This is a genomic window from Variovorax sp. Root434 (genome assembly GCF_001426595.1).
In the GTDB taxonomy this organism is placed as follows: domain Bacteria; phylum Pseudomonadota; class Gammaproteobacteria; order Burkholderiales; family Burkholderiaceae_C; genus Variovorax.
The window spans coordinates 65,592-122,129 of sequence record NZ_LMEK01000003.1; the positions used below are offsets into that span (position 1 = coordinate 65,592).

49 protein-coding genes (1 of these 49 cut by a window edge) are annotated in these 56,538 nt (G+C 67.8%); 28 read left to right on the forward strand and 21 right to left on the reverse strand.

The annotated features are described in order from the left end of the window. The 8 genes from ASD05_RS30590 to ASD05_RS05040 all read left to right on the forward strand — a co-directional run. Window positions 1-151: NAD(P)(+) transhydrogenase (Re/Si-specific) subunit beta (locus ASD05_RS30590; RefSeq protein WP_235507861.1), on the forward strand; the 151-nt coding region annotated here is incomplete at its 5' end. Window positions 152-251: 100 nt separating this feature from the next. Next, complete coding sequence (locus tag ASD05_RS05010) at window positions 252-1,931, forward strand: long-chain-fatty-acid--CoA ligase (RefSeq protein WP_056588580.1); 1,680 nt, start codon at window positions 252-254, stop codon at window positions 1,929-1,931. Between the two features lie 50 nt (window positions 1,932-1,981). Continuing rightward, complete coding sequence (locus ASD05_RS05015) at window positions 1,982-2,986, forward strand: ABC transporter permease subunit (protein ID WP_056588582.1); 1,005 nt, start codon at window positions 1,982-1,984, stop codon at window positions 2,984-2,986. Window positions 2,987-2,990: 4 nt separating this feature from the next. Further along, window positions 2,991-3,899: an ABC transporter permease subunit gene (locus tag ASD05_RS05020; RefSeq protein WP_056588584.1), complete on the forward strand. Its 909-nt coding sequence runs from the start codon at window positions 2,991-2,993 to the stop codon at window positions 3,897-3,899. Further along, window positions 3,896-4,924: an ABC transporter ATP-binding protein gene (locus ASD05_RS05025; RefSeq protein ID WP_056588586.1), complete on the forward strand. Its 1,029-nt coding sequence runs from the start codon at window positions 3,896-3,898 to the stop codon at window positions 4,922-4,924. The genes ASD05_RS05020 and ASD05_RS05025 overlap by 4 nt, the downstream gene beginning before the upstream one ends. Next, window positions 4,921-5,952, forward strand: a complete 1,032-nt coding sequence (locus ASD05_RS05030) for a dipeptide ABC transporter ATP-binding protein (RefSeq protein WP_056588588.1) — start codon at window positions 4,921-4,923, stop codon at window positions 5,950-5,952. The genes ASD05_RS05025 and ASD05_RS05030 overlap by 4 nt, the downstream gene beginning before the upstream one ends. A 37-nt stretch (window positions 5,953-5,989) precedes the next feature. After that, complete coding sequence (locus ASD05_RS05035; protein WP_056588590.1) at window positions 5,990-7,621, forward strand: ABC transporter substrate-binding protein; 1,632 nt, start codon at window positions 5,990-5,992, stop codon at window positions 7,619-7,621. 36 nt (window positions 7,622-7,657) lie between these two features. Next, window positions 7,658-8,395, forward strand: coding sequence for a 5'-methylthioadenosine/adenosylhomocysteine nucleosidase (locus ASD05_RS05040; RefSeq protein ID WP_056588804.1), 738 nt, complete (start codon window positions 7,658-7,660; stop codon window positions 8,393-8,395). On the opposite strand, the gene ASD05_RS05045 is transcribed toward ASD05_RS05040, so the two are convergent. Then, on the reverse strand, window positions 8,388-9,140 hold the full coding sequence (locus ASD05_RS05045; protein WP_056588592.1) for a YoaK family protein: 753 nt from the start codon (window positions 9,138-9,140) through the stop codon (window positions 8,388-8,390). The genes ASD05_RS05040 and ASD05_RS05045 overlap by 8 nt on opposite strands. Before the next feature lie 57 nt (window positions 9,141-9,197). Further along, complete coding sequence (gene corA, locus ASD05_RS05050; protein WP_056515127.1) at window positions 9,198-10,184, reverse strand: magnesium/cobalt transporter CorA; 987 nt, start codon at window positions 10,182-10,184, stop codon at window positions 9,198-9,200. Between the two features lie 225 nt (window positions 10,185-10,409). Between corA and ASD05_RS05055 the strand changes: the two genes are divergently transcribed. The 4 genes from ASD05_RS05055 to hprK all read left to right on the forward strand — a co-directional run bounded on the left by ASD05_RS05055 (window position 10,410) and on the right by hprK (window position 14,904). Then, a complete protein-coding gene (locus tag ASD05_RS05055) occupies window positions 10,410-12,530 on the forward strand; it encodes an ATP-dependent helicase (protein WP_056588594.1) in 2,121 nt (706 codons plus the stop codon). A gap of 329 nt (window positions 12,531-12,859) precedes the next feature. Continuing rightward, window positions 12,860-13,189, forward strand: a complete 330-nt coding sequence (hpf, locus tag ASD05_RS05060; protein ID WP_007832687.1) for a ribosome hibernation-promoting factor, HPF/YfiA family — start codon at window positions 12,860-12,862, stop codon at window positions 13,187-13,189. A 189-nt stretch (window positions 13,190-13,378) separates the two neighbouring features. Then, window positions 13,379-13,846 carry a PTS sugar transporter subunit IIA gene (locus tag ASD05_RS05065; protein WP_056588596.1) on the forward strand — a complete coding sequence of 156 codons (468 nt, stop codon included), beginning with the start codon at window positions 13,379-13,381 and terminating at the stop codon, window positions 13,844-13,846. 98 nt (window positions 13,847-13,944) lie between these two features. Then, window positions 13,945-14,904: an HPr(Ser) kinase/phosphatase gene (hprK, locus tag ASD05_RS05070; protein WP_056588598.1), complete on the forward strand. Its 960-nt coding sequence runs from the start codon at window positions 13,945-13,947 to the stop codon at window positions 14,902-14,904. A 64-nt stretch (window positions 14,905-14,968) separates the two neighbouring features. On the opposite strand, the gene fur is transcribed toward hprK, so the two are convergent. Next, a complete protein-coding gene (fur, locus tag ASD05_RS05075) occupies window positions 14,969-15,388 on the reverse strand; it encodes a ferric iron uptake transcriptional regulator (RefSeq protein WP_007832691.1) in 420 nt (139 codons plus the stop codon). Window positions 15,389-15,480: 92 nt separating this feature from the next. Here fur and ASD05_RS05080 point away from each other — a divergent pair, with 92 nt between their 5' ends. The 4 genes from ASD05_RS05080 to ASD05_RS05095 all read left to right on the forward strand — a co-directional run bounded on the left by ASD05_RS05080 (window position 15,481) and on the right by ASD05_RS05095 (window position 18,197). Next, a complete protein-coding gene (locus ASD05_RS05080; RefSeq protein WP_007832693.1) occupies window positions 15,481-16,044 on the forward strand; it encodes an outer membrane protein assembly factor BamE in 564 nt (187 codons plus the stop codon). Window positions 16,045-16,155: 111 nt separating this feature from the next. After that, complete coding sequence (gene dapB, locus ASD05_RS05085) at window positions 16,156-16,998, forward strand: 4-hydroxy-tetrahydrodipicolinate reductase (RefSeq protein WP_082571961.1); 843 nt, start codon at window positions 16,156-16,158, stop codon at window positions 16,996-16,998. A 15-nt stretch (window positions 16,999-17,013) separates the two neighbouring features. Continuing rightward, window positions 17,014-17,709 carry a MotA/TolQ/ExbB proton channel family protein gene (locus tag ASD05_RS05090; protein WP_056588602.1) on the forward strand — a complete coding sequence of 232 codons (696 nt, stop codon included), beginning with the start codon at window positions 17,014-17,016 and terminating at the stop codon, window positions 17,707-17,709. Between the two features lie 14 nt (window positions 17,710-17,723). Further along, window positions 17,724-18,197, forward strand: a complete 474-nt coding sequence (locus ASD05_RS05095; protein ID WP_007832699.1) for an ExbD/TolR family protein — start codon at window positions 17,724-17,726, stop codon at window positions 18,195-18,197. Between the two features lie 140 nt (window positions 18,198-18,337). Here the strand turns inward: ASD05_RS05095 and ASD05_RS05100 are convergent, their stop codons facing one another. The 6 genes from ASD05_RS05100 to ASD05_RS05125 all read right to left on the reverse strand — a co-directional run bounded on the left by ASD05_RS05100 (window position 18,338) and on the right by ASD05_RS05125 (window position 30,698). After that, a complete protein-coding gene (locus tag ASD05_RS05100) occupies window positions 18,338-20,821 on the reverse strand; it encodes a glycogen/starch/alpha-glucan phosphorylase (RefSeq protein ID WP_056588605.1) in 2,484 nt (827 codons plus the stop codon). Window positions 20,822-21,124: 303 nt separating this feature from the next. After that, a complete protein-coding gene (gene glgA / locus ASD05_RS05105) occupies window positions 21,125-22,597 on the reverse strand; it encodes a glycogen synthase GlgA (RefSeq protein WP_056588807.1) in 1,473 nt (490 codons plus the stop codon). Between the two features lie 151 nt (window positions 22,598-22,748). Beyond that, entirely contained in the window at window positions 22,749-24,056 is a 1,308-nt protein-coding gene (glgC, locus tag ASD05_RS05110) for a glucose-1-phosphate adenylyltransferase (RefSeq protein ID WP_056588607.1), read from the reverse strand. Between the two features lie 87 nt (window positions 24,057-24,143). Continuing rightward, window positions 24,144-26,231, reverse strand: coding sequence for a glycogen debranching protein GlgX (gene glgX / locus ASD05_RS05115; protein ID WP_056588609.1), 2,088 nt, complete (start codon window positions 26,229-26,231; stop codon window positions 24,144-24,146). A 619-nt stretch (window positions 26,232-26,850) separates the two neighbouring features. Further along, window positions 26,851-29,028, reverse strand: coding sequence for a 1,4-alpha-glucan branching protein GlgB (glgB, locus tag ASD05_RS05120; RefSeq protein WP_056588611.1), 2,178 nt, complete (start codon window positions 29,026-29,028; stop codon window positions 26,851-26,853). 5 nt (window positions 29,029-29,033) lie between these two features. Beyond that, entirely contained in the window at window positions 29,034-30,698 is a 1,665-nt protein-coding gene (locus ASD05_RS05125) for an alpha-amylase family glycosyl hydrolase (protein ID WP_056588613.1), read from the reverse strand. A gap of 94 nt (window positions 30,699-30,792) precedes the next feature. On the opposite strand from ASD05_RS05125, the gene ASD05_RS05130 reads away from it, so the two are divergent. The 3 genes from ASD05_RS05130 to ASD05_RS29920 are packed head-to-tail and all read left to right on the forward strand — an operon-like array spanning window position 30,793 to window position 33,346. Then, window positions 30,793-32,250: an NAD(P)-binding domain-containing protein gene (locus ASD05_RS05130; RefSeq protein WP_056588615.1), complete on the forward strand. Its 1,458-nt coding sequence runs from the start codon at window positions 30,793-30,795 to the stop codon at window positions 32,248-32,250. Then, window positions 32,247-32,753 (forward strand): CMD domain protein, encoded by a 507-nt coding sequence (locus ASD05_RS29915; RefSeq protein ID WP_056588618.1) that lies wholly within the window; start codon window positions 32,247-32,249, stop codon window positions 32,751-32,753. The genes ASD05_RS05130 and ASD05_RS29915 overlap by 4 nt, the downstream gene beginning before the upstream one ends. After that, window positions 32,750-33,346: a peroxidase-related enzyme gene (locus tag ASD05_RS29920; protein WP_056588619.1), complete on the forward strand. Its 597-nt coding sequence runs from the start codon at window positions 32,750-32,752 to the stop codon at window positions 33,344-33,346. The genes ASD05_RS29915 and ASD05_RS29920 overlap by 4 nt, the downstream gene beginning before the upstream one ends. Here the strand turns inward: ASD05_RS29920 and ASD05_RS05145 are convergent. Both ASD05_RS05145 and ASD05_RS05150 read right to left on the reverse strand, forming a co-directional pair. Then, window positions 33,341-34,441, reverse strand: coding sequence for an NAD/NADP octopine/nopaline dehydrogenase family protein (locus ASD05_RS05145; RefSeq protein ID WP_235507852.1), 1,101 nt, complete (start codon window positions 34,439-34,441; stop codon window positions 33,341-33,343). The two genes, ASD05_RS29920 and ASD05_RS05145, sit on opposite strands and share 6 nt — an antisense overlap. Before the next feature lie 93 nt (window positions 34,442-34,534). Next, the gene (locus tag ASD05_RS05150; RefSeq protein ID WP_056588622.1) at window positions 34,535-35,509 is read right to left on the reverse strand and encodes a Bug family tripartite tricarboxylate transporter substrate binding protein; all 975 of its coding nucleotides are present in this window, start codon (window positions 35,507-35,509) and stop codon (window positions 34,535-34,537) included. A gap of 105 nt (window positions 35,510-35,614) precedes the next feature. Here ASD05_RS05150 and leuS point away from each other — a divergent pair, with 105 nt between their 5' ends. The 6 genes from leuS to ASD05_RS05180 all read left to right on the forward strand — a co-directional run bounded on the left by leuS (window position 35,615) and on the right by ASD05_RS05180 (window position 44,704). Beyond that, window positions 35,615-38,245 carry a leucine--tRNA ligase gene (leuS, locus tag ASD05_RS05155; RefSeq protein WP_056588623.1) on the forward strand — a complete coding sequence of 877 codons (2,631 nt, stop codon included), beginning with the start codon at window positions 35,615-35,617 and terminating at the stop codon, window positions 38,243-38,245. Between the two features lie 15 nt (window positions 38,246-38,260). Beyond that, window positions 38,261-38,782, forward strand: coding sequence for an LPS assembly lipoprotein LptE (gene lptE / locus ASD05_RS05160; RefSeq protein ID WP_056588625.1), 522 nt, complete (start codon window positions 38,261-38,263; stop codon window positions 38,780-38,782). Between the two features lie 31 nt (window positions 38,783-38,813). Further along, window positions 38,814-39,923 carry a DNA polymerase III subunit delta gene (holA, locus tag ASD05_RS05165; RefSeq protein ID WP_056588627.1) on the forward strand — a complete coding sequence of 370 codons (1,110 nt, stop codon included), beginning with the start codon at window positions 38,814-38,816 and terminating at the stop codon, window positions 39,921-39,923. A 23-nt stretch (window positions 39,924-39,946) separates the two neighbouring features. Next, window positions 39,947-41,239, forward strand: coding sequence for a glutamate-5-semialdehyde dehydrogenase (locus tag ASD05_RS05170; protein WP_200955386.1), 1,293 nt, complete (start codon window positions 39,947-39,949; stop codon window positions 41,237-41,239). Between the two features lie 96 nt (window positions 41,240-41,335). Beyond that, on the forward strand, window positions 41,336-42,655 hold the full coding sequence (gene gshA / locus ASD05_RS05175; RefSeq protein WP_056588629.1) for a glutamate--cysteine ligase: 1,320 nt from the start codon (window positions 41,336-41,338) through the stop codon (window positions 42,653-42,655). 180 nt (window positions 42,656-42,835) lie between these two features. Next, window positions 42,836-44,704: a potassium transporter Kup gene (locus ASD05_RS05180; RefSeq protein WP_056588631.1), complete on the forward strand. Its 1,869-nt coding sequence runs from the start codon at window positions 42,836-42,838 to the stop codon at window positions 44,702-44,704. 21 nt (window positions 44,705-44,725) lie between these two features. On the opposite strand, the gene ASD05_RS05185 is transcribed toward ASD05_RS05180, so the two are convergent. Together ASD05_RS05185 and ASD05_RS05190 are read right to left on the reverse strand one after the other, a co-directional pair. Continuing rightward, the gene (locus ASD05_RS05185) at window positions 44,726-45,649 is read right to left on the reverse strand and encodes a polysaccharide deacetylase family protein (RefSeq protein ID WP_056588633.1); all 924 of its coding nucleotides are present in this window, start codon (window positions 45,647-45,649) and stop codon (window positions 44,726-44,728) included. 10 nt (window positions 45,650-45,659) lie between these two features. Next, window positions 45,660-46,088 carry a hypothetical protein gene (locus tag ASD05_RS05190; protein WP_056588635.1) on the reverse strand — a complete coding sequence of 143 codons (429 nt, stop codon included), beginning with the start codon at window positions 46,086-46,088 and terminating at the stop codon, window positions 45,660-45,662. A 265-nt stretch (window positions 46,089-46,353) separates the two neighbouring features. Between ASD05_RS05190 and gshB the strand changes: the two genes are divergently transcribed. Beyond that, window positions 46,354-47,316 carry a glutathione synthase gene (gene gshB, locus ASD05_RS05195; RefSeq protein ID WP_056588815.1) on the forward strand — a complete coding sequence of 321 codons (963 nt, stop codon included), beginning with the start codon at window positions 46,354-46,356 and terminating at the stop codon, window positions 47,314-47,316. Here the strand turns inward: gshB and ASD05_RS05200 are convergent. The 3 genes from ASD05_RS05200 to ASD05_RS05210 all read right to left on the reverse strand — a co-directional run bounded on the left by ASD05_RS05200 (window position 47,305) and on the right by ASD05_RS05210 (window position 50,827). Beyond that, the gene (locus ASD05_RS05200; RefSeq protein WP_056588637.1) at window positions 47,305-48,072 is read right to left on the reverse strand and encodes a class II glutamine amidotransferase; all 768 of its coding nucleotides are present in this window, start codon (window positions 48,070-48,072) and stop codon (window positions 47,305-47,307) included. The two genes, gshB and ASD05_RS05200, sit on opposite strands and share 12 nt — an antisense overlap. Before the next feature lie 50 nt (window positions 48,073-48,122). Beyond that, complete coding sequence (locus tag ASD05_RS05205; RefSeq protein ID WP_056588639.1) at window positions 48,123-49,262, reverse strand: ABC transporter substrate-binding protein; 1,140 nt, start codon at window positions 49,260-49,262, stop codon at window positions 48,123-48,125. Window positions 49,263-49,339: 77 nt separating this feature from the next. Continuing rightward, window positions 49,340-50,827, reverse strand: a complete 1,488-nt coding sequence (locus tag ASD05_RS05210; RefSeq protein WP_056588640.1) for a DHA2 family efflux MFS transporter permease subunit — start codon at window positions 50,825-50,827, stop codon at window positions 49,340-49,342. Window positions 50,828-50,957: 130 nt separating this feature from the next. Between ASD05_RS05210 and ASD05_RS05215 the strand changes: the two genes are divergently transcribed. After that, window positions 50,958-52,280: a putative zinc-binding metallopeptidase gene (locus tag ASD05_RS05215; RefSeq protein WP_056588642.1), complete on the forward strand. Its 1,323-nt coding sequence runs from the start codon at window positions 50,958-50,960 to the stop codon at window positions 52,278-52,280. On the opposite strand, the gene ASD05_RS05220 is transcribed toward ASD05_RS05215, so the two are convergent. The 4 genes from ASD05_RS05220 to ASD05_RS05235 form a co-directional block, all read right to left on the reverse strand. Next, window positions 52,271-52,507, reverse strand: coding sequence for a cysteine-rich CWC family protein (locus ASD05_RS05220; protein WP_056588645.1), 237 nt, complete (start codon window positions 52,505-52,507; stop codon window positions 52,271-52,273). The genes ASD05_RS05215 and ASD05_RS05220 overlap by 10 nt on opposite strands. Further along, window positions 52,504-53,760, reverse strand: a complete 1,257-nt coding sequence (locus ASD05_RS05225) for a 6-phosphofructokinase (protein WP_056588818.1) — start codon at window positions 53,758-53,760, stop codon at window positions 52,504-52,506. Before ASD05_RS05225 ends, ASD05_RS05220 begins: the two co-directional genes overlap by 4 nt. Before the next feature lie 55 nt (window positions 53,761-53,815). Next, a complete protein-coding gene (locus tag ASD05_RS05230; protein WP_056588647.1) occupies window positions 53,816-54,619 on the reverse strand; it encodes an enoyl-CoA hydratase-related protein in 804 nt (267 codons plus the stop codon). A gap of 65 nt (window positions 54,620-54,684) precedes the next feature. Then, window positions 54,685-55,008, reverse strand: coding sequence for a DUF2917 domain-containing protein (locus ASD05_RS05235; RefSeq protein ID WP_056588822.1), 324 nt, complete (start codon window positions 55,006-55,008; stop codon window positions 54,685-54,687). A gap of 82 nt (window positions 55,009-55,090) precedes the next feature. Between ASD05_RS05235 and ASD05_RS05240 the strand changes: the two genes are divergently transcribed. Further along, on the forward strand, window positions 55,091-56,026 hold the full coding sequence (locus ASD05_RS05240; RefSeq protein WP_056588649.1) for a LysR substrate-binding domain-containing protein: 936 nt from the start codon (window positions 55,091-55,093) through the stop codon (window positions 56,024-56,026). A 34-nt stretch (window positions 56,027-56,060) separates the two neighbouring features. Here ASD05_RS05240 and ASD05_RS05245 read toward each other — a convergent pair whose 3' ends face one another. Then, window positions 56,061-56,538, reverse strand: the 3' portion of a protein-coding gene (locus tag ASD05_RS05245; RefSeq protein WP_157609952.1) for a fasciclin domain-containing protein. 98 nt of this gene lie beyond the right edge of the window; only the last 478 of its 576 coding nucleotides appear in the window; the start codon falls outside the window, past its right edge; its stop codon occupies window positions 56,061-56,063.

Consider the following 56,538-nt stretch of genomic DNA (forward strand, 5'->3'; position numbering starts at 1 on the left):
CTACAAGGCCAAGACCGTCATCGTGAACAAGCGCTCCATGGCCGCCGGCTATGCGGGCCTGGACAACGAGCTGTTCTACATGGACAAGACGATGATGGTCTTTGGCGACGCAAAAAAAGTAGTGGAAGATATGGGCAAGGCCATCGAATAGGCCGAAGGTCCACGCCCGCGCAGCGGGCGAACTCTTCGCGGCGCCACCTCGTGCGCCGTTTTCGTTTTCAACAGTCCGACTCCCGGAGGAGACAAATCCAATGACCGATCGTCCCTGGCTCAGCAGCTATCCGCAGGGTGTGCCCGCCGATATCGATGCCTCGCAGTACAACTCGCTGGTCGCGCTCATGGAAGAGAGCTTCGCGAAGTACGCCGACCGCACGGCCTACAGCTTCATGGGCAAGGACATCAGCTACGGCGAGACCGACAGGCAGAGCAAGGCCTTCGCGGGCTACCTGCAGGGCCTGGGCCTGGCCAAGGGCGACCGCGTGGCGGTCATGATGCCCAACTGCCCGCAGTACCCGATCGCGGTGGCGGGCATCCTGCGCGCAGGCCTGATCCTGGTCAACGTGAACCCGCTGTACACGCCGCGCGAGCTCGAGCACCAGCTCAAGGACTCGGGCGCGAAGGCCATCGTCATCATGGAGAACTTCGGAACCACGCTGCAGCAATGCATCGCAGCCACGCCGATCAGGCACATCGTGCTGGCCTCCATGGGCGACCGCCTCGGCTTCCTGAAGGGTGCGCTCGTCAACTACATGGTGCGCAACGTCAAGAAGCTGGTGCCCCAGTTCAGCCTGCCGGGTGCGGTGCGCTTCAACGAAGCGCTCGACAAGGGCGCGAGTGCTTCGGTGAAGCCCGTGGCCATCGGACCCGACGACGTGGCCGTGCTGCAATACACCGGCGGCACCACCGGCGTGTCGAAGGGCGCAGTGCTGCTGCATCGCAACGTGATCGCGAACGTGCTGCAGTCCGAGGCGTGGAACGAGCCGGTCATGAACAAGGTGCCGGCCGGCGAGCAGCCCACCAGCGTGTGCGCCCTGCCGCTGTATCACATCTTCGCGTTCACGGTCGGCATGATGCTGAACATGCGCACGGGCGGCAAGCTGATCCTGATTCCGAATCCGCGTGACATCGCGGGCGTGCTGAAGGAGCTGTCGAAGCACACCATCCACAGCTTCCCGGCCGTCAACACGCTGTTCAACGGGCTGGCGAACCACCCCGACTTCAACACCGTCAACTGGAAGAACCTCAAGGTCTCGGTCGGCGGCGGCATGGCGGTGCAGGCCGCGGTCGCGAAGCTGTGGCTCGAGAAGACCGGCTGCCCGATCTGCGAAGGCTACGGCCTGTCGGAAACCTCGCCGTCGGCCACCTGCAACCCGACCAACAGCACGGCCTACACCGGCACCATCGGCCTGCCGCTGCCGAGCACCTGGCTCAAGCTGCTCGACGACGACGGCAACGAAGTACCGGCCGGCGAGCGCGGCGAAATCGCCATCAAGGGCCCGCAGGTGATGGCCGGCTACTGGCAGCGCCCCGACGAGACCGCCAAGGTCATGACGCCCGACGGCTACTTCAAGAGCGGCGACATCGGCGTGGTCGACGAACGCGGCTACTTCAAGGTGGTCGACCGCAAGAAGGACATGATCCTGGTGTCGGGCTTCAATGTGTACCCGAACGAGGTCGAGGACGTGGTCGCACTGATTCCGGGTGTGCTCGAATGTGCCGCGGTCGGCGTGCCCGACGAGAAGACCGGCGAGGCCGTGAAGCTGGTGATCGTCAAGAAAGACCCTTCGCTCACGGAAGCGCAGGTGCGCGAATACTGCCGGGCAAACCTTACGGGTTACAAGCAGCCGCGAATCGTGGAGTTTCGTAGCGACATGCCGAAGACGCCGGTCGGAAAGATTCTTCGCCGCGAGTTGCGCGACGCGAAGAAGTAAGGGTTCGGCCCGGTGAGGGCTGCGGCACCGATCTTGCATATTCGCGGTCGATGTTTCGATTCCTCCTGACCCGCGTGAGCCTGCTGGTGCCGACCTTCATCGGCATGACGCTGCTCGCCTTCTTCCTCATCCGGCTGGTGCCGGGCGACCCCATCGAGACGATGGCCGGCGAGCGCGGGATCGACCCCGCGCGCCACGCCCAGTTGCGCACCGCCTACGGCTTCGACAAGCCGGTGATCGTGCAGTACGGCATCTACATCGGGCGCGTGCTGCACGGCGACCTCGGCAAGTCGCTGATCACGCAGGACACGGTGATGAGCGAGTTCCTCGCGCTCTTCCCGGCCACCGTCGAGCTCGCGGCCTGCGCCATTCTTTTCGCGCTGCTGCTCGGGCTGCCGGCCGGCATCCTCGCGGCGGTGCGGCGCAATTCCATCTTTGATCACGGCGTGATGGCCACCTCGCTCACCGGCTATTCGATGCCGATCTTCTGGTGGGGGCTGCTGCTGATCCTGTTCTTCTCGGTGCAGCTCGGGTGGACGCCCGTGTCGGGGCGCATCGCGGTGCAGTACTACATCGAGCCCGAGACGGGCTTCCTGCTGATCGACTCCCTGCGCGCCGGTGACATCGGTGCCTTCTGGTCGGCATTGCACCACCTGATCCTGCCGGCCATCGTGCTCGGCACGGTGCCGCTCGCGGTCATCGCGCGCATGACGCGCTCGGCCATGCTCGAAGTGCTGGGCGAGGACTACATCCGCACCGCGCGCGCCAAGGGGCTGTCGCGCTTTCGCGTGGTGGGGCTGCATGCGCTGCGCAATGCGCTGATCCCGGTCGTGACCGTCATCGGGCTGCAGGTGGGCGTGCTCTTCACGGGCGCGATCCTCACCGAGACCATCTTCTCCTGGCCCGGCGTCGGCAAGTGGCTCATCGAGGCCATCGGCCGGCGCGACTATCCGGTGCTGCAGGGCGGCATGCTGCTGCTCGGAGGAATCGTGATGCTGGTCAACCTGCTGGTCGACGTGGCCTACGGCGTCATCAACCCGCGCATCAGGCACTGAAGCCATGGCGACGACACCACAAGCAATCCCGGCCGGCACAAGAAGCGCGGCGCCCCCAGGACCCTGGCGCGAGTTCTGGACGGCCTTCTCCGCCAATCGCGGCGCGGTCATCGGGCTCGCCACCATCGTCGTGCTGCTGCTGGTCGCGCTGTTCGCGCCGTGGATCGCACCGCACGCGCCCAACGAGACCAACAGCGCCGTCTTCCTGCTGCCGCCAGCGTGGCAGCACGGTGGTTCCGCGAGCTACCTGCTCGGCACCGACGCGATCGGGCGCGACATCCTCTCGCGCCTGATGCACGGCGCACGGCTATCGCTGTCCATCGGCGTCGCGGTGGTGGCCATTTCAGTGGCCGTGGGCGTGGTGCTCGGGCTGATCGCGGGCTTCTTCCGCGGCGTGCTCGAGATCGCGATCATGCGGTTGATGGACATCGTGCTCACGATGCCGAGCCTGCTGATGGCGATCGTGATCGTCGCGATCCTGGGGCCGGGGCTGATCAACGCGATGATCGCCGTGGCCATCGTCGTGCTGCCGCACTATGTACGCATCACGCGTGCGGCAGTCATCGCCGAAATTTCGCGCGACTACGTGACCGCCGCGCGCGTGAGCGGTGCCGGCACGCTGCGCCTGATGTTCCGCGAGGTGCTGCCCAACTGCGCCGCACCGCTGATCGTGCAGGCCTCGCTCGGCATCTCGACCGCCATCCTCGACGCGGCCGCGCTCGGCTTCATCGGCCTGGGTGCGCAGCCACCGTCGCCCGAATGGGGAACCATGCTGGCCGACGCGCGCGAGTTCGTGCTGCGCGCCTGGTGGGTCGTGACCTTCCCGGGCCTGGCGATCCTTGCGGCGGTGCTGGCTTTCAACCTGCTGGGCGACGGCCTGCGCGATGCGCTCGACCCGAAGCTCAAGAGATGAACATGCTCCTGGATATCAAGGACCTGCACGTCGAGTTCCCCACGCAGGGCGGCGTGCTGCATGCGGTCGATGGCGTGAGCCTCACGCTCGAAGAGGGCGAGGTGCTCGGCATCGTCGGCGAGTCGGGTTCGGGCAAGAGCGTCACGATGATGGCGCTGATGGGCCTCGTCGGCTTTCCGGGCCGCGTGCGCGCCGAACATATGCGCTTCGCGGGCAAGGAGTTGCTCGGCATCTCCGACAAGGCGCGCCGCGCGCTGGTCGGCAAGGAGGTCGCGATGATCTTCCAGGAGCCGACCACCAGCCTCAACCCCTGCTTCACCATCGGCTTCCAGCTCATGGAAACGCTGCGGCTGCACCTGAAGCTCGACAAGCGCGAGGCGAAGAAGCGCGCGACCGAGCTGCTCGAGCAGGTGGGCATTCCAGCCGCGTCGTCGCGCCTGGGCAGCTATCCGCACCAGCTCTCGGGCGGCATGAACCAGCGCGTGATGATCGCCATGGCCATCGCCTGCAACCCGCGCCTGCTGATCGCCGACGAGCCGACCACCGCGCTCGACGTGACCATCCAGGCGCAGATCCTCGACCTGCTGCGCGACCTGCAGAAGGAGCGCGGCATGGCGCTGGTGCTCATCACGCACAACATGGGCGTGGTGAGCGAGATGGCGCAGCGCATCGCCGTGATGTATGCGGGGCAGGTGATGGAGCACCAGCGCGTCGACCGGCTCTTCGCGTTGCCGCAGCATCCGTACACCGAGGCCCTGCTCGCGGCGCTGCCCGAGCGCGCCGCGCCCGAGGGCAGGCTCGCCACCATCAGCGGCGTGGTGCCGGGCGTGCATGACAGGCCCGCGGGCTGCCTGTTCGCGCCGCGCTGCGGCTACGTCACCGAGCGGGCCTGCCAGGTGCGCCCGGCGCTGCGCGAATCGCAGGGCGCCGAGGTGCGCTGCCACTTTCCGCTCGGCGAACCGGGGCGCATGGCGGCCATCGCGCAAGACCCGCCGCGGCAACAGGTCGCGGAGGTGTTGCCATGAGCCACACACCAAGCGACGCATCGGCCGAGGTGGTGGTCGAGGCAACGAACCTCCAGCGCACCTACGACATCCGCCGCGGGCTGTTCCGCGCGCCCGCGCACCTGCGGGCCGTGGGCGACATTTCCTTTCGCATCGAGCGCGGGCGCACGCTGGCGGTGGTCGGAGAGTCGGGCTGCGGCAAGTCGACGCTGGCGCGCATGGTCGCGCTGATCGAGAAGCCGACCGCGGGGCAGCTCACGCTGGTGGGGGCCGACGCGGTGAACCCGCCGTCCGAACGCAAGCGCGAGCTGCGCCAGGCCGTGCAGCTGGTGTTCCAGAACCCCTACGGCTCACTCAATCCGCGCAAGAAGATCTCGACGGTGCTCGAGGATCCGCTCGCCATCAACACCACCATGGGCAAGTCGGAGCGCGCCGCCAAGGCCGGCGACATGCTCGCGCGCGTGGGCTTGCGGCCCGAGTACGCCAACCGCTACCCGCACATGTTCTCGGGCGGCCAGCGTCAGCGCATTGCCATCGCGCGCGCCCTGATGCTGAACCCGCGCCTGCTGGTGGCCGACGAGCCGGTGTCGGCGCTCGACGTGTCGATCCAGGCGCAGGTGCTCAATTTGCTGGCCGACCTGCAGGCCGAGTTGGGCCTGGCGTACCTTTTCATCTCGCACGACCTGGGCGTGGTGCGCCACATCGCGCACGACGTGCTCGTGATGTACCTCGGCCACGCGGTGGAGCAGGGCCCCAAGTCGCGCATCTTCGCGCGGCCGCTGCACCCGTACACGCAGGCGCTGCTGGCATCCACGCCGGGGCTCAGCAGCCAGCGCATCGTGCTCAAGGGTGAGCTGCCATCGCCGCTGAGCCCGCCTCCGGGCTGCGTGTTCAGCACGCGCTGCCCGCACGTGCAACCGCGCTGCCGCGAGGAGCGGCCGCTGTTGCGCGCGTTGGACGAACGTCTGGTGGCCTGCCACTACGCCGAGCAGTTTCTCGATGGCGCGGCCCTTGTGCGCGCCGATGGTCCCGTGCTCGCCGCGCAGTAGGCGGCGACTTTTCTCAACCCTGTCTCGAGGAGTCCCCATGAAGACCCAGCCCACCGTTTCGCGCCGCTCACGAAGCCTAGCGCTCCTGGCGCCGACAGCGCTTGCAGCCCTGACCCTGGCCTGCGGCGCGGTGTCTGCCAAGACGCTGGTGTATTGCTCCGAAGGAAGCCCGGAAAATTTCTATCCGGGGATGAACACCACCGGCACCTCGTTCGACGTGACCACGCAGGTCTACAACACCATCGTCGAATTCGAGCGCGGCGGCACCAAGGTCGTGCCGGGCCTGGCCGAGAAGTGGGACATCTCCGCCGACGGCACGCAGTACACCTTCCACCTGCGCAAGGGCGTGAAGTGGCACAACACCAGCAAGAGCTTCAAGCCCACGCGCGACTTCAACGCCGACGACTTCATCTTCATGCTCGAGCGCCAGTGGAAGGAGAGCGACCCGTTCTTCAAGGTCACGAGCCAGAACCACTCGTACTTCAACGACATGGGCATGCCCAAGCTGCTGAAGACGGTGGACCGCATCGACGACTACACCGTGAAGATCGTGCTCAACCAGCCCGAGGCGCCGTTCCTCGCGAACCTGGCCATGCAGTACGCGGGCATCCAGTCGAAGGAATACGCCATTGCGATGCTGAAGGCCGGCACGCCCGAGAAGGTCGACCAGGACCCGATCGGCACCGGGCCGTTCTACCTCGTGCAGTACCAGAAGGACGCGATCATCCGCTTCAAGGCCTTCCCGCAGTACTGGGGCGGCAAGGCCAAGATCGACGATCTCGTGTTCGCGATCACGCCCGATGCCTCGGTGCGCTGGGCCAAGCTGCAGAAGGGCGAGTGCCACGTCATGCCGTACCCCAACCCGGCCGACCTCGACGCGATCCGCAAGGACGCGAACGTTCAGCTGCTCGAGCAGCCCGGCCTGAACGTCGGCTACCTCTCGTACAACACCACGAAGAAGCCCTTCGACGACGTGCGCGTGCGCAAGGCCATCAACATGGCGATCAACAAGAAGGCCATCATCGACGGCGTGTACCTGTCGACCGGCGTGGCCGCGAAGAACCCGATCCCGCCGACCATGTGGTCCTACAACGACGCGGTGAAGGACGACCCGTACGACCCCGAGGCCGCGAAGAAGCTGCTGGCGCAGGCCGGCTTCCCCGACGGCTTCTCGACCGACCTGTGGGCCATGCCGGTGCAGCGCCCGTACAACCCGAACGCCAAGCGCATCGCCGAGCTGATGCAGGCCGACCTCGCCAAGATCAACGTCAAGGCCGAGATCAAGAGCTTCGAGTGGGGCGAATACCGCAAGCGCCTGCAGGCCGGCGAGCACCAGATGGGCATGCTGGGCTGGACCGGCGACAACGGCGACCCCGACAACTTCCTCTACACGCTGCTGGGCTGCGCCTCGGCCAAGTCGGCCAGCGGCAGCAACATCTCGAAGTTCTGCTACCAGCCGTACGAAGACCTCGTGGTGAAGGCCAAGAGCACGACCAAGCAGGCCGAGCGCGATGCGCTCTACAAGAAGGCGCAGCTCATCTTCAAGGAGCAGGCGCCGTGGTTCACGATTGCGCATGCGGTGCAGTTGAAGCCGGTGCGCAAGGAGGTCGTCGACTTCAAGCTGAGCCCCTTCGGTCGCCACACCTTCTACGGCGTGGATATCAAGTAAACCGTGGTTGTTGCGCCCATCGCCATCGTGGCGGCCATGCACGAGGAGCTGAGTGCGCTCCTCGCGCAGATGCCCGACGAGCAACGCGTGCGCGTGGCCGGCCGCGACTTCTGGGTCGGCCACCTGCAGGGCCAGCCCGTGGTCGCGGTGCTGTCGCGCATCGGCAAGGTCGCGGCGGCGGTCACGGCCACGGTGCTGCTCGAACGCTTCGGCGTGCGGGCCGTCGTGTTCACGGGCGTGGCGGGCGGGCTCGCGCCGGGCGTGCGCGTGGGGGACGTGGTGGTCGCGACCGAACTGCTGCAGCACGATCTCGATGCATCGCCGATCTTCCCGAAGTACGAAGTGCCGTTGATGGACCTGTCGCGTTTCGTTGCGGACCGCGCGATCGGCGATGCGCTGTCGGGCGTTGCCGCCGGCGTGCTGCGCGATCCCGTGGCACTGACGGGACGGGCGGCCGTCGAAGAGTTCGGCCTGCAGTCGCCGAAGGTGCACCGGGGCCTGCTGGCCAGCGGCGACCGCTTCGTGTCGACCACCGCCGAGAGTGAAGCGCTGCGGCGCGATCTGCCCGATGCGCTTGCGGTCGAGATGGAAGGCGCGGCGGTGGCGCAGGTGTGCCACGACTACGGCGTGCCCTTCGCGGCAATGCGCACGATCTCCGACCGCGCGGACGACGAAGCGCATGGCGACTTCGCGCGCTTCGTCTCGCTGGTCGCGAGCCGCTACAGCCTCGCGTTGGTCGGCGCGTGGCTCGCCACGCTGCCGGCCGTCAGCTGAGCGAGGCGCCGCGCCGCGGAATGTCGCGCAGCAGCGGCGGTATCGACAGGGCGAGCAGCAGCGCGGCCAGTGGCACGACGCAGACGAACCCCACGTACTTGAAGCCGAGCGCGCCCACCGTCCCGCCGAGCACGAACATGCCGACCAGCCCGCCCGCGCGGCGCATGCGGCGGCGGTCGTGGCGCACCGCCATCGAGGCGGACCTGGCGCGGCCGTTCCAGTAGAGCATCTTGCCGATCTCGATTCCCATGTCGGTGATGTTGCCCGTCATGTGGGTGGTGCGGATGCTGCCGCCCGAGGTCTTCGACGCCACCGCGTTCTGCAGGCCCATGATGAAGGACAGCAGCAGCACCGTGAGCGGCACGGCGAAGGGCGTGGGCCAGGTCAGCGTGATCGCGCCCATGAGCCCGAACGGAAACATCAGCGCCGCCTCGAGCATCAGCGGCAGGGCGTAGACGCCGTGCATGCGGTGCTGCCGGCCCCAGTTCACCAGCATGGCGCAGACCGCGGCGCCGCTCACGAAGGCCAGGATCGCGCCGAGCGCGTTCAGCAGCAGTGTGACGTTGCCCAGCACCATGCCGTCCGCCAGCTGCGAGGCGAAGCCGGTCATGTGCGAGGTGTACATGTGGAGCACGAGGAATCCGCCCGCGTTGACGGCCCCGGCATTGAAGGCCAGCAGCAGGCCCAGCGCGGTGTTGGTCGACGGCGCGCGGTGGCGGTTGGTGAGGAAGCGGATTCTGCGCACTGTGGCTCTCCGGGTCAGCGCTTGCTGCCAGCCACTCTAGCACCCGCCGCGCGGCGCCTACTTGAGCCAGCCGCGCCGGCGGAAGTACCACATCGGCACCAGCGCGCTGGCCGCCATCAGCACGATGGCATAGGGATAGCCCAGCGACCAGTCGAGCTCGGGCATGAACTTGAAGTTCATGCCGTAGATGCTCGCGATCAGCGTGGGCGGCAGCAATGCGACGCTGGCCACCGAGAAGATCTTGATGGTCTTGTTCTGGTTGATGTTGATGAAACCGACGGTCGCATCCATCAGGAAGTTGATCTTGTCGAACAGGAAGGCCGTGTGGTTGTCCAGCGACTCGATGTCGCGCAGGATCTGCCGGGCCTCCTCGAACTGCTCGGCGTTGAGCATGCGGCTGCGCATCATGAAGCTCACCGCGCGGCGCGTGTCCATCACGTTGCGGCGGATGCGGCCGTTCAAGTCTTCCTGGCGCGCGATGGCGCCCAGCACCTCGCCGGCCAACTCGTCGCTGACATTGCCCTCGAGCACTTTCTTGCCCGCGATCTCGAGTTCGTCGTAGATGTTCTCGAGCGTGTCGGCCGAGTATTCGGCGTCGGCATCGAACAGCTTGAGCAGCACTTCCTTCGCGTCCTCGATGAGCCCGGGGGCGCGGCGCGCGCGCATGCGCAGCAGCCGGAACACGGGCACGTCCTCGTCATGGATCGAGAACAGCACGCCGCGGCTGCGAAGCTCGGTGTTGTGCTGGTTCAGGATGAACGCCACGCGCACCGACCGCGGGTCTTCGTCGTCGTCGATCAGGAAGTCGGAGCGGATGTGCAGCTCGCCGTTGTCTTCCTCGTAGAAGCGGGCCGACTCCTCGATGTCCTCGTCCATCGCGTCTTCGGGAATCGAGAGGCCGTAGTACTGCTTGATCCAGCGCTTCTCTTCGAGCGTGGGCGACTCGAGGTCGACCCAGATCGGCTGGAACTTGGAGAGCTCTTCGAGCGACTCGATCTCTTCCTGGACGAGGCGACCGTTGGCGAGCGTAAAGATGTTGAGCATGGGCTCACTCCCGGGTATGACTGAAACGTTGGGCGAGGGAGGGGCGCTTTCAATTCCCGGGCCCGACGCGCGCGAAAAGAGCGTCAGTGAAAGGGAGTTGAAAGCTGCCGAGACGGGGCGGTTTCCATAGGAAGAATCTCCGGTTGCAGCGAGGCGCGATTATGTCACCGGCCACATGACTGCCCCATGGTTGGGCTGGACGGACATACAGTAAAGTCGCTCTCCATGCAGACCGCTGCGCTTCCTGTTTTTCCCGCCGCGCCGAAGACCCAGGCCGAGCGCCTGGCCGCCGCGCTTGCGACGCTCAACGATGCGCAGCGTGCTGCGGTCGAGCATGGCGTGGGTGCGGCCATTGCGGAACGCGACGAGCGGCCGCTGCTGGTTATTGCCGGCGCCGGCTCGGGCAAGACCAGCACGCTGGCGCACCGCGTGGCGCATCTCATCGCGGGCGGTGTCGATCCGCAGCGGCTGCTGCTGTTGACCTTCTCGCGCCGCGCCGCGCAGGAGATGGAACGCCGCGCCGGCCAGGTGCTGGCGCGGGTGCTCGGCCTGAAGTCCGAGGCGCCGCCCGCGCTGCCGTGGGCCGGCACCTTCCACGGCATCGGCGCGCGGCTGCTGCGCGAGTACGCGCCGCAGATCGGGCTCGGCGAGAACTTCACGATCCACGACCGCGGCGATGCCGAAGACCTGATGGGGCTGGTGCGCCATGAGCAGGGCCTGTCTTCCACCGTGAATCGTTTTCCGCGCAAGGGCACCTGCCTGTCGATCTACTCGCGCTGCGTCAACACGCGCGCGCCGCTGGCCGAGGTGCTGAAGGAAGCCTTTCCCTGGTGCGGCGAATGGGAGGTCGAGCTCAAGAAGCTGTTTGGCGCCTACGTCGAGGCCAAGCAGCAGCAGAACGTGCTCGACTACGACGACCTGCTGCTCTACTGGGCCGGGATGGCCGCCGAGCCCGCACTGGCCGCGCACATCGGCGCACGCTTCGACCATGTGCTGATCGACGAGTACCAGGACACCAACCTGCTGCAGGCCTCGATCCTGTTGGCGCTCAAGCCCGATGGACGCGGGGTGACGGTGGTGGGCGACGACGCGCAGTCGATCTATTCGTTTCGCGGCGCGACGGTGCGCAACATCCTCGACTTTCCGTCGCAGTTCACGCAGCAGGCCCGCGTCGTCACGCTGGAGCGCAACTACCGCTCGACGCAGCCCATCCTCGACGTCTCGAACCGCGTGATCGCACAGGCGGCCGAGCGGCACGCCAAGACGCTGTGGACCGACAAGCCCTCGGCCGGCAAGCCGCTGCTGGTGCTCTTGCCCGACGAGGCCGGGCAGGCACGCTGGGTGGCCGACAAGGTGCTGGCGCACCGCGAAGGCGGGCTGGCGCTGAAGTCGCAGGCGGTGCTGTTCCGCACTTCGACGCACAGCGCGGCGCTCGAACTCGAGCTGGCGCGGCGCAACATCCCCTTCGTGAAGTTCGGTGGGCTCAAGTTTCTCGAGGCCTCGCATGTGAAGGACCTGCTCGCGGTGCTGCGTTTTGCGCAGAACCCGCGTGGGCGCATGGCGGGGTTCCGCGTGACGCAGCTGATACCGGGCATAGGCCCCGTCACCGGCACGCGGCTGCTCGACGCAATGGACCAGGCGGCCGATCCGGCCGCGGCAGTGCGCGACTTCGTGCCGCCGGCCGCTGCTCGCGCGCAGTGGGCCGACTTCGCCGCAGCCTATGCCGCCTTGCGCGCGCCGGCGCTGAAGTGGCCGGCCGATGTGGAACTGGCGATGGCCTGGTACCTGCCGCACCTGGAGCGCCTGTATGAAGACACCTCCGGCGTGCGGCGCGCCGACGTCGAGCAACTGGCGCGGCTTGCCGCCGGGTATGCCTCGCGCGAACGCTTCCTCGCCGAACTCACGCTCGACCCGCCCGAGGCCACCAGCGATCGCCCGGGTCCGCCGCTGCTCGACGAGGACTACCTGATCCTCTCGACCATCCACTCGGCCAAGGGGCAGGAATGGAACTCCGTGCACGTGCTCAACGTGGTCGACGGCTGCCTGCCGGCCGACGTGGCGCAGGGCGCGCACGAACTGGAAGAAGAGCGCCGGCTGCTCTACGTGGCGATGACCCGGGCGCGCGACCACCTGCACCTGCTGGTGCCGCAGCGCTTCTACATCACGCAGCAGGCGGTGCGCGGCGACCGGCACCTGTATGCCAACCGCACGCGCTTCATTGCCGAGGCCGATCTGGCCGGCTTCGAGCAGCAGACCTGGCCTCCTCCGCCGGAACGGCCGCCGGCCGTGCCGCCGCCGAGCGCGGTGATCGACCTGCGCAACCGGATGCGCGCGGCCTGGCGCTGACCGGGCAGCTGCTGGCCCTTCCGGCGGCAGGGTCACGCGCTGCCGGAAGATGAAACACTTGTTCCGGATGAATCGCCGCATCGCCTGCCCTGTGCGTGCCAGATGCTATCGATTCGCTAGCGTGTGAAATGCCGCACACAAAGCGCAGAAACCCCGGGCAACTCAGGTATTGCAATACCGTGACAGCTTGGGCATAGTGAATCGAACTTGCCCTCTGCCTTCTTCTTTTCTTCCCCCCGCCCCCTCTCTCACAACTCCCGTTTCTCGCCGGCCAAGCTGCATTCCGCAGTGCGGTCATTTCCCCAACCGTCAATTCCAGGAGGTCATTCATGAATTTGACGATCAGCGGTCATCACCTCGACGTCACACCTGCCTTGCGCACCTACGTCACGAGCAAGCTGGACCGGATCACCCGACATTTCGACCAGCTCGTCGATGTGAAGGTGATCCTCACGGTGGAAAAGCAAAAGGAAAAGGAACGCCGCCAAAGGGCGGAATGCAACATCCACGTCAAGGGTAATGACATGTTCGCGGAATCGAGCCACGCTGATCTCTACGCCGCGGTCGATGAACTGGTCGATAAGCTCGACCGCCAGGTGGTGCGCCACAAGGACCGCCTGCAGGACCACCATCACGCTGCGCCCAAGCGCGTGATGTAAGAGGAGCCCTCGGGCTCGCATCCAAGGCCGCCTTCGGGCGGCTTTTTGTTTTCCGACTGCAGCGGTGGGGCTTTGGCAAGCTCCCAGAGGGGGCACGAGGCCTCTGGGCAACATGTAGACAGAAAGTAAATAGGGGGACTGGGGGTTTTTACCAAGCGGGTGCATAATCGCCCCCGCCCTGCACCCACCATGAATCGCCTCGCGTCCATCCTGCCGCCCGCTCAAGTGCTTGTGAGCGTTGACGCTACCAGCAAGAAACGTGCTTTCGAAGAAGCCGGCCTGCTGTTCGAAAGCCTTCACGGTCTGGGCCGCGCCCTGATTACCGACAGCCTGTTTGCGCGCGAGCGCCTCGGTTCCACCGGTCTGGGCCATGGCGTGGCCATTCCGCATGGCCGCATCAAGGGCCTCAAGGCGCCGATGGCGGCCGTGTTCCAGCTGGCCAACCCCATCGGCTTCGACGCACCCGACGAGCAGCCCGTCGCGCTGCTGATCTTCCTGCTGGTGCCCGAAGCGGCCACGCAGAAGCACCTCGAAATCCTCTCCGAAATCGCTGAACTGCTGAGCGACGCCAGCCTGCGCGAACAGATCAAGTCCAGCACCGACGCCACCGCCCTGCACGACTTGATCGCCGGCTGGCAATCCACGCAGGTCGCCTGAGCGCATGCGGCGGCGCGCGCGGCTGCTGATAAGCTGCGCGGCTTCTTCTTCCCTCATTCCAACGCAATGCCGGCGCCTGCGCGCCGTCTCCTGAACGCATGAAGCCGACCGTCATCAGCGCCGATGCCATGTTCGAGGAGTTCCGTGGCTCGCTCCGCTGGGAATGGCTCGCGGGGCTCGGCGCGTCGGAGCGTCAGTTCGATGCGGAGGTCATCAGCCGTGCGCAGTCGGCCGCTGACCTCGTCGGCTACCTCAACTACATCCACCCCTACCGTGTGCAGATCCTCGGCGCCCGGGAGGTGGCCTACCTGACGCGCGGCAGCGAGGAAGACTGCGCCCGGCGCATCGCCCGCATCGTCACGCTGGAGCCCCCGATGCTGGTGCTGGCCGACGGCCAGGCCGCGCCGGACGAACTGCTGTCGATCTGCGAGCGCGCCCAGCTGCCGCTGTTCGCCACGCGCGAGTCGTCGGCCTTCGTGATCGACCTGCTGCGCGCCTACCTGTCCAAGCACTTTGCCGAGCGCACCTCGATGCACGGCGTGTTCATGGACATCCTGGGCATGGGCGTGATGATCACGGGCGAATCGGGCCTGGGCAAGAGCGAGCTCGGGCTGGAGCTGATCTCGCGCGGCAACGGCCTCGTGGCCGACGACGCGGTCGACCTTTTCCGCATCAACCAGAACACCATCGAAGGGCGCTGCCCCGACCTGCTGCTGAACCTGCTGGAAGTGCGCGGCATCGGCCTGCTGGACATCCGCGCGATCTTCGGCGAGACGGCGGTGCGCCGGAAGATGCGGCTCAAGCTCATCGTGCACCTCGTGCGGCGCGACAGCTTCGAGCGCGACTACGAGCGCATGCCCTCGGCGCCGCTCACGCAGGACGTGCTGGGCATTCCGGTGCGCAAGGTCATCATCCAGGTGGTGGCCGGGCGCAACATCGCCGTGCTGGTGGAGGCTGCGGTGCGCAACTCGATCCTGCAGCTGCGCGGCATCGACACGTACGCCGACTTCGTGGCGCGCCACCACAAGGCGATGGAAAACGGCCGCGAAGGGGACTGACTGGTTGGGGGTATGCGGCCGCCGCCGGGCCGCCCCAAGGCGGGCCGCGCCTCCCCCTCGGGGGTCAACGCTTCTTGGCGCAGTCCCCGCAAAGGCCGTACAGCGACATGGCATGGTCCTGCAGGATCCAGTCCTTGTCCTTGGCGATCATCTGCTGGCGGCGTTCGATCTCGGCGTCGTAGAACTCCTCGACCTTGCCGCACGAGGTGCAGATCAGGTGGTCGTGGTGCGTGCCTTCGTTCAGTTCGTAGACCGCCTTGCCGCTTTCGAAATGGCTGCGCTCGAGGATGCCGGCCTGCTCGAACTGCGTGAGCACGCGGTAGACGGTGGCCAGGCCGATGTCGGAGTGTTCGTTGAGCAGCACGCGGAACACGTCTTCCGCCGTCATGTGCCGTTGGCTGCCGGTCTGGAAGATCTCGAGGATCTTCAGGCGTGGCAAAGTGGCCTTGAGGCCGGTATTCTTGAGTTCGTCGATGTTGGCCATGTGATTCCTGCGCCCCTGGGCTGCGGCAAAGGCCCTGAAAAGGGCCAGCCGCTACAATGGCCGATCATATCGCTACCCCCCTTTTTCCTCCCATGCCTGCCATTCTCCAACGCCGTCCCTGGCTGCTGGTTGCTGCCGTTGCCGCAACGCTCTGCCTTGGTGCCTGCAGCGGTTTCAGCGATCGCACGCGTGGCGCGCTGGCCGCCGTCACTCCGTACAAAGTCGAAGTGGTGCAGGGCAATTTCGTGTCGAAGGAACAAGTCGCGGCGCTCAAGCCGGGCATGTCGCGCCAGCAGGTGCGTGAAATCCTCGGCACTTCGCTGCTGAACGACGTGTTCCACGCCAATCGCTGGGACTACGTGTTCACCATTCGCCGCCAGGGCGTGGACCCGCAGGAACGCCACCTGACCGTGTTCTTCAACGGCGAGCTGCTCGACCGCTTCGAGGGCGACGAGATGCCCAGCGAGGAAGAGTTCGTCGCCACGCTCGACACCCGCAAGAAGTCCGGCAAGGTGCCCACGCTCGAGGCCTCGGAAGACGAGCTCAAGAAATTCGCACCCTCCAAGGACGAGAAAAAAACCGATTCCGCCGCGGGCGCATCGGCTTCCCTGCCGCCGCTGCCGGCTGCCTATCCTCCGCTCGAAGCCGCGCGCTGAGCGCGGCACGAGCAGCATCAGCAGCGGGCGGCGCCCGCCGAGCCAGGCGGCGTCCGTCCCGTGTGCATGCATGCCATTGGCCGTTTCGAAATCCTCGAAGACTGAATCCGCGTGACTGAATCCACCTCCACTCCTGCCAATTCCACTCCCGCGCCACGCCGCATCGCCGTCGCGGGAGCATCCGGCCGCATGGGCCACATGCTGATCGAGGCGGTGCGCAATGCGCCCGACCTGCGCCTGGCCGGCGCGCTCGACATCGCCGGCAGCCCGGCACTCGGCACCGATGCCGGCGCCTTCCTGGGCTTCGAGAGCGGCGTGTCCATCGTGTCCGACCTGCGCGCAGGCCTGAAGGACGCGCAGGTGCTCATCGACTTCACCCGCCCCGAAGGCACGCTCGCGCACCTGGCGGCATGCCGCGAGCTCGGCGTGCAGGCGGTCATCGGCACCACCGGCTTCAGCGACGCGCAGAAGGCCGAGATCGCCGAGATCGCGAAAGACATCGCGATCATGATGGCGCCCAACATGAGCGTGGGCGTCAACGTCACCTTCAAGCTGCTCGAAATGGCGGCCAAGGCCATGTCGACCGGCTATGACATCGAGATCATCGAGGCGCACCACCGCCACAAGGTCGATGCGCCCTCGGGCACCGCGCTCAAGATGGGCGAAGTCATCGCCGATGCGCTGGGCCGCGACCTCAAAGACTGCGCCGTGTACGCCCGCGAAGGCATCACCGGCGAGCGCGACCCCTCCACCATCGGCTTCTCGGCCATCCGCGGCGGCGACATCGTGGGCGACCACACCGTGCTGTTCGCGGGCACCGGCGAGCGCATCGAGATCACCCACAAGTCGTCGAGCCGCGTCACCTATGCGCAGGGCAGCCTGCGTGCGGTGCGCTTCCTGGAGGGGCAGCGCGCCGGCCTGTTCGACATGTACGACGTGCTGGGCCTGCGCTAACTCAAGGGACCATCGATGAGCGTGCTCGAACTGCTGACCCATGGCGACGGCGTCAGCCGTTCGGTGGCGGCGCTGCTGCTGGCGATGTCGGTCGCGAGCTGGGTCATCATTCTCTGGAAGGCGTGGCTGCTGCGCGGCGGCACGCGCGACGTGCTGCGCAGCATCGCGGCGTTCTGGCAGTCGTCCACGCTGGCCGATGCCGAGCTGAAGCTCCGGGCCTTCGACCGCGCGACGCTCGTGTCGCCCGCGGTGTCGGCCATCAAGAGCATCGCCGCCGGTGCGCCGGCCGGCACGCTGGGTGCTTCGGTCGACCGCAACCAGCGGCTCACGCGCGTGCTGCGCGACGCCTTGCACGGCGCGCTGCGCCGGCTGCAGGCGGGGCAGATCCTGCTCGCCACGGTGGGCGCCACGGCGCCTTTCGTCGGATTGCTGGGCACGGTCTGGGGCATCTACGGCGCGCTGTCGGGCATTGCCGGCCAGACCGGCGGCTTCACCATCGACAAGGTGGCGGGCCCCGTCGGCGAGGCGCTCATCATGACGGCCTTCGGCCTCGCCGTGGCCATTCCGGCCGTGCTGGCCTACAACGTCTTCGGCCGCGTCATCGGCCGCATCGAAGCCGAGCTCGAAGGCTTCGCGCACGACCTGCTGGGCAGCTTCGGCGAGGCGCCGGCACCCGCCGCACCGCCGCCGGCGCGGCCGATGCCGGTCTAGGGAGCGCGCGCGCCATGGCCTTCGGTCGCACTTCACTGGGCAGCAGCGCCGCAGGCGGCGGGCGTGCCATGGGCGCCGGTGCGCAGCGGCCGCTGTCCGACATCAACGTGACGCCCCTGGTCGACGTGATGCTGGTGCTGCTCGTGATCTTCATCATCACCGCGCCGCTGATGGCCAGCTCGATCAAGCTCGACCTGCCGCAGACCGACGCCGGGCAGCCCAACGACACGCCCAAGTTCGTGAGCCTGTCGGTCGACGCCTCGGGCAAGGTCTTCTTCAACGACAAGGCCGTGACCGACGAGGAACTGGCGCAGCAACTCGAAAAGGCCGCTGCCGACAGCAAGGACACCGAGGTGCAGCTGCGCGCCGACCAGGCCGTGCCCTATGGCAAGGTGGTGGCGCTGATGGGCATCGCGAACAAGGCCGGGCTGAGCCGCATCGGCTTCGTGACCGAGGCAGAGCCGGCAGGCGAGAAGAAGCCGCGCTGACTTTGCCTTGTCTTGCTCCTTCCCCTTCCGGGGGAAGGCTGGGATGGGGGCACGGCGGCATCGGAGGCTGCGCGGTGGTGGAGGCCGTCAGCCCCCACCCCAACCCTCCCCCAGCGGGGGAGGGAGCAAATACCGGATGCTCAGCCCAGCACAACGGGCTTGGTGCGCCAGATCTCGTGCGCGTACTGCGCAATGGTGCGGTCCGACGAGAACGCACCCATCCCCGCCACGTTGAGGATCGCCATTCGCGTCCACGCATCCGAATCGCGGTACAGCGCATCGACTTCTGCCTGCTTCGCCACGTAGCTCGCGTAGTCGGCCAACAGCAGGTAGTGGTCGCCCCAGTTCACCAGCGCGTCGTAGATGCCCTGGTAGCGCGCGGGTTCGCCGGGTGAGAACGCGCCGTCGCGGATCGCGTCGAGCACGCGCTTGAGTTCGGCGCTCCCTTCGTAGATCTCGCGCGGCTGGTAGCCCCGCGCGCGGATGTCGGCCACTTCGGGCGTGGTGTTGCCGAAGATGAAGATGTTCTCCGGCCCCACGTTTTCGCGCATTTCCACGTTGGCGCCGTCCAGCGTGCCGATGGTCAGCGCACCGTTGAGCGCGAACTTCATGTTGCCGGTGCCCGAGGCCTCGGTGCCGGCCGTCGAGATCTGCTCCGACAGGTCGGCCGCCGGCATGATGACTTCGGCCAGGCTCACGCTGTAGTTCGGCAGGAACACCACCTTCAGCAGCTTGCCCACGCGCGCATCGGCGTTGATGGTGCTGGCGACGTCGTTGATGAGCCGGATGACGAGCTTGGCCATCGCGTAGGCCGAGGCCGCCTTGCCCGCGAACACCACCACGCGCGGCACGATGTCCATCGGCGTGCCGGCCGCCTGCGCGTCGAGGATGCGGTGATAGCGCGACACCACGTGCAGCACGTTGAGCAGCTGCCGCTTGTACTCGTGGATGCGCTTGACCTGCACGTCGAACATCGCGTCCGTGTCGATGTCGATCTTCAGGTGCTGCTCGACCCAGTTGGCCAGCCGCAGCTTGTTCTCGCGCTTGGCATGGCGAAAGGCGCGCACGAAGGCCGGCTGCTCGGCCATGGGCCTGAGCGCCTCGAGCTGCGACAGGTCGCGCCGCCAGCCCTTGCCGATGCGCTGGTCGAGCAGCGCCGCTAGCGGCGGGTTGGCCTGCGCCAGCCAGCGGCGCGGGGTGACGCCGTTGGTCTTGTTGTTGAAACGCTCGGGAAAGATCTTCGCGAAGTCCGAGAAGATCGACTGCTTCATCAGCTCCGAGTGCAGCCCCGACACGCCGTTGATCGAGTGGCTGGCCAGCACCGCGACGTAGGCCATTCGCACGCGCCGCTCGCCGGCCTCGTCGACCAGCGACAGCCGGCGCATCAGCTCCACGTCGTTGCCGACTTTCTGTGTCACGGCGGCCAGGAACCTGGCGTTGATGTCGTAGATGATCTGCAGGTGCCGCGGCAGGATGCGCCCGAGCATCTCGACCGGCCAGGTCTCCAGCGCCTCGTGCATCAGCGTGTGGTTGGTGTAGCTGAACACCTTCTGCGTGTGCGTCCAGGCCACGTCCCATGTGAGGCCGTACTCGTCGAGCAGCAGGCGCATCAGCTCCGGCACGGCGAGCACGGGGTGCGTGTCGTTCAGGTGGATGCTGACCTTCTCCGAGAGCTGGTCGAAGGTCTTGTGGTTGCGCAGGTAGCGCCGCAGCAGGTCCTGCACGCTCGCGCTGCAGAAAAAATACTCCTGGTGCAGCCGCAGCTCGCGGCCCGAGGGCGTGGAGTCGTCGGGGTAGAGCACGCGCGAGACGTTCTCCGAGTGGTTCTTGCTTTCCACCGCCTGCATGTAGTTGCCGCGGTTGAAGGCCGAGAGGTCGATCTCCTCGGTGGCGCGCGCCGACCACAGCCGCAGCGTGTTGGTGGCCTGCGTGCCGTAGCCGGGGATGATGGTGTCGTAGGCCACGGCGAGCACGTCGTGCGTGTCGACCCAGTCGGCCGCGCCGTAAGGGGCGTTGGTGCCTTCCCGCTTCTGCACATGGCCGCCGAAGCGCACGCGGTAGTTCACCTCGGGCCGCTGGAACTCCCACGGGTTGCCGCGCGTGAGCCAGTAGTCGGGCGTCTCGACCTGCTGGCCGTCGACGATGCGCTGGCGGAACATGCCGTATTCGTAGCGAATGCCGTAGCCCATGCCCGGCACTCCGAGCGTGGCCATCGAGTCGAGAAAGCACGCCGCGAGCCGGCCGAGGCCGCCGTTGCCCAGCGCCGCATCGGGTTCGCGTTCGGCCAGTGCGTCCATGTCGACGCCGAAGTCGGCCAGCGCCTCGCGCACGGTGTCGTAGAGGTCGACCGCCAGCAGCGCGTTGGTGAAGGTGCGCCCGATCAGGAACTCCATCGACAGGTAGTAGACGCGCTTCAGGTCCTGTGCGTAGTTGGCGCGAGTGGTCATCATCCAGCGCTCGACCAGTTGGTCGCGCACGGCCTGCGAGGTGGCGTTGAGCCAATCGTCCTTGCTGGCGGCGACCGGGTCCTTGCCGACCGCGTAGATCAGCTTGTTGGCCACCGCGCGCTTGAAGGCCGCGACGTCGCGGTCGGGGTGGTCGTAGGCGAAGTCTTTGATCGTCATGATTGGCGCTCTTCGGGGTGGGTGATGGTGTTTTGCTGCTGTACGTTTGTCTTGGGTGCGTGCGAATGACACCGGGTGCTCCCCTCCGCGAATGTCCCCCGGCCTTCGGCCTCCTCCTTTATTTCGCTGCGGGGAGCACCCGGCGCCATTCGCACATGGACGCGGCTGTGGTGCCCGCAGTTCAAGCGCCGCGCCCATCGATCACGCCGATGGGGTGCCTTGCGCAGCGAAATAAAGGGGGAGGCCGAAGGCCGGAGGACATTCGCGGAGCAAGGTACCCCGTCGGCGTGGAGAAGAGGCGCGTCATCCCAGCGCCTGCCGATAAACGTCGATGTACTGCGCCGCCGCAGTGGCCCAGTCGGCGGGCCGGCGCATGGCGTTGCCCCGCACGCGCCGCCAGTCGGGCGCACGCTGGTACAGCGCAAAGGCGCGGCGCACGGCGCGTTCGTAGCTCTGGACATCGAAGCTGTCGAACACGAAACCGGTGGCGCCCCCACTGGCGAGGTCTTCGAGCGAGCTGTCGACCACCGTGTCGGCCAGCCCGCCGACGCGGCGCACCAGCGGCAGGCTGCCGTACTTCAGGCCGTACATCTGCGTGAGGCCGCAGGGCTCGAAGAGCGAAGGCACCAGCGTCACGTCGCCCGCACCGAACAGCTGGTGGGCCAGCGTCTCGTTGTAGCCGATGGTGGCGCTGACCGACTGCGGCGCGGCCGCCGCGCGCTGGCGAAAGGCCTCTTCGAGCCAGGCCTCGCCGCTGCCCAGCAATGCGAGCTGGCCGCCCTGGGCGAGCAGCGCATCGAGCCCGCCGAGCACCAGATGCAGCCCCTTCTGCTCGGTGAGCCGGCTCACGAGGATGAAGAGCGGCGCATCCGGCCGATCGGCCAGCCCCAGCTGGTGCTGCAGCACCGACTTGCAGCGCGCCTTGCCGGCCATGTGGCGGCCTTCGGGCGTGTGATAGCCCTGCACCAGCGCGGCGTCGGTCGCCGGGTTCCAGACCTGGTCGTCGACCGCGTTGAGGATGCCGGTGAGCGCGCTGCTGCGCAGCCGCAGCAGGCCGTCGAGCCCGCAGCCCTGCTCGGGCGTCTGGATCTCGAGTGCATAGGTCGGGCTGACCGTGGTGAGCCGGTCGGCGAAATACAGGCCGCCCTTCATGAACGAGACCTGGCCGTGGTATTCGAGGCCGTTCATCTGGAACGCAGGGCCGGGCAGGCCGAGTTCCGCGAAGTTCCATGGCGCGAAGAGGCCCTGGTAGGCGAGGTTGTGCACCGTGAAGACACTGCCCACGCGCGGGCCGCCGGCCTGTTGCCGCGCGAAGTGCAGGTAGGCCGGCGCGAGCGCGGCGTGCCAGTCGTGCGCATGCACGACTTCGGGCTGCCACAGCGGATCGAGCCCTTGCGCCAGCTGCGCCGCGGCCCAGCCGAGCAGGGCGAAGCGGCGGTGGTTGTCGCCATAGGGCTGGCGCGCGGTGTCCTCGTAGGGATTGCCGGGCCGGTCGTAGAGCGCCGGCGCATCGATCACGTAGGCAGGGATGCCGGGCGCCCCGTCGATGTCGATATGCCCGAGGCGCAGCCCGAAGCGCTCGCCCCAGGGCGCGTCGAAGCCGGCCACGGGCGCCAGGTCGCGCACGCCCGCCACGATGGCCGGAAAGCCCGGCAGCAGCACGCGCGCGTCCTGTCCTTCGGCCATGAGCGCCAGGGGCAGGGCACCGGCGACGTCCGCCAGGCCGCCGGTCTTGAGGAGGGGGAAGAGTTCGGCGCTGACCTGGAGGATTCGCATCGTCAGTGCTGCCTCCATGCAAGATGGGATGGCACAAAGACCTGGTTTCTTCCAGGAATACCGCGGAACCGGCTTTGCCGGGCCGCTGGTATTGCCCCCGGCGAGGGGGTTGGCGAAGCGACACGAAGTGCGCGAAGACTGGGGGCGAATCTCATGCAGCCAGTCGTTTGAGCATCTCGCGCGTGACCAGCACCACGCCGTTCTCGGTGCGCTCGAAGCGCGCGGCGTCGACTTCGGCGTCCTCGCCGATCACCATGTCGTCGGGGATCACGCAGCCACGGTCGATCACCACGCGGTTGAGCCGGGCACCGCGCCCGACTTCCACGTCGGGCAGCAGCACCGCCTCGTTGATCTCGCAGAAGGAGTGGATGCGCACGCCCGAGAACAGCACCGAGCTGCTGACCTTGGAGCCCGAGACGATGCAGCCACCCGACACGATGGTGTTGACCGTCATGCCATGCTTGCCCTCGCGATCGAGCACGAACTTGGCCGGCGGCAACTGCCGCTGGTAGGTCCAGATGGGCCAGTCGGTGTCATAGATGTCGAGCTCCGGAGTGATGGAGGCCAGGTCGAGGTTGGCTGCCCAGAATGCATCAATCGTGCCCACGTCGCGCCAGTAGGCTTTGGCGTCCGGCCCGCGCGAGGCCCGCGTGACGCACGACAGGCCGAAAGGATGGGCCAGCGCGCGGCCCTGGGCCACGGCGCGGGGGATGATGTCCTTGCCGAAATCGTGGCTCGAATCGGGGTTGACGCTGTCTTCTTCCAGCAACTGGTAAAGGTACTCGGAGTCGAACACGTAGATGCCCATGCTCGCCAGCGCCACCTCGGGGTGCCCGGGCATGGCGGGCGGGTCGGCGGGCTTTTCGAGGAAATCGGTGATCCGGCGGCTCTCATCGATGGCCATCACGCCGAAGGCCGTGGCCTCCATGCGCGGCACTTCGATGCAGCCGACCGTGCAGCCCAGGCCGTGCTCGGCATGGTCCTTGACCATGATCGAGTAGTCCATCTTGTAGATGTGGTCGCCGGCCAGCACCACCACGTAGTCGTGGCGGGTGGAGCGGGTCTGGATGATGTCGAGGTTCTGGAACACCGCGTCGGCCGTGCCGCGGTACCAGTGCTCGTCGCCCACGCGTTGCTGTGCGGGCAGCACGTCGACCATTTCGTTGAGCTCGGCGCGCAGGAAGCTCCAGCCGCGCTGCAGGTGGCGCATGAGCGAATGCGACTTGTACTGCGTAACCACCGCCATGCGCCGGATGCCCGAGTTCAGGCAGTTCGACAGCGCGAAGTCGATGATGCGGAACTTGCCGCCGAAGTACACGGCCGGCTTGGCGCGCCGGTCGGTCAGCTGCTTGAGGCGGGAGCCGCGTCCGCCGGCCAGCACCAGGGCGATGGTGCGGCGGACCAGTTGATGGGCCTGCAGCTCCTGCGAGGGCTGCGCTTTCGGTGTGAGGTTGTCCATCCTGAGTCTCCGTTCGTTCGCTTGTTGGAATTCATTCGCCGTCAGGGTCTCTGTATCGAGACTAGCACCGCGCCGTGCGCCTGGCTCCTACGTTCTTGCGATCCCGATGCTTGAAAAAGGCACTTGCGCCGTGCCGCCGAGCGCCCGGCCCAACTCACCCGGATCGTCCTCGGGATCGGTGGACAGGCGCAGGCGCCACGCGCCCGCGGGCAGCCTGAAGGACACAGCCTGCGGGCCTGCGTTCACCAGCACCAGCCACGAGCCGCCGTCACCGGCGCCGGCGCCATCGCCGAAAAGGATTGCGAGTGCCGTGCCCGTGCGCCAGTCGTCGGCCGTCATCGGTTCGCCGTCGGGGCGCAGCCAGTGGATGCCCAGTGGCGTGCCCTGTAGCGTCTCGGCCGGCCACCAGCGGGTGCTGCGCAGGGCCGGGGCTTCGCGGCGCAGGGCGGCCAGGCGCGCCACGAAGGCGCTTGTGCGGGCCGCGTCGCTGTTGGGGGCGGAGGCGCCGATCCACGCGAGCCATGTGGTCTCGTTGTCCTGGCAGTAGGCGTTGTTGTTGCCCTGCTGGCTGTGGCCCAGCTCGTCGCCGGCCAGCAGCATGGGCGTGCCCTGTGACAGCATCAGCGTGGCGAGCAGCGCGCGCTGCAGGCGGCTGCGCAGGGCCAGCACGGCAGGGTCGTCGCTCGGGCCCTCGACGCCGCAGTTGTTGCTCATGTTGTGGCCGTGGCCGTCGCGGTTGTCCTCGCCGTTGGCGAGGTTGTGACGCTCGTTGTAGCTCACGAGGTCGCGCAGCGTGAAGCCGTCGTGCGCGGTGACGAAGTTGACGCTCGCGGTCGGCGCGCGGCCGTGATGGGCGAACTGCGTGCTGGAAGCGGTGAAGCGATGGGCGAAGTCGCCGAGGCTGGCCCTGTCGTCGTGCGCCTGCCGCAGCCAGAAGCCGCGCTGCGCGTCGCGGTAGCGGTCGTTCCATTCGAGCCAGCCCGACGGGAACTCGCCAAGGCGGTAGCCGCCGGGGCCGATGTCCCAGGGTTCGGCGATGAGGAGGGTGCGCGAGAGCACCGGGTCTTGCGCGATGGCGGCGAAGAAGGGCGCGCGTGGGTCGAAGCCGCGCTGCGCGTCGGCGCGCCCGAGCACGGGCGCGAGATCGAAGCGGAAGCCGTCGACACCCATCTCGCAGGCCCAGAAACGCAGGCTGTCCATCACCAGCTGCAGCACGCGCGGCTCGCCGAGGTTCAGGCAGTTGCCCGTGCCGGCCCAGTTCTCGTAGAGGGCGCGGTCGTCGGCGCGCAGGTGGTAGTACAGCGCGTTGTCGATGCCGCGCATCGAAAGCGTCGGGCCGAGCTCGTCGGTCTCGGCGCTGTGGTTGTAGACCACGTCGATCACCAGCTCCATGCCACGTGCGTGTATGGCGTCGGCCATCGCGCGGAACTCGCTGGCGGGCGTGGTGCCGGGGCGGCCGCTCCAGTAGCGGGCCTCGGGAGCGAACCAGCCGATGGTGGTGTAGCCCCAGTAGTTGCTCAGGCCCATGCGCAGCAGGCGTTGCTCGTCGGCGCGGTGCTGGACGGGCATGAGGCTCAGGGTGGTGACACCCAGGCGCTGGAGGTGGTCGAGCACGGCGGGCTCCGCGAGGCCGGCGTAGGTGCCCCGGAGTGCCGCGGGGACTGCGGGGTGGAGCTTGGTCTGGCCTTTGACGTGCAGCTCGCAGAGCACGCGCTCGCCGGCGGGGATGCGGGCGTGGCCGGATGCCGCTGCCGGACCGGCGGATTGCGCGACACGGGCCTTGAGCGCGACGGCTGCGTTGTCGCGGGTGTCCCTCTTGTCCGGGTTCGCGGGGTCGTGGCCCAGGAAGATGTCGCTGCCGTCGTAGCTGCCGACGATCTCGCGGGCGTAGGGGTCGAGCAGAAGCTTGGCGGGGTTGAAGCGCTGGCCCCCGTGCGGGTTCCAGGGGCCATGGACTCTGTAGCCGTAGATCAGGCCGGGCTTGCCGCTGGGCAGGTGGCCGTGCCAGATGCCGTCTGTGCATACCGGTAGGTTGAGGCGTTGCTGCTCGCTCTTGCCGGTGCTGTCGAAGATGCAGAGCTGTACTGCTTCTGCTGTTGGCGCTGCTATTGCGAAGTTGACTCCCTGTTGCGACGGTGTTGCGCCCAAGGGGAAGGGGGTGCCTGGGTTCAGCATGTTGCTGCCTCCGGCGGGTGGTTGCTTTCCGGGGCCGGGACTCGCCCCGGCGGGCGACCTACTTTTCTTTGCTTCGCCAAAGAAAAGTAGGCAAAAGAAAGGCGACCCCACTGTCTGCGACCCTCCGCTTCGCTACGGGCAACCTGCGGTGCTCGCGTTTCGCGGGGTCTCGCAGAACTCGCTTCGCTCAAACAGCTGCGAGCCCTGATCCGCGAAACGCTGCGCTCCCAGCCAGAGGGGAGGGGAGCCCTCCCGGGCCTTTGCTTCGCTCGGCCACCAAGCCACCGCAGGCGCTTTGCGCCTGCGGTGGTTGGTATTGGCTTTTGGTTTTGGTATTGGCTGTTCCGGAGCCGAGCGCAGCGACGGCGCGTTCCAAATCCCTTCTGGCTGCGCCGAGGAGCGCAGACGCAGGAGGGATCAGGGCCGCAGCTGTTTGAGCGAAGCGAGTTCTGCGGACCCCCTCCGGAGTCGAGCACCGCAGGTTGCCCGTAGCGAAGCGGAGGGACGCAGACAGTAGGGTCGCCTTTTCTTTGCTTACTTTCTTTTGGCGAAGCAAAAGAAAGTGAGTCGCCCGCCGGGGCGAGACCCGGCCCCGAAAAACAAACCAGTCCAAAGAACGTCAAGCCAACACCCACATCACAGTAGCCAGCGGCGGCACGCTGATCGAAACAGAGTCCGCCTTCCCATGCCAGGGCACAGGAGAACTCTCGACAACCTCGTTCCCCAAACCACTGCCCCCATAAATCGAGCCATCCGTATTGACAATCTCCCGATAGGAGCCAGCACAAGGAACCCCCAGCCGATACCCATGCCGAGGCACCGGCGTGAAGTTGCAGACCGCCACCACGAACGCTCCATCCCGCGCCCGCCGGACAAACGCAAACACCGATTGATCCGCATCGTCATGCACGATCCACTCGAACCCAGCGCCCTCATGGTCGAGCTCGTGCAGCGCAGGAAAGTGCCGATACACGTTGTTCAGGTCGCGCACCAGCCGCCGCACCCCTTGATGCGCCGCGTGCTCCAGCAGATGCCAGTCGAGGCTGCGGTCGGCATTCCACTCCGCGTATTGCGCAAACTCGCCTCCCATGAACAGCAGCTTCTTCCCCGGATACGCCCAGAGGTAGCCATACAGGTTGCGCAGGCCCGCGAATTTCTGCCACTCGTCGCCCGGCATCCGCCCGATCATCGAGCCCTTGCCGTGCACCACCTCGTCGTGCGACAGCGGCAGCACGAAGTTCTCGCTGTGCGCATACATCAGCCCGAAGGTGATCTGCTGGTGGTGATGCTTGCGGTAGACCGGATCGGTGCCTGCATACGCCAGCGTGTCGTTCATCCACCCCATGTTCCACTTGTAGTGAAAGCCCAGCCCGCCGTCTTCCGGCGGCCGGGTCACGCCGGGGAAGCTCGTCGATTCCTCTGCCACCGTCATGGCCCCGGGCCGCTCGATGCCCACCACGCGGTTCATGCGCCGCAGGAAGTCGATGGCCTCCAGGTTCTCGCGCCCGCCGAGCACGTTCGGCACCCACTCGCCGGCCTTGCGGCTGTAGTCGCGGTACAGCATCGAAGCCACCGCATCCACGCGCAGGCCGTCCACGCCGTAGCGCTCCAGCCAGTACAGCGCATTGCCGACGAGGTAGTTGCGCACCTCCGTGCGCGCGTAGTTGAAGATCAGCGTCTGCCAGTCGTTGTGAAAGCCTTCGCGCGGGTCGGCGTACTCGTACAGCGCAGTGCCGTCGAAGCGGCCGAGGCCGTGCGAATCGGTCGGGAAGTGCGCGGGCACCCAGTCGAGGATCACGCCCAGCCCTGCGGCATGCGCCGCCTCCACGAAGTGCCGGAAGTCGCCCGGCGTGCCGAAGCGCGAGGTGGGCGCATAGAGCCCGATCGGCTGGTAGCCCCATGAGCCGTCGAAGGGGTGTTCGCTGATCGGCAGCAACTCGATGTGCGTGAAGCCCATGTCGCGCGCGTAGGGCACCAGCGTGTCGGCCAGCTCGCGGTAGTCCAGCCATTCGTGGCCGTTGTTCTTGCGACGCCACGAGCCCAGGTGCACTTCGTAGATGCTGATCGGCGCGTGGCGCCCGTTCGCGGCGGCGCGGCCTTCGGGCAGCTTCACCGGCGCGGGCAGGGGCTGCACCACGCAGGCGGTGTCGGGCCGCAGCTGCGACGAGAACGCGAAGGGGTCGGCCTTGCGCAGCACCTCGCCCTGCGCGGACAGGATCTCGAACTCGTAGCTGTCGCCGATGGACACATGCGGCGCGAAGATCTCCCACACGCCGCACTCGCGGCGCAGCCGCATCATGTGGCGCCGGCCGTCCCAGTTGTTGAAGTTGCCCACCACCGACACGCGCCTTGCATTCGGGGCCCAGACGGCAAAGGCCACGCCCTTCACGCCGTCCATCTCGCGCAGGTGCGCACCCAGCCGTTCCCAGGGGCGCAGGTGCGTGCCCTCGGCCAGCAGCCACACGTCGGTTTCGCCGAGCACGAACGGAAAGCGGTAGGGGTCTTCGAGCCGCGAGGTGTGCGCCTCCCAGTCGACCTGGAACGAGTAGCCCATGCGGGCCTCCGCTGCCGGGACCAGCCCGCAGAACAAATCCGACTCCGGATGCCGTGCGAGGATGGCCAGCGGCCAGCCGGTGCGCGAGTGCAGCACGGCCACGCGCTGCGCGCCGGGCAGCAATGCGCGCACTTCCAGGCCTTCGGGCGTCTCGTGCGGGCCCAGCACGGCGAACGGGTCGCCATGCTCCGCGCGCATCAGCGCATGGACTTCGGATTCGGGCAGCGGCTTGGAGGAAGGCATGGTGCTCAGCTTCGTCCTTCGGCGGCGGGCGTGCCGAAGAAGACGCCATATGGCGCGAGCACCAGCATGCGCTTTCCGCCTTCGGCCTGCATGACGGCGCTCGGCGCGAGCGGATGTCCGACGAGAGGCATCAGGGCTTCGGTCAGCGGCATCGAAACCGGTTCGCTTCCGAGGTTGAAGACCGCCTGCAGCGACGAATGCCCGTCGCGCCGCTCGAAATGCAGCAGGGGCTCGGGCGCATCGATGAAGCGGATGCCGCCGGTGCGCAGCAGGGGCTGCGTACGGCGCCAGTGCAGCAGTGTGCGGCTGAAGGCGAGCATCGAATCGGGTTGCGCGGCCTGCCGTTCGACGGCCAGCGGCAGATGAGGGCCGTACACCGGCAGCCAGGGCGCGCCGGTGGTGAAGCCGCCGTTCGCCGTTTGAGCGGTCCACGGCATCGGCGTGCGGCAGCCGTCGCGGCCCTTGAACTCGGGCCAGAACGCGCGGCCGTACGGGTCCTGCAGCAACTCGAAGGGCACTTCGGCCTCGGGCAGGCCCAGTTCCTCGCCCTGGTAGATGCTGGCGCTGCCGCGCAGCGCGAGCAGCAGCGCCAGCCAGAGCCGGTCGCGCCGGGTGTCGGCCGGGCCGCCGTCGCTCCATCGCGTGGCGACGCGCGGCACGTCGTGGTTCGACACCGCCCAGCAACCCCAGCCGCCGGTGGGCGCCAGCGCGTCGTCGAGCGCCTCGACCTGGTGGCGCAAGTGGGCGGGGCGGTGGTCTGCCGTCAGCAGGCTGAAGCTGTAGGCCAGGTGCAGGCGCTTGCCGAGCTCGGTGTACTGCGCCATGACGGGCGGCGCGTTCTCGTCGCCGACCTCGCCCAGCGCCACCGCGCCGTAATCGTCGAGCAGGCGGCGCAGGCTTTCGAGGAAGGCCAAGTTCTCCATCTGGCTCTTGTCGTACAGGTGCTGCTGCATCGCGTAGGGGTTGTCGGCGCGCACCGTGCTGACTTCGTCGATCGACGCCAGCGAGGCCGGCGGGTTGTCGCGCAGCAGCGCGTCGTGAAACTGGTGGTTGCAGGCATCGAAGCGAAAGCCGTCCACGCCGCGCTCGCACCAGAAGCGCACCTCGCCCAGCAGGGCCTCCTGCACGGCGTCGCAATGGAAGTTGAGGTCGGGCTGCTCGGCCAGGAAGCTGTGCAGGTAGTACTGCCGCCGGCGCGAATCCCACTGCCAGGCCGAGCCGCCGAACACCGACAGCCAGTTGGTCGGCGGCGTGCCGTCGGCCTTGGGGTCGGCCCAGACGTACCAGTCGGCCTTGGGGTTGTCGCGGCTGCTGCGACTTTCGGCGAACCAGGCGTGCTGGTCGGAGGTGTGCGAAAGCACCTGGTCGATGATGAGCTTCAGGCCCAGCGCGTGCATGCGCGCCAGCATGGCGTCGAAGTCGGCCAGCGTGCCGAACAGCGGATCGACCGCGCGGTAGTCGGCCACGTCGTAGCCGAAGTCCTTCATCGGCGAACGGAAGAAGGGGGAAACCCAGACGGCATCGACGCCGAGGCTGGCCACGTGCTCGAGCCGGGACGTGATGCCCGGCAGGTCGCCGATGCCGTCGCCATCGCTGTCCATGAAGCTGCGCGGGTAGATCTGGTAGATCACCGCGCCGCGCCACCATTCGCTGTCGCTCTTCCTGCCCATGCCGGCCCCTGTGGTCTGAAAATCATTGTGGCACGCGAAATCCGGGCCACCCCGCGAAGCTTTCTACACTGGGCGTCGTTCCCCGCTCTTCAAGATGACATCAGATTCCGCTTCCTCCCTCGCCGCGCTCGAAGCGCGGCTCGCCCAGGACCTCGAATATCTCGGCTGGCCCGGCCGCAACTGGATGCCCGTCCGACAGGCCGGCGATGAATCCATGCTCGACGTGGCCATCATCGGCGGTGGCCAGGCCGGCCTGGCCGCCTCGGTCGCGCTGGCACAGCTGGGCATTCGCGCCGTGGTGTTCGACCGCTCGCCCGCGGGCAAGGAGGGCCCCTGGGCGACGACGGCGCGCATGGAGACGCTGCGCTCGCCCAAGGAACTCACCGGCCCTGCGCTCGGCCTGCCGTCGCTCACCTTCCGCGCCTGGTTCGAGGCCCAGTTCGGACTGGAGGCCTGGACGGCGATGGACAAGATCCCGCGCCTGCAGTGGATGGACTACCTGGTCTGGTACCGCCGCGTGATGGACGTGGACGTGCGCAACGACACCGCGGTGACCGGCATCCACCCGCTGCCCGATGCGACCGGCGTGCGGCTGGCCCTTCGCACGCCGCGGGGCGAACGCAGCGTGCTGGCGCGCCGCGTCGTCCTTGCGACCGGACGCGACGGTCTCGGCGGGCCGGCCGTTCCGGCTTTCGTCGACGCACTGCCGCGCTCGAAGTGGGCGCATTCCTCCGACGACATGGACTACGGCCGGCTCGAAGGCCTGCGCGTGGGCGTGGTCGGCGCGGGCTCCTCGGCCATGGACAGTGCGGCCACCGCGCTGGAGGCCGGCGCGCGCAGCGTCGAGCTGCTGATCCGCCGCGGCGACTTGCCGCGCGTCAACAAGGGCAAGGGTGCGGGTGTGCCGGGGCTCACGCAGGGGCACTACGATTTGCCCGACGAGCTCAAGTGGCGCATCCGCCACTACATCAACGTGGCGAACGTGCCGCCGCCGCACGGCAGCACGCTGCGGGTGTCGGGGCACACCAATGCCTTCTTCAACTTCGGCTGCCCGATCCTCGCCATCGAGCCGCGGGGCGAGGCCATGCGTGTGTCGACGCCGAAGGGGGTTTTCGAGTTCGACTTCCTGATCGTCTCGACCGGCTTCAAGGTCGACTGGCCGAACCGCCCGGAGTTCGCCGCCATCGCAGCCCACATCCGGACATGGAAAGACCGCTTCGAGCCCGCGCCCGGCGACGAAGACCAGGAACTGGCCGACTCGCCCGACCTCGGGCCCGCCTTCGAATTCCAGCAGCGCGTGCCGGGCGAATGCGCGGGGCTCGGGCGCATCCACTGCTTCTGCTACCCGGCTGCGCTGTCGCACGGTACGGTGTCGGGCGACATCCCGGCCATCAGCGATGGCGCCAGGCGGCTCGCGAGCGGCATCGCCAGCTTGTTCTACCGCGAAGACTTCGACCACCACTACGCCAACCTCGAGGCCTATGCCGAGCCGGAACTGTTCGGCGACGAATGGACGCCCGCGCTGCCGCCCCAAGAAAGAAACCGACCATGACAAGCACTCCCCACGATGTGATCGATGCCGCCGTCCCGCTGGCGCCGGACCACCCCCTCTGGGCGCTGCGGCGCCAGCGCGACAAGGTCGTTGCAGCCACGCAGGGCAGCTACGACGCGATGTTCTCGCCGGCCGTCGAAGGCCTGTCGGTAAGCGAGCGGCTTCTCGTGGCGCTGCATGCCTGCCGCGTGTCGAAGGCGCACAGCCTCGCCGCGCACTACCGCGACAGGTTGGCGGCCGAAGGCGCAGACGGCGACGTGATCGCTGCCGTGGATGCCGGCCGGCCCGTGGCCGATGCGCGCCTGCAGGCCGTGCTGGCCTTCACCGGCAAGCTGATCGAGCGCCCCATCGAGGGCGACAAGGCTGCCGTGCAGTCGCTGGCCGCGAGCGGCCTGTCGACGCCCGCCATCGTGGCGATGAGCCAGTTGATCGCATTCCTCTCGTACCAGATCCGCGTTGCCGCGGGCCTGAAGGCGCTGGTCGCCGTGGAGGCTGCGGCATGACGGCCCCGATCCGCATCAAGGGCTTCACCACCGAGGTGCTCAAATGGAAGCCGTGGCTCGACACGGTGAACGTCGACACCGCCACGCCGGCCCAGCTGGCCGCGCTCGACGAGATGAGCCCGCAGGCGCGCACTTCGCCGTACTTCCTGGTGCTGGCGCATCAGCCCGAGATACTGCTGCAGCGCTCCATCGCCTTCAACGCGATCATGTTCGCGCCGGGCGGCATGCCGCGCGCCGAGCGCGAGCTGGGCGCCACGGTGGAATCGCGCGTCAACGGCTGCGTGTACTGCGCCTCGGTGCATGCACAGCGCTTCGAGCAGCTGGCCAAGCGCAACGACGTGATCTCGCAGGTGTTCGAGGCGCCGGAAGGCGCCGGCACCACGGCGCGCGAGAAGGCCATCGTCGCGTTCTCGATCCGTCTCGGTGCCGAGCCGGACAAGGTCTCGGCCGACGACGTGCGCGGGTTGAAGGAAGCCGGGCTGACGGAGCAGGAGATTCTCGACCTGATCCATTCGGTTGCCCTGTTCGCCTGGGCCAACCGGCTGATGCTCAACCTCGGGGAGCCGATCTTCCCCGAAGCCGACGCGTCATAGCCGCTCGAGCAGCCCGGCGACGGTTTCGTTCGCCAGGCCCAGCGGTTCGAGCAGGTCGTTCTCGCGGCGGAAGTCGATGCCGTTGACCAGCGAGGCCGCATCCACGATGGTGCGGGTCGCGGGCGTCGGCACGCCGGCGATGGTGCCCAGCGCCTCGACGAACGCCAGGCCGTAGGGCATGTCCTCGGTCACGTAGCGGGTGTCGACCTGCGTGGGGCCGGGCGGACCGCCGCGCTTGGCGTGCAGCTCGGCGGCGATGTCCTCGAGCTTTTCCGACGCGGTGCCGAAGGAGCGCGCGAAATGCGCTTCGATGGGGCCGAGCTCGATGCCGAAAGCGGCGGCCACGGCGCGCCGCTCCCGGTCCAGCGCCTCGATCACTCGCGACACGCCGGGCGTCATGCAGTGGTACTGCGGCCAGTTCTCGGCGCGCTCGATGCGCGTCCAGTTGAACACCGCGAGCGGGCCGTGGGACTGCGGATTGACATTGGCCAGGGCGCTCGCGAGGGCGCTGCCGTCGGGGAAGAAGCCGTCGCCGAAGAGGGCGGTGCACAGCGCGACGGCCTCTTTCACCCGGGAGCCGGGCAGGGCGGAGACGCCGACCGCCTTGCGCCGCGTCATCACCCTGACCTGCGTGCCGGACTCGCGGCGCGCAGTCAGCACGGTCGTGCCGAAGCTGGCGACCGTGATCCGCCGGCCCGCGCGCGCAGCTGCCTCGTGCAGATAGAGCGACGACAGCGAGGCCATCGAGCTGACGATCACGGTCTGGCCGTCGCGCAGGAAGGGGAGCAGCGCATCCATCACGCGCCTGTGGCCGTTGACGGGGAGGGCGAGCAGCAGCACGTCGGAGGCGGCGCAGAGCCCGGCCGCGTCGTCGGCGACCTCGACCTTCACCGAGAACGACTGGATGCCGCCGGCTTCCAGCGGCCGAGTGCGCAGCGCGTCCGCGCCCCGGCCGCCCGGCGACCACACCGTGACGCCATGGCCCGCCTGCCGCAGCCACGCCGCGCTGGCCAGCGCGATCGCCCCGGCGCCCGCAATGCCGACGTGATACCGCTTCGCCACGACCGTCACAGGCGCATCCCCATTCGTGAACACCGTGGAACCGGCTTTGCCGGGCCACCGGTGTTGCCCCCGGCGAGGGGGTTGGCGAAGCGACACGAAGTGCGCGAAGCCTGGGGGAGAGCCAAGCTAGTCAACCTTGATTCCGCCTTGCTTGATCACTTTCGCCCAGCGCTGGCTGTCTTCCGCCACCACCTTGCCCAGCGCGGCCGGGCCGCCGCAGGTATTGACGGCGCCCAGCTGCGCAAAGCGCTGCTTCGTCTCCGGCAGGTTGCACACCTCGACCAGCGCCGCGGACAGCTTCTCGACGCTCGCCGCCGGCATGCGCGCCGGGGCCATCACACCGACCCAGACCGGCACTTCCATGCCCGGCAGGCCGGTGGCCTCGCCGATGGTCGGGGCCGTGCCCATGCCGGGCAGCGCCGCGTGGGAGAAGGTGCCCAGCACGCGCGCCTTGCCGCTGGCGACCATCGGCTCGATCGAGGCCACGCTGGTCACGATGGCCGCCACCTGCCCGCCCAGCAGGTCCGTCATGGCGGGCGCGGCGCCCCGGTAGGGCACGTGCAGCAGGTTCACGCCGCTCGCCTGCGCCAGCAGCGCCCCGGTCAGGTGTGACACGGTGCCATTGCCCGTCGAGGCGTAGGTAACCTGGCCCGGCCTGGCCTTGGCGTCGCGCAGCACGTCGGCCACGGTCTTGTAGGGGCTTTCGGTGCGCACGGACAGCGTCATCGGCGTGTCCGCCACCAGGGCCACCGGCACCAGCTCGTGCGCCGGGTCGTACGGGAGCTTGGCCTGCAGGTGGGGCGCGATGGTGATGGCGCCGCCCGTTGCCAGCAGCACCGTGGCCCCGTCCGTCGCCTTGGCCACCGCGTCGGCGGCCACGATGCCGCCGGCGCCGGCCTTGTTGTCGACGATGACGCTCTGGCCAAGCCTGTCGGTGAGCTTGGCGCCCAGGTAGCGGGCGATGACATCCTGGGCACCGCCGGTGGCGAAGGGCACGACGAGGCGCAGGGGCTTGTCGTTCTGCTGGGCCCACAGCGGCGTGGCGGCAAGGCCGGCGGCGGCCGCGAAGGACAGGGCGAGATGTTTCCAGAGCAATTTCATTGTGTCTTTCCGTCCGCGTGAGGCGGCAAGCTGGGGAGCGAGTCTAGTCCGGCGCGATAATCCGTCCTCCCCGGCCACCCCGCGCCGGGTCTTGCCGAACCCGTCATGAATCCCAGCTACAAACCCAGCGACGTCGAGTCCGCTGCCCAGGCGCAATGGAGCGCCGCCGATGCCTATCGCGTCACCGAGGACGCGAGCCGCAAGAAGTACTACGCCTGCTCGATGCTGCCGTACCCCAGCGGCAAGCTGCACATGGGCCACGTGCGCAACTACACGATCAACGACATGCTCACGCGCTACCTGCGCATGAGCGGCTACAACGTGCTGATGCCCATGGGCTGGGACGCCTTCGGCCTGCCGGCCGAGAACGCGGCGCTGAAGAACGGGGTGCCGCCGGCCAAGTGGACCTACGAGAACATCGACTACATGCGCGGCCAGCTCCAGGCCATGGGCCTGGCGATCGACTGGAGCCGCGAGATCGCCACCTGCGACCCGAGCTACTACAAGTGGAACCAGTGGCTGTTCCTGAAGATGCTCGAGAAGGGCATCGCCTACCGCAAGACCCAGGTCGTCAACTGGGACCCGGTCGACCAGACCGTGCTGGCCAACGAGCAGGTGATCGACGGCAAGGGCTGGCGCACCGGCGCCACGGTCGAGCGCCGCGAGATCCCGGGCTACTACCTGAAGATCAGCGACTACGCTGAAGAGCTGCTCGAACACACCCAGCACAAGCTGCCGGGCTGGCCCGAGCGCGTCAAGCTGATGCAGGAGAACTGGATCGGCAAGAGCGAGGGCCTGCGCTTCGCCTTCACGCATGACATCCATGGCGCCGACGGCAAGCTCATCCAGGACGGCCGCATGTACGTGTTCACCACGCGCGCCGACACCATCATGGGCGTGACCTTCTGCGCCGTCGCGCCCGAGCACCCGCTGGCCGCACACGCCGCCAGGCTCGATCCGAAGGTCGCGGCCTTCATCGAGGAGTGCAAGGCCGGCGGCACCACCGAGGCCGAGCTCGCCACGCAGGAGAAGAAGGGCGTGCCCACCGGCCTCACGGTGATGCATCCGATCACCGAGGAGCAGGTGCCGGTGTGGGTCGGCAACTACGTGCTCATGGGCTATGGCGACGGCGCCGTGATGGGCGTGCCCGCGCACGACGAGCGCGACTTCGCCTTCGCCAACAAGTACGGCATCGAGATCATCCAGGTCGTGCTGGTCGACGACGAGCCGCACTTCGACTATCACAAGTGGCAGGACTGGTACGCCGACAAGCAGCGCGGCGTGACCATCAACTCCGACAACTTCAGCGGCATGACCTACAAGGAGGCCGTGGCCGCCGTGGCGCACGCGCTGGGCCAGAAGGACCTGGGCGAGCTGCAGACCACCTGGCGCCTGCGCGACTGGGGCGTGAGCCGCCAGCGCTACTGGGGCACACCGATCCCGATCATCCATTGCGAAGAGCACGGCGCGGTGCCGGTCCCCGAGAAGGACCTGCCCGTGGTGCTGCCGACCGACTGCGTGCCCGACGGCTCGGGCAACCCGCTGAACAAGCACGAGGGCTTCCACGCCGGCGTGACCTGCCCCGTGTGCGGCAAGGCCGCGCGGCGCGAGACCGACACGATGGACACCTTCGTGGACAGCTCGTGGTACTTCATGCGCTACTGCGACCCGAAGAACGACGACGCCATGGTGGCCGGCGGCGCCGACTACTGGATGCCGATGGACCAGTACATCGGCGGCATCGAGCACGCGATTCTTCACCTGCTGTACGCGCGTTTCTGGACCAAGGTGATGCGCGACCTGGGCCTGGTGAAGGCCGACGAGCCCTTCAGCAAGCTGCTCACGCAGGGCATGGTGCTCAACCACATCTTCTACAAGCGCAACGAGAAGGGCGGCAAGGACTACTTCCCGCCCCTCGAAGTCACGGCGGTGCTCGACGCGCAGGGCCGCATCACCGGCGGCACGCTGGCCGACGGCACGAAGGTCGAGTACGGCGGCGTCGGCAAGATGGGCAAGAGCGAGCGCAACGGCGTCGACCCGCAGGACCTGATCGAGAAGTACGGCGCCGACACCGCGCGCCTGTACACCATGTTCACCGCGCCGCCCGAGGCCACGCTCGAGTGGAACGACGCGGCCGTCGAAGGCAGCTACCGCTTCCTGCGCCGCGTGTGGAACTTCGGTGTGGCGCAGGCGGATGTGGCGCCGGTCGCGATCGAGGGCCAGAGCTTCGGCAAGTCTGCCCAGGCGCTGCGCCGCGAGGTGCACACCGTGCTGCGCCAGGTCGACTACGACTACCAGCGCATGCAATACAACACCGTGGTGTCGGGCGCGATGAAGCTGCTCAACGCGCTGGAGGGCTTCAAGCCCGACGGCAGCACCGGTGACGCGGCCGCGCTGCGCGAGGGCTTCGGCATCCTGCTGCGCTGCCTCTACCCGGCCACGCCGCACATCGCCCAGCAGCTCTGGAACGAGCTCGGCTACGACAAGGACCTGGGTGGCCTGCTCGACGCGGCCTGGCCCACGGTCGATGTCGGCGCGCTGGTGCAGGACGAGATCGAACTGATGCTGCAGGTCAACGGGAAGCTGCGCGGCAAGCTCAGCGTGCCGGCCGGTGCGTCCAAGGACGAGATCGAGAAGCTCGCGCTCGCCTGCGACGACTTCGTCAACTTCGCCGAAGGCGCGCCGCCCAAGCGCGTGATCGTGGTTCCCGGCCGCCTGGTCAACGTGGTTCTCTGAACGACTCAAGCAAGCATGAACACTCGCAATGTCTCGCTGCCGCGCCGCGGCTTTCTTCTCGGGCTGACGGCGGCGGGCGCATCGCTCGGCCTGGCGGGCTGCGGCTTCGAGCTGCGCAAGGCGCCGGTCTTTGCGTTCAAGACGCTGTCGGTGTCGGGCAACTCGGCCATGATCAACCAGATCCGGCGCGAGCTGCGGGCCACCGGCTCGGTGACATTGGTGCCGGCCGACCAGTCCTCCACCGCCGACGTGGTGCTCGAGATCCTCGGCGAGGACCGCAACCGCTTCGTGATCTCGACCAATTCGGCCGGCCTCGTGCGCGAGTTGCAGCTGCAGCTGCGCGTGCGCTTCCGCCTGCGCACGCCGGGCGGCAAGGATCTGCTGCCGGCCTCCGAGGTTTCGCAGACGCGCGACCTGAGCTTCAACGAAACCAATGCGCTGGCCAAGGAAGGCGAGGCCGATCTGCTGTTCCGCGACATGCAGGCGGACATCGCGCAGCAGCTGATGCGCCGCCTGGCCGCCGTCAAGGAACTCTGAGGCCGCGCGCTCCGGCCTCCATTCGATTGCCATGCAACTCGCCAGCGCCCAGCTCGGGGCCCACCTGCAGAAGGGCCTGAAGCCGCTCTACACGATCCACGGCGACGAGCCGCTGCTCGCGCAGGAGGCGGCCGACGCCATCCGCGCCGCCGCGCGTGCGCAGGGCTACACCGAGCGCAGCTCGTACACCGCGGCCGGCGCGCACTTCGACTGGAGCGCGGTGCTTGCGGCCGGGGGCTCGCTCTCGCTGTTCGCCGACAAGCAGATCGTCGAGATCCGCATTCCCTCGGGCAAGCCCGGCAAGGACGGCAGCGCGGCGCTACAGCAGCTGGCCGAGGCTGCGCCGGGCAACGACAGCACGCTCACACTGGTCATGCTGCCGCGGCTGGACAAGGCCACCCGCACCGGCGCCTGGTTCTCGGCGCTCGAGAACAACGGCGCGAGCATCCAGGTCGACCCGATCGAGCGCAACGCGCTGCCGCAATGGATCGCGCAGCGCCTGGGCCAGCAGGGCCAGCGCGTGATGGCCGGCGACGAGGGCCAGCGCACGCTGCAGTTCTTCGCCGACCGCGTGGAGGGCAACCTGCTCGCCGCGCACCAGGAAATCCAGAAGCTCGCGCTGCTGCACCCGGCCGGCGAGCTGAGCTGGGAACAGGTCGAGGGTGCGGTCAACAACGTGGCGCGCTACGACGTGTTCAAGCTGTCCGAAGCGGTGCTGGCCGGCAACCCGCAGCGCGTGGCGCGCATGCTCGACGGCCTGCAGGCCGAGGGCGAGGCCGAGGTGCTGGTGCACTACACGATCGCGGAGGACATCCGTGCGCTCAAGCGCGTGAAAGACGCCATGGCCTCGGGGCGCCCGCTGCCGATGGCGCTGCGCGAGAACCGCATCTGGGGCCCGCGCGAGCGCGCCTTCGAGCGCGTGCTGCCGCGCCTGGACGACCGCATGCTGGCCCGGCTGCTGCGCGCGGCGCACGTGGTGGACGGCATCGTGAAGGGCCTGAAGCAGCCCGACTGGCCCGCCAGCGGCTGGCAGGCCCTGCAGCGGCTGGCGCTGATGTTGTGCCGCGCGTGCAGCAGCGCTCTTGCTCCCTCTCCCGGAGGGAGAGGGAACAACACGGAAGTTCTCGAAGTCCGGGGTTGATCCAAATACTGGAAAATGAGCGCATGAACGCGTTCAACGTCAGCGAGCACATGCAGACCCTCGGCCTGCAAGCCAAAACCGCCGCATTCCTCATGGCCCGTGCGGATGCAGCCACCAAAAACAAGGCCTTGAAGGCGCTGGCCCGGCGCCTGCGCGAAGCCGGCCCGGTGCTGGCCGTAGCCAACCAGAAGGACCTCGAGCGCGCCACGGCCGCCGGCCTCTCGGCGCCGATGGTGGACCGCCTCAAGCTCACGCCCAAGGTCATCGAGACCGTGGCGCTCGGCTGCGAGCAACTCGCCGGCATGGCCGACGTGATCGGCGAGATCATCGGCATGAAGCAGCAGCCCAGCGGCATCCGCGTGGGCCAGATGCGCGTGCCGATCGGCGTCTTCGGCATGATCTACGAGAGCCGCCCCAACGTGACCATCGAGGCCGCGAGCCTGGCCATCAAGAGCGGCAACGCCGCCATCCTGCGCGGCGGCTCGGAAGCCATCGAGTCGAACAAGGCGCTGGCGCTGCTGGTGTCCGAGGCGCTGGCCGAAGCCGGCCTGCCGGTCGATGCGGTGCAACTGGTGCAGACCACCGACCGCGAAGCCGTCGGCCAGCTGATCGCCATGCCCGAGTTCGTCGACGTGATCATTCCGCGCGGCGGCAAGGGCCTGATCGAGCGCATCAGCCGCGACGCCAAGGTGCCGGTCATCAAGCACCTGGACGGCAACTGCCACGTCTACGTGGACGACACGGCCGAGTTCGACATGGCGCTGCGCATCGTCGACAACGCCAAGACCCAGAAGTACAGCCCCTGCAATGCCGCCGAAGGCCTGCTGGTGTCGGCCTCGGTGGCCGACGACTTCCTGCCCGAGATCGCCGCGATCTTCGCGGCCAAGGGCGTGGAAATGCGCTGCGACCCCGCCGCCGCCGCCATCCTGCGCGCCGACGGTGCGATCGATCCGAAAGCCAGGGTGGTCGATGCGGTCGAATCCGACTGGTCCGAGGAATACCTCGCCGCCGTCATCAGCATCAAGGTGGTGGCCGGCGTGGACGAGGCGATTGCGCACATCAACCGCTATTCGAGCCACCACACCGACGCCATCGTTACGCGCGACCACGTGCATGCGCAGCGCTTCCTGCGCGAGGTCGATTCGGCCAGCGTGATGGTCAATGCGAGCACACGCTTCGCGGACGGTTTCGAGTTCGGGCTGGGCGCCGAAATCGGCATCAGCACCGACAAGTTCCATGCGCGCGGACCGGTGGGGATCGAAGGGCTGACCTCGCTCAAGTACGTGGTGCTGGGCCAGGGCGAAGTGCGGACCTGATGCGCGCCGCTCTCGTGGTCTTGTCTTCGGGATGGGCACCCCCAATTCCTACAATTCCGCTCTACCTTTAAGCACAAAACCAACAAGGCCGCCCGCATGGTTCCGCATCTCGTCACCGCCCTGACCGGCCCGATCAACGAACTGGAGCAGCGGGTGCTCGACTCGATGCCTGCCATCGAGCGCTGGTTCCGGCTCGAGTGGATGGAGCACACGCCGCCGTTCTACAGCGCCGTCGACATCCGCAACGCCGGCTTCAAGCTGGCCCCGGTCGACACCAACCTGTTCCCGGGCGGCTGGAACAACCTCACCAAGGAAATGCTGCCGCTGGCGGTGCAGGCCGCGCAGGCGGCCATCGAGAAGATCTGTCCGGAAGCGCGCAACCTGCTCGTCATTCCGGAAAATCACTCCAAGAACACCTTTTATCTCGCCAACGTCGCGCAACTGGTGCGCATCTTCCATATGGCGGGGCTCAATGTGCGCATCGGGTCCATCGACCCCGCCATCAAGACTTCCAAGAAGATCGAACTGCCCAACGGCGACACCGTGACGCTCGAACCGGTGGTGCGCAGCAAGCGCCGCCTGGGGCTGAAGAACTTCGATCCCTGCACAATTCTGCTCAACAACGAGCTTTCTGCGGGAACGCCCGGCATCCTCGAGGACTTGCACGAGCAGTATTTGCTGCCGCCGCTGCATGCAGGCTGGTCGGTGCGCCGCAAGAGCAACCACCTGCACAGCTACGAGGAGCTGTCCAAGCGCTTCGGCAAGCTGCTGGGCATCGACCCCTGGCTCATCAACCCGATCTATGCGCGTGCCGAAGGCGTGGACGTGGCCGAGGGCCGCGGCATCGACGTGCTGACCAGCCATGTGGACGCGGTGCTGACCAAGGTGCGCCGCAAGTACAAGGAATACGGCATCAACGAGAAGCCATTCGTGGTCGTGAAGGGCGGCCACAGCGGCAGCGGCAGTCCGGGCGTGGTGACGGTGCGCGATGCCAAGGACGTGGAGGCGCTGATCGGCAAGCCCCGCGCTGCGGCCGGCATTCCCGCCACCAAGCCGGGCGCCAGCCGCGATCTGCGCGACCCCACCGAGCTGATCGTGCAGGAAGGCGTGCTGACCAACGAGCGCGTGCACAACGGCGTGGCCGAACCGGTGGTCTACATGATGGATCGCTACGTGGTCGGCGGCTTCTACCGCGTGCATGCCGAGCGCGCCGCCGACGAAAACCTGAAGCTGCCGGGCGCGAGCTTCGTGCCGCTGGCGTTCTCTGAAAGTGCGCACTTGCCTCAGCCCGGCGCCAAGCCCGGCGCCAGCGCCCCGAACCGCTTCTACATGTACGGCGTGGTCGGCCGGCTGGCCATGGTGGCCGCCAGCTACGAAATGGAAGCGACCGATCCGGACGCCGAAATCTACGAATGATTTCCCGGGGTGGCTGGCGGCGGCTTGCGCCGGTCGCAAGCAGCGGCAAAATAGCGGCCCCACAGCAACGGAAACAAAAGGGCGGGAGGGGTGACAATGGTGAACTAAAGTTCCCCCGTGTCGCACCCCGGCGTGTCTGACGCGTCGATTCCAGCAGCCTGTCCTTTTCCCATCGACCTCGTGTCAGCCCCCAAAAATCTCTCAGCCGGCCTGATCGTCGGCGCCATCGGCGTCGTCTATGGCGACATCGGCACCAGCGTGCTGTATGCCGTCAAGGAAGTGTTCGGCCACGGCCACGTGCCGTTCACCGTCGGGAACGTCTACGGCATCCTCTCGATGTTCTTCTGGACGCTCACCGTCATCGTCTCCATCAAGTACGTCGTGCTCGTGCTGCGTGCCGACAACGAAGGCGAGGGCGGCCTCGTCGCCATGCTCGCGCTGGCCTCCCGCGCGGTGGCCGACAAGCCCAGGCTGCGCCACGTGCTGCTGGTGGTCGGCATCTTCGGCACCTCGCTTTTCTATGGCGACGGGGTCATCACCCCGGCCATCTCGGTGCTCTCGGCGGTCGAGGGCTTGGAGGTGGTGTCGCCGCACTTCACGCACTACGTCATTCCGCTCACGCTGGTCGTGCTGTTCTGCCTGTTCGTGGTGCAGAAGCGCGGCACGGCAGGCATCGGCAAGTTCTTCGGGCCGATCACGCTGACCTGGTTCATCGCGATCGCGGTGCTGGGCGTGTCCCAGATCCTGCACCACCCCGAGATCCTGAAGGCGCTGAATCCGTACTACGCGCTGAAGTTCATGTGGGACAACCCCGGCACCAGCTTCATCCTGCTGGGCGCCACCGTGCTGTGCGTGACCGGCGCCGAGGCGCTGTACGCCGACCTGGGGCACTTCGGCAAGAGCCCGATCCGCATCGCGTGGTTCTCGGTGGTGATGCCGGCGCTCACGCTCAACTACTTCGGCCAGGGCGCACTGCTGCTGGAGAACCCCGAGGCGGTGAAGAACCCGTTCTTCATGATGGCGCCCGAATGGGCGCTCATCCCGCTGGTGCTGCTGGCCACCGCGGCCACGGTGATCGCGTCGCAGGCCCTCATCACGGGTGCCTTCAGCGTCACGCGCCAGGTCATCCAGCTGGGCTACCTGCCGCGCCTGAACATCGAGCACACCAGCGTGCGCACGGCGGGCCAGATCTACATTCCGCTGGTCAACTGGGGCCTGTTCGTGGCCATCGTGCTGGCGGTGGTCATGTTCCGTTCGTCGAGCAGCCTGGCCGCGGCCTACGGCATCGCCGTGACCACCGACATGCTGATCACCACGGTGCTGACCTTCTTCGTGATCCGCTATGCGTGGAAGCTGCCGCTGGCGCTGTGCATCGCGTCGACCGCGGTCTTCTTCGTCGTCGACTTCCTGTTCTTCGCGTCGAACCTGCTCAAGCTGTTCGAAGGCGGCTGGTTCCCGCTGCTGATCGGCGGCTTCGTCTTCACGCTGATGATCACGTGGAAGGAAGGCCGCCGCCTGATGGGCGAGGCGCAGCATGCCGACGCGATCGACCTGAAGTCCTTTCTCGGCTCGGTGTTCGTGAGCCCGCCGGCGCGCGTGGACGGCACGGCGGTGTTCCTCACGGCCGAGCCGGGCACCGTGCCCAATGCGCTGCTGCACAACCTGAAGCACAACAAGGTGCTGCACGAGCAGAACATGTTCGTGACCGTGCGCAACCACGAGGTGCCATGGATCCCGATGGACAAGCGCATCGAGATCGAGGCGCTCGGCCACCACTGCTGGCAGATCATGGTGCACTACGGCTTCAAGAACGACATCGACCTGCCGCGCGCGCTCGAAAACGCGCGCATGCGCGGCTGCCAGCTGGAGCAGATGACGACCAGCTACTTCCTGTCGCGCGACGTGGTGATCCCCACGCTGGGCAGCGGCATGGCGCCGTGGCGCGAGAAGCTGTTCGCGCAGATGCACCACAACGCGAGCGGGGCGGCGGCGTTCCTGGGGCTGCCGAACAACGCGGTGGTGGAGCTGGGGTCGAAGATCGAGATCTGAGGAGGCCTGGCGCGGTGCGCCTCAGCCGAATTCCCCGGGCTGCTCCCTCTCGAGCTTCGCCACATGCGAGGCGATCGCGCCCGGCGTGGTGAACCAGACATCGCCCCGGTCGCGCGCCTGCGCCAGGCGCGCGAGCGCGGTGCGCAGGTGCCTCAGCCGATAGGGCTGCCCGACGATGTAGGGATGCAGCGCCAGGCCCATCACCAGCGGCTGCGCGCGCGACTGGTCGAGCATTTCCTCGAAGTTGTCGACCACCATGGCGCTGAAGTCCCTCGCGTCCATCAGGCGGCCGACGATCATCGGGATGTCGTTGAGCTCCTGCGGGTACGGCACCGACCACAGCGAACCGCCGCCGCGCGTGCGCATGCGCAGCGGCTGGTCGTCGTGGCACCAGTTGAGGGTGTAGCCGTAGCCGGTCTCGGCCAGCAGGTCGGGCGTGAGGATGCTTTCGGAGATCCACGGCGAGAGCCAGCCGACGGGCGCCTGCCCGCTTTCGCGCAGCATGCGTTCGCGGCAGCGCAGCAGCAGTGCGCGCTCGTGCTCTTCGTCGAGCACGCCCTGGCGCTCGGCATTGCTGTGGCCGTGGCCGATCAGTTCGTCGCCGCGCGCCACCAGCGCCTGGATCAGCTCGGGGCAGTGGTCGTACAGCGCGGTGTTGACCAGCGCGCCGGTGGGCAGCGCGAGCGCGTCGAACAGTTCGAGGCAGCGCCACGCACCGACGCGGTTGCCGTACTCGCGCCAGCCGTGGTTGAGCACGTCGGGCTGCGGCGAGGCCGGGCCGATGCATGCGCCCAGCCCGTCGCCGAAGGCGAAGTGCTCGACGTTGAAGCCGATGTACACCGCCAGCCGCGCGCCGTTCGGCCAGACATAGTCGGGCCGCCGCGTGATGGGCCGGTAGTCGAAGCGATCGTGCGTGGGGAGCCGGTCGGGCCAGCGCGTCGTCATGCCGCTGGCCTCACAGCACGGCGAGGCCGGCGCGCACCAGCAGCCATTCGGCGCTGTCGTTCCAGACGTCCATCTGCACGATCAGGCCGTGGCGCACCACATAACGGTCGACATAGCGATTGCCTTCGAAGGCCGTGCCGTCGGGCCATGCACCGTAGAGCGTGCCCAGGCTGTAGACCACCGTTTCCTCGGGCGTGCCGCCGGCCACCGTTTCGGTGCGCTCGATCTTCTTCTTGACCCATGCATAGCGCTTCGCGTTGAAGGCCGAGGTGTCGCCGGGCGCCTTCATCGGGCGGTTGCCGGTGAAACGGATGCGGACGTCGGGCGCGGTGAAGCGGGAGGCCGACTGCGGGTCCGGGATCATCACCAGGCGAAGGAATTCGTCGACCACGGCGGTGGGATCGGGCGCGGGGCTGCCCTGCGAAACGGATGTCTCCACGAGGTTCTCCGGTAGTTGTCGGAGCCGGATTCATGCAATTCCCGTGCCGGATGGTTGACGTTACGAGGTTGGAATTGTTGACAATCCTGCAACTGCGGGCTCCCGGCACAATCGTCCGATGCCGTTGCGCGGCCAGGTCGGCTGCTGCGGGTTCAAGAGGGGAAAAGGCCCCCGCCGGCAAGGACATCGCCGCTTCCGGCAACATCGCGCCCGATACCTCATGCCACTGGCCACCGCGCCCCGGCACCGCAAGAAAGAACGCCTGATGAAAAACATCCTCTTCGTCGCCGATCCGCTCGATCACTTCAAGATCTACAAGGACACGACCTTCTCGATGATGCGCGAGGCGCAGCGCCGCGGTTATCGCATCGCTGCCTGCCTGCCGCAGGACATCCAGTGGAAGTCGGGCGGCGTGGTCACGGCCACGGTGCAGCAGATCACGCTGACCGGCGACGCCCGGGACTGGTATCGCATCGACATCACCGAGTCGAAGGCACTGAAGGACTTCGACGTGGTGCTGATGCGCAAGGACCCCCCCTTCGACGCCGAGTACATCTACGCCACGCATTTGCTGGAGCAGGCCGAGCGCGAGGGCGGGCGCGTGGTCAACACGCCGCGCGCGCTGCGCGATCACCCCGAGAAGCTCGCGATCATGGAGTTTCCGCAGTTCGTCACGCCCACGCTGGTCACGCGCAGCGCGCAGGCGGTGCGCGACTTTCACGCGGAGCACGGCGACATCATCCTGAAGCCGCTCGACGGCATGGGCGGCATGGGCATCTTCCGCGTGAAGCAGGACGCGCTGAACCTCGGCTCCATCGTCGAGACGCTCAACAAGGACGGCGCCGAAACGATCATGGTGCAGCGTTTCGTGCCGGAAGTGGTACAGGGCGACAAGCGCATCCTGATCATCGCGGGCGAGCCGGCGCCTTTCGTGCTGGCGCGCATTCCGCAAGGCACCGAGGTGCGTGGCAATCTGGCGGCCGGCGGCAAGGGCGTGGCCCAGCCGCTCTCGGCGCGCAATCGCGAGATCGCCGAGACCGTGGGGCGCACGCTCGCGCCGCGCGGCCTGCTGCTGATCGGGCTCGACGTGATCGGCGACTCGGTCACCGAAATCAACGTGACCAGCCCGACCTGCTTCCAGGAGATCACCGAGCAGACGGGCTTCGACGTGCCGGCGATGTTCGTCGATGCGCTCGAGGCGCACCTGGCCCGGGCTTCAGCGCACTGAGCGCTGCCCGTCCACGAACACATGCAGTTCGCCCGGCGTGAACTGCGTCCATGTCTCGTTGGTGGTCAGCGGCGCGGTCACGACCACGGCCACGCGGTCGTTGGGCGTGGTGTGCCGCGCGAAGTCGATCTCCAGGTCTTCGTCCGACAACTGCGCCGTCACGAAGGGGTGGCGGCGCTCCACGTACCAGAGGTTGGTCGAGGCATGCGCCCACAGCGCCTGCCCGTTGGACAGCATGAAGTTGAAGGTGCCGTGCGCCGCGAGATGCGGTGCCAGTTCGCGCAGCGTGAGCGTCAGCTCCTCGATGCTCGGCACGCCCGCATGCGACTTGGCCAGCTCCTGCATGATCCAGCAGAAGGCGTGCTCGCTGTCGGTGTTGCCCACCGGATGGAAGTTGCCGTGCAGGCGCGGGCGGAATTTCTTCAGGTCGCCGTTGTGGGCGAACACCCAATAGCGCCCCCAGAGCTCCCGCACGAACGGGTGGCAGTTCTGCAGGTTGACCTCCCCCTGCGTCGCCTTGCGGATGTGCGCGATGACGTTGCGGCTCTGTATGGGGTAGCGCCGGATCAGCTCCGCCACCGGCGATTCGCACGCCGGCTGGTGATCGACGAAGTGGCGCAGCCCGCGGTCCTCGAAGAACGCGATGCCCCAGCCATCGGCGTGATGGTCGGTGCGGCCGCCGCGTTGCGCGAAGCCGGTGAAGCTGAAGGTCACGTCCGTGGGCGTGTTGCAATTCATTCCAAGCAATTGGCACATGGCGCCATTAAAGCGCGAGCGCCAGCCGCTTGGCGAATCCGCTCGCCCTTTCAGCGCACGAAGCGGCCCTCGGGCGTGACGCGCACCATCTCGATGAAGCGCGAGCCGGTGGTGCTGCCGGTCGAGAAATCGATGTCCATGCCGGCCAGGCGCAGCTTGAGTGCGCGCAGCGTCGCATGCAGGCGCGCGCGCGTCAGGTCGCGGCCGGTGCGCTTGAGCGCCTCGATCATCACGAGCGCGTTCAGGTAGCCCTCGAAGCTGCCGTAGCCCACCGGCACCTGCGCCCGCTCGGCCAGCCGGCGATAGTCGCGCGTCACGGTTTCCACCTCGCCCCAGGGATAGGGCATGACCTGCGAGATCGCCAGGCCGCCCGCCTGCAGGGGCACCACCTTGGCCGTGACCTCGCCCGGCACGATCGACATGCCATAGAACATCGGCTTGCTGCCGGCGTCGTAGGTGGCCTTGATCACCTCGCCCGCCACGGTGCCGGCCAGATACATCAGGATGGCCTGGGACTGGCTGTCGGCCAGCGCCTTACCGGCGGCGGCGGCGTTCGAGCCGTCGCCCTTGACCATGACCGTGGCCGTCGGCGCGAGCTTGCGGGGAGCCATGGCCGCCTCGATCAGCTTGACCGCCTCGGCGCCGCCGGGGTTGTCGAGGTGGGCGATGGCGATCTTGTTCACGCCGATGGTGGCCAGGTGCTCGACCAGGGCCTGTGCTTCGCGTGCGTTGCTGGCGCGCACGAAGTAGGCTGAGCCCGCCACGCGTTCGCGCGCGCTGTCGCCCACCCCGTAGCCGCCCACGCTGGGCGCGCCGCTCTGCTGCAGCAGCTTGGCCGCAGCGGCCGTCGTGCCCGAGCCCACGCAGCCGAAGAAGGCGAACACGCGGTGGTCGTTCAGCAGCTTGCCGTAGTTCTCCACCGCCTTGTCGGCCTTCAACTCGTCGTCCAGCGCCACCATCTTGATCTTGCGCCCGCCCACGCCGCCCTGTTCGTTGACCGAATCGAACGCCAGCGCGGCGCCGTTGTGCACGACCTTGATCTGCGAGCCGAGCGGACCGCTCAGGACGGCCGAACTGCCGAGCACGATTTCACTGTCGCTCACCCCCGCCTCGGCGGCTTGCACAGACGAGAGCCGCGCGAGGCCGCCGGCGAGAACCGCCGTCGAGGCGATAAAACTTCTGCGTTGCATGATGTAAGACCCACTCTAACTGTGTTTAACAACTGTTAACAATTAGAAACGATGGATTCTTAGGTACTACCCGGTGCTTACCCTTGTTGTGGCGGGCGGCGCAACTGCCAGGCCGCGCAGATGGCAATCGCGCAAAGCCCTGCCAGCATTGCGAACACCTCATCGAAGGCGGCCAGCCGCGCCGGGCTGCTCATCGGGTTGGCGAGCGAATCGCCATGCGCCGCCAGCCGCCATTCGAGAACGATGGCGCACAGGCTCACGCCCGCCGCGCCGCCAAGCATGCGCACGAAGTTGATGGCGCTCGCGCCCTGCGGGATCAGCGGCTTGGCCAGCGGCCGCATCGAACCCAGGTTGAGCGAGGGCAGGATGAAGCCCAGCCCGATGCGCCCGATGATCGCGAAGGCCACCAGCAGCCACAGAGCGCTGTCGAGCCGCAGCACCATCATCAGCGCGAACGACGCTGCCAGCAGCGCGAGGCCGATCGTCACCAGCACCCAGGTCGGGTGCTTGTCGGCCAGCCGGCCGACGCCGGCAATGGTCAGCGCAAGCACGATGCCCGCCGGCAGCAGGATGGTGCCCACATGAGAGGCCGACAGATGCAGCCCCACCTGCATGTACACCGGCAGCAGGTAGGTCGAGCCGAACAGCGCCGTGCCGTAGATGAAGGCCACCACGCTGCCCATGGCGAACTGCCGGTACTGGAACAGCGCGAGGTTCATCAGCGGCGTGCCGCCCGAGGCCGCGAGCCGCCGCTGCCACCACACGAAGGCGGCGAACGACACCAGCGCGCCCGCCAGCAGCAGGCCGGCCTGCAGGGGCGAATCGCCGCGCAGCGCGACCAGCCCGTTCAGCAGGCACAGCGTGCCGACCGTGCCCAGCGCCAGCCCGCGCGCGTCGAGCCCGCCGCCGCGCGCCGCGGCCACGCCGCCCGGCGCCGTGGTCGGCACGAACTTGTAGGCCAGCCAGAGCGAGGCCAGGCAGAACGGCACCACCATGAAGAAGATCGAGCGCCAGCCGAACAGGTCGACCAGCACCCCGCCGATGCTCGGCCCCACCGCCGGCGCCAGCACCACGCCCATGCCGAAGATGCCGCTCGCGCGTCCCTGCTCGTGGGGCTCGAAGGCGCGCAGGATGATGATGGCCGGAATGGGCTGCACCACGCCCGCCGCCAGCCCCTCGGCCACGCGCGCGAGCAGCACCAGCGAGAAGTCGTTGGCCACGCCGCCCACGATGCCGCCCACCAGCAGCAACAGCATCGTGCCCACGTAGGTGCGACGGTAGCCGTAGCGCGACAGCAGCCAGGGCGTGGTGAGCATCGACACCGTCATCGCCACCATGAAGCCCGAACTCACCCACTGCGCGCGCTCCTGGCCGAGCGAGAAGTGGTGGCTCATGCCCGGGATCGCGACGTTGACGATGGTCGAGGACATGATCGACGCCATCGTGCCCACCATGACCGACAGCAGCAGGTACCAGCGGTAGCGTTCGCCATAGCGCTGGCGCATCGTGCCGATGGAGGGCGGGGCCGGCGTGGCCGCGGCTTCTGGGGTCTGTGGGGAGGTCATGGGGCGGCGGAATGTCTCGGGTCCGTCGTCCTACAAGCATATCGGTCTTTGCGCGGGCGAGGGCGCGACGGGTGGCCCGCACAATGCGTCGGCTGTCCCCTCAGCGTCAGGAAGAAGATCGAGACAACACATGGACACCATGCCCGACGAACAACAAGCCAACGCCCAACCGGCCCCCGCCGAGCCGGAAGGCACTTCCACGCTCGCGACCGAGCTGGCCGCGCCGACCGTGAGCCGCGCCTACCGCTGCCAGTGCGGCCGCCCCGTGTTCCTGCGCAACAGCAAATGCCTGGCCTGCCACACACCGCTCGGCTACGTGATCGACCGGCTCGGCGTGATGCCCCTCGCGCCGGCGGCGGGCGAGGGCGCGCAGCCCGACACCTTCACCGTGTTCGGCGACCCGCATGGCAAGACCTACCGCCGCTGCGCGAACCTCATGACCCCGGCCGCCTGCAGCTGGATGGTGCCTGCCGCACGCGAAGGCGAGACCCTGCCCGACGACACCCAGGGCCTCGCGCCCGGCTACTGCCTCGCCTGCAGCGTCACCCGCACCATTCCCGATCTTTCGGTGGAAGCCAACGGAGAACTCTGGGGCAAGCTCGAGACCGCCAAGCGCCGGCTCATCTCGCAACTGCTTGCGCTCGGCCTGCCGGTGGTGAGCCGCCACGCCGATCCTGTGCACGGGCTGACCTTCGACTTCCTCAGCAACATGCCGGGCGGCCCGCACGTGATGACCGGCCACCAGCACGGCGTGATCACGCTCAACGCCGAAGAGGCCGAGGACGCCGTGCGCGAGCGCATCCGCGCCGAGATGCGCGAGCCCTACCGCACGCTGCTGGGCCACTTCCGCCACGAGGTCGGCCACTACTACTGGGACCTGCTGGTGCTGCCCACACCGTGGATCGACGACTTCCGCGCGCTCTTCGGCGACGAACGCGCCGACTACGCAGCCGCGCTGCAGCACCACTACGAACAGGGGCCGCCGCCCGACTGGGCCGACCGCTTCGTGAGCAGCTACGCGAGCACGCATCCGTGGGAAGACTGGGCCGAGACCTGGGCCCACTACCTGCACATGGCCGATACGGCGGACACCGCGATGAGCTTCGGTGTCGACGCAACCAACGTCGAGCTGGCAAGCGACCTCTTCACTGCGGCTGACCTCTGGCAGCCGGACGATCCCGATGCCGGCAAGTTCCTCGATTTCATCAACGGCTGGGTGCTGCTCACCAACGTGCTCAACGAGCTGTCGCGCAGCATGGGGCAGCCCGACTACTACCCCTTTGTGCTGCCGCGCGCGGCGGTGGGCAAGCTGCAGTTCATCCACCGCGTGATCACGCAGCAGCGCCCGGGCAGTGCGCCGACGATGGTGGTGGCCAGCGATGTGGCTGCTGATCCCGCACCCGACGAGCAGGAGCAGTCACAGGGGCAATCACAGAACCCTGCTCAGCCCTGAGCCGGCGGTGCGCCGGTCGCGCAGCGCATGCAGATGCACGCCAGCCCGCGCATGTCTTCCGGCAGGTTCGTGAGCGGCGCCTTGCCGAAGTCGGCCTGCATGCACCAGCAGGGCGGCTGTGCCTGGCCCGTCTCGCGTTCGATTTCCATAGCGCAGCGGTTCGCCTCGCCGCACAGCGGACAACGTGTGGCGTCGATCAGGCCGGAGGCTGCCGCCGAAGTCGTCATGCGATCTCGAAAGCCGGCAGCTTCTTTGCCACCGCCACGTTCTGCAGCGTCACGTAGACCGGCAACCCGCCGCTGTAGGCCGGATAGTCCTCGCCCTCGATCAGCGGCAGCAGGTAGCGCCGGCACCGCTCGGTGATGCCGTAGCCATCGTCCGAAATGAAATCGCGCGGCATCGGCTTCTCGACGTTGGCCACCGATTCGAGCGGTGCGCAGCCCAGGCGGTAGGCATAAGGCACATCGGACGTGCGCTCGATGGTGGGCATGACGGCATTGCGGCCTTCGAGCGCCAGCTCCACCGCGCGCTGCCCCAGCTCGTAGGCCTGCTTCACGTCGGTGGCCGAGGCGATGTGGCGCGCTGCGCGCTGCAGGTAGTCAGCCACCGCCCAGTGGAACTTGTGGCCCAGCGCTTCCTTGACCATCTGCGCCACCACCGGCGCCGCGCCGCCGAGCTGCGCATGGCCGAAGGCGTCGCGCGTGCCCTGCTCGGCAAGGAAGGTGCCGTCGGGGTGGTGGCAGCCTTCGGACACCACCACCGAGCAATACCCGTGCTGCTTCACCAGTTCGTCGACGCGCGCGATGAAGCGCGGCTTGTCGAACTCGATCTCCGGGAACAGCACCACCACCGGAATGCCCTGGTCCGCAGCCAGCCCGCCCGCCGCGGCGATCCAGCCCGCGTGCCGTCCCATCACTTCGAGCACGAACACCTTGGTCGATGTTGCCGCCATCGAACGCACGTCGAACGAGGCCTCGATGGTCGACACCGCCACGTACTTCGCAACCGAGCCGAAGCCCGGACAGCAGTCGGTCAGCGGCAGGTCGTTGTCGATGGTCTTGGGCACGTGGATGGCCTGCAGCGCATAGCCCATCGACTGCGACAGCTGGCTCACCTTGAAGCAGGTGTCGGCCGAATCGCCGCCGCCGTTGTAGAAGAAGTAGCCGATGCCGTGCGCCCTGAACACCTCGATCAGCCGCTCGTACTCGCGGCGGTTCTTCTCGAGCGACTTGAGCTTGTAGCGGCACGAACCGAAAGCGCCCGAGGGCGTGCTGCGCAGCGCCGCGATCGCCTCGGCCGATTCGGCGCCGGTGTCGATCAGCTCCTCGGTCAGCGCGCCGATGATGCCGTTGCGCCCGGCATAGAGCTTGCCGATGCGGTCGGGATGTTTTCGCGCCGTCTCGATCACGCCGCAGGCCGACGCGTTGATGACCGAGGTGACGCCGCCCGACTGGGCGTAGAAGGCGTTGAGGATGGGCATGCGCGGCATTCTCCCGCAGCCCCCCGGCAGGCGCCAGTGTCAGGGTGACAGGATGTCAGCGGCTTTCGAAGACCGGCGGGCGCTTCTGCAGGAAGGCGCTCACGCCTTCGCGGAAGCTCGGGCGGTCGATCAGCTCGCGCTGGCGCTCGCTCTCGTAGTGCAGCTGCTCCTTCAGCGTGTGGCGCTCCGAGGCCTCGAAGGCCTCGCGCGCCTCGAGCACTGCATGCGCCGGCAGGCGGGCGAGGCGCTGCGCGATGCCCTTGGCCTCCTCCATCAACTGCTCGTCGTCCACGCAACCCCAGATCAGGCCCCATTGCACGGCGCGGCCCGCGCCCACGCGCTCGTCGAGCAGCGCCATGCCCATGGCGCGCGCCCGGCCGGCGCGGCGCGGAATGGCCCAGGTGCAGCCGAGGTCCGGCACGATGCCGAGCTTGGGCAGAAAGGGCAGATAGAAGTACGCGCTGCGCGCGGCAATGGTCACGTCGGCTGCCAGCGCAAGGCCCACGCCGGCCCCGGCCGCCGGGCCATTGACGGCGGCGACCACGGGAACCGGCAGCGTGCGCAGTGCCTCGATCAGCGGATTGCTGAGCTCCTGCATCCACTCGGCCGTCTGCGTGCCGAGGGATTTGCCCTCGTCGCCCGGCGCCATCGCGCTCAGGTCGGCGCCCACGCAGAAGGCCTTGCCGGCGCCCGTGAGGATCACTGCGCGCACCGCGCGGTCGTGGCGGATGCGTTCGAGCGCATCGCGCAGTTCGACCTGCAGCTCGCGCGCGATCGGGTTGAGCTTGGCGGGAAGATTCAGCGTGAGCGTGGCGATGCCGTCGGCCAGCTCCTGGAGGATGTAGGGCTGGTCGCTCATCGGGTGGTGGAGGTGGGTGCGTCGGGGCTCATGGGCATCGATGGTTCGATGCACGCGAGCCTGGGTCAAGCCGGGGACAACCCGTGTGACGGAAGTCGCCAAGGCGACCGTGTGCCCGTGCCCCTCGGGAGAGGCATGGCGGCCGGCCGCGCATCCGACACCGTGATGCACGACGCCTCCAGCGCCGACACCAGCACGCGCCGGTGCTCGGTGCCTTCGAAGCGTTCGCCGGGCTCCAGCACGATGTCGCGCGTGTCGCGGTCGAGCGTGACCCAGACCGCGCCGCTTCGGCATTCGATGCCCACGCCCGCGCCGTCGGGGACGGCGAAGACGGAACGTTTCGGCAGGCTGACGTGGAAGCGGGAAGAAGCGGGGGAAGAGGTGCTCATGGCAAGCTCCATTGCATTCGTGATACGAATGAATATAGTGAGCCAATCCCTCCTTTGCACGCGGTCATTCGGAACTCTTTGCATGCGCCTAGAGAATGTCAAACCTTCCGGCGCCATGAATGGCGAGCTGCCGCCGCTCGAACTGCTGCGCAGTTTCGAGGCGGCCGCGCGCCGGCTGAGCTTCACGCTCGCGGCCGGCGAGCTGCACCTGACGCAGTCGGCCGTGAGCCGGCAGATCCAGCAGCTCGAAGCCAGCCTGGGCGTGCTGCTGTTCGAGCGCCGCCACCGCGCGCTGTCGCTCACCGAAGCCGGCGGCGTGCTGCAGCGCGCCGTCACCGACAGCCTGGAGCGCCTGCGCGATGCCACCGCGCGCGTGCGCGCCAGTGCCGCGCCGCGACAGGTGGCGATCACCACCACGCCGGGCTTCGCATCGCTGTGGCTCATTCCGCGGCTCGTGCGCTTCACCGGCAGCCATCCGCAGGTCGACGTGCGCGTGTCGGCCACGCTCGACGTGCTCGACCTGGAGCGCAGCCGCATCGACTTGGCGGTGCGCTTCGTGCCGATCGATCGCGGCGTCGGCGCGGCGCTGTTCGAGGAGTCGGTGGTGCCGCTGTGCGCCCCGCAACTCGCGGCGGCCTTGCACGCGCCCTCGGATCTTTCGGGGCTCACGCTGCTCACGATCGAGTACCCGGATCACAGCGAAGCACCGACGACCGACTGGGAGCCCTGGCTCAAGGTCATGGGACTCGCCGACCTGCGCATGAAGAGCACGCTGCGCTTCACGCAATACGCCGACGCGGTAGCCGCGGCCGTGGCGGGCCAGGGCGTGGTGATCGGCCGGTTGCCGCTGCTGCAGGACCTGGTGAGAGACGGCCGCCTGGTCGCGCCGCTGGGCGAAGGCGCCGCGTCGCGCCGCGGCTACTTCGTCGAGATGTCGAAGCGCGCCGGGAGCAACCGCGACGCGCAGGATTTCGCGCAGTGGCTGCGCGACGAAGCGGAAGCGGCGCGGCGGACCTGAAGGCCCGTCGCGCCGGCGCTGAAGAAGGTGGCGATCAACCCGGCAGCAGCACCTTGTTCACGACGTGGATCACGCCGTTCGACTGGTAGACGTTGGCGATTGTCACCATAGCCGTGCCGCCCTTGGCGTCGGTCACCATCACGTTGCTGCCGCTCATCGTCGCGGTCAGCGTGCCGCCGCTCGCGGTCTTCAGCGTGGCCTTGCCACCGCCTGCGTTGATGGCGCTCATCAGCGCCGGGCCGTCCATCCGGCCGGGCACCACGTGGTAGGTCAGCACCTTGCTGAGCGTGGGCTTGTTCTCGGGCTTGAGCAGCGTGTCGACCGTGCCGGCCGGCAGTGCGGCGAAGGCCGCGTTGGTCGGTGCGAACACGGTGAACGGGCCGGGACTCTTGAGCGTGCCCACGAGGTCCGCGGCCTTCACGGCCGCGACCAGCGTGGTGTGGTCCTTCGAATTCACGGCGTTGTCGACGATGTCCTTCGTGGGGTACATCGGCGCGCCGCCGACCATCGGG

Excerpts from the sequence above, each read along its gene's own strand:
- ASD05_RS05055 (WP_056588594.1), top strand. The coding sequence starts at position 10,410 with ATGCAGACCGCTGCGCTTCCTGTTTTTCCCGCCGCGCCGAAGACCCAG.
- ASD05_RS05220 (WP_056588645.1), bottom strand. The coding sequence starts at position 52,507 with ATGACGACTTCGGCGGCAGCCTCCGGCCTGATCGACGCCACACGTTGT.
- ASD05_RS05170 (WP_200955386.1), top strand. The coding sequence starts at position 39,947 with ATGAACGCGTTCAACGTCAGCGAGCACATGCAGACCCTCGGCCTGCAA.
- ASD05_RS05080 (WP_007832693.1), top strand. The coding sequence starts at position 15,481 with ATGCCTGCCATTCTCCAACGCCGTCCCTGGCTGCTGGTTGCTGCCGTT.
- glgX (WP_056588609.1), bottom strand. The coding sequence starts at position 26,231 with ATGCTGAACCCAGGCACCCCCTTCCCCTTGGGCGCAACACCGTCGCAA.
- glgB (WP_056588611.1), bottom strand. The coding sequence starts at position 29,028 with ATGCCTTCCTCCAAGCCGCTGCCCGAATCCGAAGTCCATGCGCTGATG.
- ASD05_RS05215 (WP_056588642.1), top strand. The coding sequence starts at position 50,958 with ATGGACACCATGCCCGACGAACAACAAGCCAACGCCCAACCGGCCCCC.
- fur (WP_007832691.1), bottom strand. The coding sequence starts at position 15,388 with ATGGCCAACATCGACGAACTCAAGAATACCGGCCTCAAGGCCACTTTG.
- ASD05_RS05150 (WP_056588622.1), bottom strand. The coding sequence starts at position 35,509 with ATGAAATTGCTCTGGAAACATCTCGCCCTGTCCTTCGCGGCCGCCGCC.
- ASD05_RS05210 (WP_056588640.1), bottom strand. The coding sequence starts at position 50,827 with ATGACCTCCCCACAGACCCCAGAAGCCGCGGCCACGCCGGCCCCGCCC.
- corA (WP_056515127.1), bottom strand. The coding sequence starts at position 10,184 with ATGCTCAACATCTTTACGCTCGCCAACGGTCGCCTCGTCCAGGAAGAG.
- ASD05_RS05205 (WP_056588639.1), bottom strand. The coding sequence starts at position 49,262 with ATGCAACGCAGAAGTTTTATCGCCTCGACGGCGGTTCTCGCCGGCGGC.
- ASD05_RS29915 (WP_056588618.1), top strand. The coding sequence starts at position 32,247 with ATGACAAGCACTCCCCACGATGTGATCGATGCCGCCGTCCCGCTGGCG.
- ASD05_RS05090 (WP_056588602.1), top strand. The coding sequence starts at position 17,014 with ATGAGCGTGCTCGAACTGCTGACCCATGGCGACGGCGTCAGCCGTTCG.
- ASD05_RS05040 (WP_056588804.1), top strand. The coding sequence starts at position 7,658 with ATGCACGAGGAGCTGAGTGCGCTCCTCGCGCAGATGCCCGACGAGCAA.
- gshB (WP_056588815.1), top strand. The coding sequence starts at position 46,354 with ATGAAAAACATCCTCTTCGTCGCCGATCCGCTCGATCACTTCAAGATC.
- ASD05_RS05030 (WP_056588588.1), top strand. The coding sequence starts at position 4,921 with ATGAGCCACACACCAAGCGACGCATCGGCCGAGGTGGTGGTCGAGGCA.
- ASD05_RS05125 (WP_056588613.1), bottom strand. The coding sequence starts at position 30,698 with ATGGGCAGGAAGAGCGACAGCGAATGGTGGCGCGGCGCGGTGATCTAC.
- ASD05_RS29920 (WP_056588619.1), top strand. The coding sequence starts at position 32,750 with ATGACGGCCCCGATCCGCATCAAGGGCTTCACCACCGAGGTGCTCAAA.
- ASD05_RS05025 (WP_056588586.1), top strand. The coding sequence starts at position 3,896 with ATGAACATGCTCCTGGATATCAAGGACCTGCACGTCGAGTTCCCCACG.
- holA (WP_056588627.1), top strand. The coding sequence starts at position 38,814 with ATGCAACTCGCCAGCGCCCAGCTCGGGGCCCACCTGCAGAAGGGCCTG.
- ASD05_RS05015 (WP_056588582.1), top strand. The coding sequence starts at position 1,982 with ATGTTTCGATTCCTCCTGACCCGCGTGAGCCTGCTGGTGCCGACCTTC.
- hpf (WP_007832687.1), top strand. The coding sequence starts at position 12,860 with ATGAATTTGACGATCAGCGGTCATCACCTCGACGTCACACCTGCCTTG.
- ASD05_RS05240 (WP_056588649.1), top strand. The coding sequence starts at position 55,091 with ATGCGCCTAGAGAATGTCAAACCTTCCGGCGCCATGAATGGCGAGCTG.
- hprK (WP_056588598.1), top strand. The coding sequence starts at position 13,945 with ATGAAGCCGACCGTCATCAGCGCCGATGCCATGTTCGAGGAGTTCCGT.
- ASD05_RS05230 (WP_056588647.1), bottom strand. The coding sequence starts at position 54,619 with ATGAGCGACCAGCCCTACATCCTCCAGGAGCTGGCCGACGGCATCGCC.
- ASD05_RS05035 (WP_056588590.1), top strand. The coding sequence starts at position 5,990 with ATGAAGACCCAGCCCACCGTTTCGCGCCGCTCACGAAGCCTAGCGCTC.
- ASD05_RS05095 (WP_007832699.1), top strand. The coding sequence starts at position 17,724 with ATGGCCTTCGGTCGCACTTCACTGGGCAGCAGCGCCGCAGGCGGCGGG.
- lptE (WP_056588625.1), top strand. The coding sequence starts at position 38,261 with ATGAACACTCGCAATGTCTCGCTGCCGCGCCGCGGCTTTCTTCTCGGG.
- glgA (WP_056588807.1), bottom strand. The coding sequence starts at position 22,597 with ATGCGAATCCTCCAGGTCAGCGCCGAACTCTTCCCCCTCCTCAAGACC.
- ASD05_RS05235 (WP_056588822.1), bottom strand. The coding sequence starts at position 55,008 with ATGAGCACCTCTTCCCCCGCTTCTTCCCGCTTCCACGTCAGCCTGCCG.
- ASD05_RS05100 (WP_056588605.1), bottom strand. The coding sequence starts at position 20,821 with ATGACGATCAAAGACTTCGCCTACGACCACCCCGACCGCGACGTCGCG.
- leuS (WP_056588623.1), top strand. The coding sequence starts at position 35,615 with ATGAATCCCAGCTACAAACCCAGCGACGTCGAGTCCGCTGCCCAGGCG.
- gshA (WP_056588629.1), top strand. The coding sequence starts at position 41,336 with ATGGTTCCGCATCTCGTCACCGCCCTGACCGGCCCGATCAACGAACTG.
- ASD05_RS05065 (WP_056588596.1), top strand. The coding sequence starts at position 13,379 with ATGAATCGCCTCGCGTCCATCCTGCCGCCCGCTCAAGTGCTTGTGAGC.
- ASD05_RS05020 (WP_056588584.1), top strand. The coding sequence starts at position 2,991 with ATGGCGACGACACCACAAGCAATCCCGGCCGGCACAAGAAGCGCGGCG.
- ASD05_RS05130 (WP_056588615.1), top strand. The coding sequence starts at position 30,793 with ATGACATCAGATTCCGCTTCCTCCCTCGCCGCGCTCGAAGCGCGGCTC.
- ASD05_RS05225 (WP_056588818.1), bottom strand. The coding sequence starts at position 53,760 with ATGCCCATCCTCAACGCCTTCTACGCCCAGTCGGGCGGCGTCACCTCG.
- ASD05_RS05200 (WP_056588637.1), bottom strand. The coding sequence starts at position 48,072 with ATGTGCCAATTGCTTGGAATGAATTGCAACACGCCCACGGACGTGACC.
- glgC (WP_056588607.1), bottom strand. The coding sequence starts at position 24,056 with ATGGACAACCTCACACCGAAAGCGCAGCCCTCGCAGGAGCTGCAGGCC.
- ASD05_RS05185 (WP_056588633.1), bottom strand. The coding sequence starts at position 45,649 with ATGACGACGCGCTGGCCCGACCGGCTCCCCACGCACGATCGCTTCGAC.
- ASD05_RS05010 (WP_056588580.1), top strand. The coding sequence starts at position 252 with ATGACCGATCGTCCCTGGCTCAGCAGCTATCCGCAGGGTGTGCCCGCC.